This is a genomic window from Enterobacter chuandaensis, assembly GCF_039718975.1.
GTDB lineage: Bacteria > Pseudomonadota > Gammaproteobacteria > Enterobacterales > Enterobacteriaceae > Enterobacter > Enterobacter chuandaensis.
This window is the reverse complement of sequence record NZ_CP097174.1, coordinates 57,672-115,342: the sequence shown is the minus strand read 5'-3', so window position 1 is coordinate 115,342 and position 57,671 is coordinate 57,672. Positions and strand designations below refer to the sequence as shown.

53 protein-coding genes and 3 pseudogenes (2 of these 56 cut by a window edge) are annotated in these 57,671 nt (G+C 49.7%); 27 read left to right on the top strand and 29 right to left on the bottom strand.

What is annotated here, in order from left to right; genetic code table 11:
* From MX657_RS22910 to MX657_RS22885, 6 genes are all read left to right on the top strand, one after another.
* On the top strand, positions 1-256 hold the final stretch of the coding sequence (locus tag MX657_RS22910; protein WP_001253657.1) for a vWA domain-containing protein. The gene continues 383 nt to the left of window position 1, outside the view; only the last 256 of its 639 coding nucleotides appear in the window; its start codon lies beyond the left edge, outside the window; its stop codon occupies positions 254-256.
* 22 nt (positions 257-278) lie between these two features.
* A complete protein-coding gene (locus tag MX657_RS22905) occupies positions 279-920 on the top strand; it encodes a TerD family protein (protein WP_000116681.1) in 642 nt (213 codons plus the stop codon).
* Complete coding sequence (locus MX657_RS22900; RefSeq protein ID WP_001253658.1) at positions 920-1,558, top strand: vWA domain-containing protein; 639 nt, start codon at positions 920-922, stop codon at positions 1,556-1,558. Before MX657_RS22905 ends, MX657_RS22900 begins: the two co-directional genes overlap by 1 nt.
* Before the next feature lie 84 nt (positions 1,559-1,642).
* The gene (locus tag MX657_RS22895) at positions 1,643-2,683 is read left to right on the top strand and encodes a TerY-C metal binding domain-containing protein (RefSeq protein WP_001253656.1); all 1,041 of its coding nucleotides are present in this window, start codon (positions 1,643-1,645) and stop codon (positions 2,681-2,683) included.
* Positions 2,683-4,320, top strand: coding sequence for a PP2C family serine/threonine-protein phosphatase (locus MX657_RS22890; protein ID WP_000081059.1), 1,638 nt, complete (start codon positions 2,683-2,685; stop codon positions 4,318-4,320). Before MX657_RS22895 ends, MX657_RS22890 begins: the two co-directional genes overlap by 1 nt.
* Positions 4,321-4,345: 25 nt before the next feature.
* A complete protein-coding gene (locus MX657_RS22885) occupies positions 4,346-5,845 on the top strand; it encodes a helix-hairpin-helix domain-containing protein (protein ID WP_001284315.1) in 1,500 nt (499 codons plus the stop codon).
* Between the two features lie 165 nt (positions 5,846-6,010).
* Here MX657_RS22885 and MX657_RS22880 read toward each other — a convergent pair whose 3' ends face one another.
* Positions 6,011-7,093 carry a hypothetical protein gene (locus MX657_RS22880; protein WP_020833832.1) on the bottom strand — a complete coding sequence of 361 codons (1,083 nt, stop codon included), beginning with the start codon at positions 7,091-7,093 and terminating at the stop codon, positions 6,011-6,013.
* A 360-nt stretch (positions 7,094-7,453) separates the two neighbouring features.
* Complete coding sequence (locus MX657_RS22875) at positions 7,454-7,666, bottom strand: Hha/YmoA family nucleoid-associated regulatory protein (protein ID WP_102752239.1); 213 nt, start codon at positions 7,664-7,666, stop codon at positions 7,454-7,456.
* Positions 7,667-7,835: 169 nt separating this feature from the next.
* Here MX657_RS22875 and MX657_RS22870 point away from each other — a divergent pair, with 169 nt between their 5' ends.
* Positions 7,836-9,011: a tyrosine-type recombinase/integrase gene (locus tag MX657_RS22870; RefSeq protein ID WP_000795949.1), complete on the top strand. Its 1,176-nt coding sequence runs from the start codon at positions 7,836-7,838 to the stop codon at positions 9,009-9,011.
* Positions 9,012-9,312: 301 nt separating this feature from the next.
* On the opposite strand, the gene MX657_RS22865 is transcribed toward MX657_RS22870, so the two are convergent.
* From MX657_RS22865 to MX657_RS22850, 4 genes are all read right to left on the bottom strand, one after another.
* Positions 9,313-10,218: a hypothetical protein gene (locus MX657_RS22865; protein WP_001198595.1), complete on the bottom strand. Its 906-nt coding sequence runs from the start codon at positions 10,216-10,218 to the stop codon at positions 9,313-9,315.
* Between the two features lie 9 nt (positions 10,219-10,227).
* Positions 10,228-11,190 carry a DNA replication terminus site-binding protein gene (locus MX657_RS22860; protein ID WP_261300408.1) on the bottom strand — a complete coding sequence of 321 codons (963 nt, stop codon included), beginning with the start codon at positions 11,188-11,190 and terminating at the stop codon, positions 10,228-10,230.
* 90 nt (positions 11,191-11,280) lie between these two features.
* Positions 11,281-11,727, bottom strand: a complete 447-nt coding sequence (locus MX657_RS22855; protein ID WP_000549069.1) for a hypothetical protein — start codon at positions 11,725-11,727, stop codon at positions 11,281-11,283.
* Between the two features lie 16 nt (positions 11,728-11,743).
* Positions 11,744-11,971 carry a hypothetical protein gene (locus MX657_RS22850; protein WP_001641454.1) on the bottom strand — a complete coding sequence of 76 codons (228 nt, stop codon included), beginning with the start codon at positions 11,969-11,971 and terminating at the stop codon, positions 11,744-11,746.
* 122 nt (positions 11,972-12,093) lie between these two features.
* On the opposite strand from MX657_RS22850, the gene MX657_RS22845 reads away from it, so the two are divergent.
* A protein-coding gene (locus tag MX657_RS22845; RefSeq protein ID WP_261300409.1) for an IS1 family transposase occupies positions 12,094-12,791 on the top strand; the annotation gives its coding sequence in 2 pieces (ribosomal slippage) (positions 12,094-12,343 and positions 12,343-12,791; 699 coding nt in all).
* Positions 12,792-12,896: 105 nt separating this feature from the next.
* Here MX657_RS22845 and MX657_RS22840 read toward each other — a convergent pair.
* A complete protein-coding gene (locus tag MX657_RS22840; protein WP_346808612.1) occupies positions 12,897-13,646 on the bottom strand; it encodes an SDR family NAD(P)-dependent oxidoreductase in 750 nt (249 codons plus the stop codon).
* Between the two features lie 96 nt (positions 13,647-13,742).
* Here MX657_RS22840 and MX657_RS22835 point away from each other — a divergent pair, with 96 nt between their 5' ends.
* Positions 13,743-14,084, top strand: a complete 342-nt coding sequence (locus MX657_RS22835; protein ID WP_032611701.1) for a winged helix-turn-helix transcriptional regulator — start codon at positions 13,743-13,745, stop codon at positions 14,082-14,084.
* Between the two features lie 664 nt (positions 14,085-14,748).
* Here MX657_RS22835 and MX657_RS22830 read toward each other — a convergent pair.
* The gene (locus MX657_RS22830) at positions 14,749-15,768 is read right to left on the bottom strand and encodes an alpha/beta hydrolase (RefSeq protein WP_181672725.1); all 1,020 of its coding nucleotides are present in this window, start codon (positions 15,766-15,768) and stop codon (positions 14,749-14,751) included.
* Positions 15,769-16,590: 822 nt separating this feature from the next.
* Between MX657_RS22830 and MX657_RS22825 the strand changes: the two genes are divergently transcribed.
* The 4 genes from MX657_RS22825 to MX657_RS22810 all read left to right on the top strand — a co-directional run bounded on the left by MX657_RS22825 (position 16,591) and on the right by MX657_RS22810 (position 20,450).
* On the top strand, positions 16,591-17,013 hold the full coding sequence (locus MX657_RS22825) for a MarR family winged helix-turn-helix transcriptional regulator (protein ID WP_213802919.1): 423 nt from the start codon (positions 16,591-16,593) through the stop codon (positions 17,011-17,013).
* 618 nt (positions 17,014-17,631) lie between these two features.
* Positions 17,632-19,104, top strand: a complete 1,473-nt coding sequence (locus tag MX657_RS22820; RefSeq protein ID WP_213802920.1) for an aldehyde dehydrogenase family protein — start codon at positions 17,632-17,634, stop codon at positions 19,102-19,104.
* A 116-nt stretch (positions 19,105-19,220) separates the two neighbouring features.
* Positions 19,221-19,847 carry a TetR/AcrR family transcriptional regulator gene (locus MX657_RS22815; RefSeq protein WP_346808615.1) on the top strand — a complete coding sequence of 209 codons (627 nt, stop codon included), beginning with the start codon at positions 19,221-19,223 and terminating at the stop codon, positions 19,845-19,847.
* Between the two features lie 432 nt (positions 19,848-20,279).
* Entirely contained in the window at positions 20,280-20,450 is a 171-nt protein-coding gene (locus tag MX657_RS22810) for an alanine racemase C-terminal domain-containing protein (RefSeq protein WP_413617004.1), read from the top strand.
* Here MX657_RS22810 and MX657_RS22805 read toward each other — a convergent pair.
* The 15 genes and pseudogenes from MX657_RS22805 to MX657_RS22735 form a co-directional block, all read right to left on the bottom strand.
* Positions 20,437-21,636: a multidrug effflux MFS transporter gene (locus MX657_RS22805; protein ID WP_346808611.1), complete on the bottom strand. Its 1,200-nt coding sequence runs from the start codon at positions 21,634-21,636 to the stop codon at positions 20,437-20,439. The genes MX657_RS22810 and MX657_RS22805 overlap by 14 nt on opposite strands.
* Positions 21,637-21,679: 43 nt before the next feature.
* Positions 21,680-22,111 (bottom strand): annotated as a pseudogene (locus MX657_RS22800) (IS1 family transposase); the annotation flags it as partial.
* 46 nt (positions 22,112-22,157) lie between these two features.
* Positions 22,158-23,126 carry an IS5-like element IS903B family transposase gene (locus MX657_RS22795; protein WP_346808610.1) on the bottom strand — a complete coding sequence of 323 codons (969 nt, stop codon included), beginning with the start codon at positions 23,124-23,126 and terminating at the stop codon, positions 22,158-22,160.
* Positions 23,127-23,169: 43 nt separating this feature from the next.
* Entirely contained in the window at positions 23,170-23,796 is a 627-nt protein-coding gene (locus tag MX657_RS22790; protein WP_102752359.1) for a histidine phosphatase family protein, read from the bottom strand.
* A 6-nt stretch (positions 23,797-23,802) separates the two neighbouring features.
* Positions 23,803-25,152, bottom strand: a complete 1,350-nt coding sequence (locus MX657_RS22785; RefSeq protein WP_102752360.1) for an iron-containing redox enzyme family protein — start codon at positions 25,150-25,152, stop codon at positions 23,803-23,805.
* Between the two features lie 186 nt (positions 25,153-25,338).
* Complete coding sequence (locus tag MX657_RS22780) at positions 25,339-26,454, bottom strand: nucleotidyltransferase family protein (RefSeq protein WP_346808609.1); 1,116 nt, start codon at positions 26,452-26,454, stop codon at positions 25,339-25,341.
* Complete coding sequence (locus tag MX657_RS22775; protein WP_161646109.1) at positions 26,444-27,625, bottom strand: MFS transporter; 1,182 nt, start codon at positions 27,623-27,625, stop codon at positions 26,444-26,446. Before MX657_RS22775 ends, MX657_RS22780 begins: the two co-directional genes overlap by 11 nt.
* Entirely contained in the window at positions 27,622-28,680 is a 1,059-nt protein-coding gene (locus tag MX657_RS22770; RefSeq protein WP_102752363.1) for a M14 family metallopeptidase, read from the bottom strand. The genes MX657_RS22775 and MX657_RS22770 overlap by 4 nt, the downstream gene beginning before the upstream one ends.
* Before the next feature lie 14 nt (positions 28,681-28,694).
* Positions 28,695-29,405 (bottom strand): iron-containing redox enzyme family protein, encoded by a 711-nt coding sequence (locus MX657_RS22765; RefSeq protein WP_102752364.1) that lies wholly within the window; start codon positions 29,403-29,405, stop codon positions 28,695-28,697.
* Entirely contained in the window at positions 29,398-30,450 is a 1,053-nt protein-coding gene (locus MX657_RS22760) for a hypothetical protein (protein ID WP_161646106.1), read from the bottom strand. The genes MX657_RS22765 and MX657_RS22760 overlap by 8 nt, the downstream gene beginning before the upstream one ends.
* A gap of 12 nt (positions 30,451-30,462) precedes the next feature.
* Positions 30,463-31,614, bottom strand: a complete 1,152-nt coding sequence (locus MX657_RS22755; RefSeq protein ID WP_201749306.1) for a pyridoxal phosphate-dependent aminotransferase — start codon at positions 31,612-31,614, stop codon at positions 30,463-30,465.
* The gene (locus MX657_RS22750; protein WP_161646105.1) at positions 31,611-32,582 is read right to left on the bottom strand and encodes an NAD(P)-dependent oxidoreductase; all 972 of its coding nucleotides are present in this window, start codon (positions 32,580-32,582) and stop codon (positions 31,611-31,613) included. Before MX657_RS22750 ends, MX657_RS22755 begins: the two co-directional genes overlap by 4 nt.
* 17 nt (positions 32,583-32,599) lie before the next feature.
* Complete coding sequence (locus MX657_RS22745) at positions 32,600-33,376, bottom strand: hypothetical protein (protein ID WP_102752367.1); 777 nt, start codon at positions 33,374-33,376, stop codon at positions 32,600-32,602.
* Positions 33,377-33,389: 13 nt separating this feature from the next.
* Positions 33,390-34,328, bottom strand: coding sequence for a U32 family peptidase (locus MX657_RS22740; protein WP_196760027.1), 939 nt, complete (start codon positions 34,326-34,328; stop codon positions 33,390-33,392).
* A 23-nt stretch (positions 34,329-34,351) separates the two neighbouring features.
* Complete coding sequence (locus MX657_RS22735; protein WP_346808608.1) at positions 34,352-35,407, bottom strand: phosphotransferase family protein; 1,056 nt, start codon at positions 35,405-35,407, stop codon at positions 34,352-34,354.
* A gap of 398 nt (positions 35,408-35,805) precedes the next feature.
* On the opposite strand from MX657_RS22735, the gene MX657_RS22730 reads away from it, so the two are divergent.
* Entirely contained in the window at positions 35,806-37,077 is a 1,272-nt protein-coding gene (locus MX657_RS22730) for a hypothetical protein (RefSeq protein WP_346808607.1), read from the top strand.
* Positions 37,078-37,351: 274 nt separating this feature from the next.
* Here MX657_RS22730 and MX657_RS22725 read toward each other — a convergent pair whose 3' ends face one another.
* Together MX657_RS22725 and MX657_RS22720 are read right to left on the bottom strand one after the other, a co-directional pair.
* Complete coding sequence (locus tag MX657_RS22725; protein ID WP_201749285.1) at positions 37,352-37,690, bottom strand: zincin-like metallopeptidase domain-containing protein; 339 nt, start codon at positions 37,688-37,690, stop codon at positions 37,352-37,354.
* A gap of 736 nt (positions 37,691-38,426) precedes the next feature.
* On the bottom strand, positions 38,427-39,221 hold the full coding sequence (locus MX657_RS22720; RefSeq protein ID WP_159413219.1) for a DUF1835 domain-containing protein: 795 nt from the start codon (positions 39,219-39,221) through the stop codon (positions 38,427-38,429).
* A 342-nt stretch (positions 39,222-39,563) separates the two neighbouring features.
* On the opposite strand from MX657_RS22720, the gene MX657_RS22715 reads away from it, so the two are divergent.
* Positions 39,564-40,592, top strand: coding sequence for a GAF domain-containing protein (locus MX657_RS22715; protein WP_159413220.1), 1,029 nt, complete (start codon positions 39,564-39,566; stop codon positions 40,590-40,592).
* The gene (locus MX657_RS22710) at positions 40,593-41,045 is read left to right on the top strand and encodes a GGDEF domain-containing protein (protein ID WP_322090731.1); all 453 of its coding nucleotides are present in this window, start codon (positions 40,593-40,595) and stop codon (positions 41,043-41,045) included.
* A gap of 597 nt (positions 41,046-41,642) precedes the next feature.
* On the opposite strand, the gene MX657_RS22705 is transcribed toward MX657_RS22710, so the two are convergent.
* Positions 41,643-42,659: a RepB family plasmid replication initiator protein gene (locus MX657_RS22705; RefSeq protein WP_086524841.1), complete on the bottom strand. Its 1,017-nt coding sequence runs from the start codon at positions 42,657-42,659 to the stop codon at positions 41,643-41,645.
* Positions 42,660-43,529: 870 nt separating this feature from the next.
* On the opposite strand from MX657_RS22705, the gene sopA reads away from it, so the two are divergent.
* From sopA to MX657_RS22690, 3 genes are all read left to right on the top strand, one after another.
* Entirely contained in the window at positions 43,530-44,696 is a 1,167-nt protein-coding gene (sopA, locus tag MX657_RS22700) for a plasmid-partitioning protein SopA (protein ID WP_046889172.1), read from the top strand.
* Positions 44,696-45,649 (top strand): ParB/RepB/Spo0J family plasmid partition protein, encoded by a 954-nt coding sequence (locus MX657_RS22695; protein ID WP_102752373.1) that lies wholly within the window; start codon positions 44,696-44,698, stop codon positions 45,647-45,649. The genes sopA and MX657_RS22695 overlap by 1 nt, the downstream gene beginning before the upstream one ends.
* Before the next feature lie 2,496 nt (positions 45,650-48,145).
* Positions 48,146-48,843 (top strand): IS1 family transposase gene (locus MX657_RS22690; protein WP_261300409.1). Its coding sequence is split into 2 segments (ribosomal slippage): positions 48,146-48,395 and positions 48,395-48,843, totalling 699 coding nucleotides; the frame shifts between segments, so codons are not numbered across the junction.
* A 153-nt stretch (positions 48,844-48,996) separates the two neighbouring features.
* On the opposite strand, the gene MX657_RS22685 is transcribed toward MX657_RS22690, so the two are convergent.
* Both MX657_RS22685 and MX657_RS22680 read right to left on the bottom strand, forming a co-directional pair.
* On the bottom strand, positions 48,997-49,152 hold the full coding sequence (locus MX657_RS22685; protein WP_180978482.1) for a hypothetical protein: 156 nt from the start codon (positions 49,150-49,152) through the stop codon (positions 48,997-48,999).
* A 262-nt stretch (positions 49,153-49,414) separates the two neighbouring features.
* On the bottom strand, positions 49,415-49,897 hold the full coding sequence (locus tag MX657_RS22680; RefSeq protein ID WP_102752375.1) for a MarR family winged helix-turn-helix transcriptional regulator: 483 nt from the start codon (positions 49,895-49,897) through the stop codon (positions 49,415-49,417).
* Positions 49,898-49,941: 44 nt separating this feature from the next.
* Between MX657_RS22680 and MX657_RS22675 the strand changes: the two genes are divergently transcribed.
* From MX657_RS22675 to MX657_RS22650, 6 genes and pseudogenes are all read left to right on the top strand, one after another.
* The gene (locus MX657_RS22675; protein ID WP_102752376.1) at positions 49,942-51,459 is read left to right on the top strand and encodes an FAD-dependent oxidoreductase; all 1,518 of its coding nucleotides are present in this window, start codon (positions 49,942-49,944) and stop codon (positions 51,457-51,459) included.
* A gap of 263 nt (positions 51,460-51,722) precedes the next feature.
* Positions 51,723-52,439, top strand: a complete 717-nt coding sequence (locus tag MX657_RS22670) for a zinc-binding dehydrogenase (RefSeq protein ID WP_234888890.1) — start codon at positions 51,723-51,725, stop codon at positions 52,437-52,439.
* Positions 52,429-53,697 carry an MFS transporter gene (locus tag MX657_RS22665; RefSeq protein WP_346808606.1) on the top strand — a complete coding sequence of 423 codons (1,269 nt, stop codon included), beginning with the start codon at positions 52,429-52,431 and terminating at the stop codon, positions 53,695-53,697. Before MX657_RS22670 ends, MX657_RS22665 begins: the two co-directional genes overlap by 11 nt.
* Before the next feature lie 153 nt (positions 53,698-53,850).
* A pseudogene (locus MX657_RS22660) lies at positions 53,851-54,093 on the top strand (Rid family hydrolase); the annotation flags it as partial.
* A 747-nt stretch (positions 54,094-54,840) separates the two neighbouring features.
* Positions 54,841-55,152: a type II toxin-antitoxin system HigB family toxin gene (locus tag MX657_RS22655; RefSeq protein WP_045898923.1), complete on the top strand. Its 312-nt coding sequence runs from the start codon at positions 54,841-54,843 to the stop codon at positions 55,150-55,152.
* Positions 55,149-55,568: a helix-turn-helix domain-containing protein gene (locus tag MX657_RS22650; protein WP_102752378.1), complete on the top strand. Its 420-nt coding sequence runs from the start codon at positions 55,149-55,151 to the stop codon at positions 55,566-55,568. Before MX657_RS22655 ends, MX657_RS22650 begins: the two co-directional genes overlap by 4 nt.
* Before the next feature lie 282 nt (positions 55,569-55,850).
* On the opposite strand, the pseudogene MX657_RS22645 reads toward MX657_RS22650, so the two are convergent.
* Positions 55,851-56,063, bottom strand: a pseudogene (locus tag MX657_RS22645) (integrase core domain-containing protein); the annotation flags it as partial.
* A gap of 70 nt (positions 56,064-56,133) precedes the next feature.
* Between MX657_RS22645 and MX657_RS22640 the strand changes: the two are divergent.
* Both MX657_RS22640 and MX657_RS22635 read left to right on the top strand, forming a co-directional pair.
* A protein-coding gene (locus MX657_RS22640; protein ID WP_159413223.1) for an IS3 family transposase occupies positions 56,134-57,281 on the top strand; the annotation gives its coding sequence in 2 pieces (ribosomal slippage) (positions 56,134-56,371 and positions 56,371-57,281; 1,149 coding nt in all).
* 7 nt (positions 57,282-57,288) lie between these two features.
* Positions 57,289-57,671, top strand: partial view of an Ig-like domain-containing protein gene (locus tag MX657_RS22635; protein WP_258004138.1) — the 5' end (the start) only. 988 nt of this gene lie beyond the right edge of the window; only the first 383 of its 1,371 coding nucleotides appear in the window; the start codon lies at positions 57,289-57,291; the stop codon falls past the right edge of the window.

The following is a 57,671-nucleotide window of genomic DNA, read 5'->3' as shown; positions in this document are numbered from 1 at the left end:
TGACTTTAAAGCGGCCAGAACCGGCGTTGTTGTGGCATGTGCAGCCGGGCATGATGCCGATACCAGCGTCCTCAAAGAAATCACTGAAATCGTGGTTCAGCTCGATACAGCTGACAGTTCGACGATTAAAGCTTTCTTTAAATGGGTCAGTGCGAGCATTTCGGTAGGCAGTCAGAAAGTGGAGTCCAGCAAAAAAGAAGTGATCGGTCTTGAAGACCTGCCACCGCCGCCGCCAGAAGTAAATGTGGTCTTATAATTTTATTGATTAAGGGGATATCATGTCTGTCAGTCTGAGCAAAGGCCAGGGCGTAAGCCTGAAAAAAAATGAATACGATCTCTCGTCCGTTACTATCGGCCTCGGTTGGGATATTAATGAGGAAAAGAAAGGTTTTCTCGGCGGGATCTTTGGTAAAAAAGAAGAAGAATACGACCTTGATGTGATCGCTTTCCTGTGTAATTCAGCCGGAAAGGTGACCGATCTCGGCAATGTGGAAAATGGTAAACCAACGCTTGTGAATGGCGATATCATCTTTTTCAACAGCCTTCGCCATAAGTCAGGCAATATCTGGCTGACGGGCGATAACCGAACCGGAGCCGGTGACGGTGACGATGAGCAAATTATTGTGCGCCTGAATTCCCTTGACGCTCAGTACGAGAAAATTGTGTTCATCGTTCAGATCTACAATGGTGAAAAGCTCCAGCAGCACTTTGGTAAAGTTCAGAATGCCTTCATCCGGGCAGTAGATGCCCGTAATATTGAAATGGCACGATTCGATCTTTCTGGCGGACCCGCCTTCGCCAGCCAGCGCTCCATGGTCTTTGCCGAGCTGATACGCGAGGCTACAGGCTGGAAACTCAGGGCAATTGGTGAGCCTTCAGAATCAGATTCGTTTGTCTCGCACCTGAGGAATTACATGTGATGCGCCGCCTGCCTGTTTACCTTGTTATCGACACATCCGGCTCGATGCGCGGTGAGTCAATCCATTCCGTTAACGTTGGAATTCAGGCGATGCTTAGCGCTCTTCGCCAGGATCCCTACGCCCTCGAAAGCGTTCATATCTCCATTATCACCTATGACAATGAGGCGCGTGAGTTCATTCCTCTCACGCCGCTGGAAGACTTCCAGTTTTCTGACATCGTTGTGCCAAGCGCAGGCGGGACGTTCACCGGTGCTGCCCTTGAATGTCTGATGCAGTGTGTTGAACGGGATGTACGTCGCTCAGATGGTGATACCAAAGGAGACTGGCGTCCTCTGGTATTCCTGATGACTGATGGAACCCCTTCTGATGCCCTGGCGTACGGTGAAGCGGTAAAAGCGATTCGCGGCCGGGGATTCGGATCCATCATTGCCTGCGCCGTTGGTCCTAAAGCAGGCCATGAGCACTTAAAACAGCTCACCGATAAGGTTGTGTCTCTGGAGACGCTAGATTCAACCGCGTTTGCAGGTTTCTTTAAATGGGTATCGGCCAGCGTGTCTTCCGGCAGCACAAGCGCGGGGATTAATAACGGAACTGATACCCTTCCCCCTCCTCCACCAGAAATCCAGCTGGTGCTCTGACAGACAGAAAGGTGCTGTTTCCGGGCAGCACCTTTCTGTACAGCAACGTTTTCTGCTGGCCGTACCAGCCGTACGAGGAAAATTATGAGACGCCTTCCCGTGTTTTTTGTCCTGGACTGTTCAGAGTCCATGATTGGTGAAAACCTGAAAAAAATGACTGATGGTCTGCAAATGATCGTCGGAGATTTAAGAAAGGATCCACACGCACTTGAAACAGCCTGGGTCTCGGTAATCGCATTTGCCGGTGTAGCCCGTACGATTGTACCTCTTCACGAAATTGCCTCGTTCTACCCTCCCCGCCTTCCCGTTGGCGGCGGTACGAGCCTTGGAGCTGCATTGCGTGAGCTGACCGTGCAAATTGATACCCAGGTCAGAAAAACCACTCATGAGGCTAAAGGCGACTGGAAACCCGTCGTGTATCTCCTTACCGACGGACGTCCGACTGACGACACAACCGCAGAAGTGAAGCGCTGGAAGGATCACTACGCGAGTAAAGTGAATCTCATTGCCGTTGGCCTGGGGCCGTCAGCGGACCTGAATATCCTGCGGCAACTGACAGAGAATGTCATGCTGTTCACCGAATCTCAGGAAGGGGACTTTACCCGCTTCATCAAATGGATCACGGCCTCGGTTACGGCGCACAGCCGCAGCGTCGGGGACGACAAACAACCTGAGCTCAGCCAGACTGAATACATAGTCCGGCTGGCCAAGGACGAGCCAGTAAAAGCGTACGACGAAAACTGCGTTACGCTTACCGGCCGTTGCAGCAAGACCCGTCGTCCGTACCTGATGAAGTATGAACGGCCACCAGCAAGGGTTTCCGGGCTCGATTTCAGTCTGAACCTGAACAGCTTTAATATTGCCGGATGCTATCCCATCGATGAGGACTATTTTGCGTGGTCAGATGCCACCGCTACCGGTTTGCAGGTAAATACCAGCGAACTGCATGGCGTACCGGGTTGCCCCCACTGCGGTAATGCCAGTGCGTTTGCCCTGTGCTCATGCGGAAAGTTGCTGTGTATTGACGGCCCGGATGACGTGATCTGCCCGTGGTGTGAAACAGGCCTGTCATTCAGCAATGATGGCGGAAACACTAACTTCGACGTAAACAGAGGGAGAGGTTGATGTCGCAAAATGCTTTACTTGAAGAGAAGATTATCCGCTTAGTTCTGTCTGAGCTGGGCCACCCTGTTGAAGGTGAGCGGCTTTTACTTCTATCGCAGGACCCATCCCTTACCGAAGAAATTATGCGGCTTAAAGAGCGGATTGAGAGCCTTGCACAGGGTTTATCTGCGCGGGTTAGCGAAGGTGATAACGACGCAGAGATTGCCGCCTCGTCAGCATCCAGTCTTTCCGATCAGCAACAAACGGTCGTAAGTGTTGCTGATAACCCGGGCATTGACGCTACCGATACATCAGCACTGCAACCCCTGCCAGAAAATGAGCCTCATCCTCCGTTCTGGAAGCTGATGCCTTATTACGAATTTGATAAACCAGCACAGAGGGAAGACGAAAACCTGTCTTCCCTGGTATTAAAACCCGGGCAGATACCGACAGGCCAGCAGCGGGCCAGCTTAGCTGTGCCACCTGCCGTTCCCCCGAGAGCTAAAATAACGATCCCCAACGCCCGCGCAGGCGAACGTTTCTCTTCGCCGGTTGCTATCGTTCTGGGTGAGGGCCAGCAGGCTACTGTCAGGGACGTTGTCTTTCCCCGGAACATTGGCCTGTCTTTTGACAAAGAACAGGAGTTGCTGACAGGTACTCCCACCGAAAGCGGCGATATAGAGCTTTCAGTAATCTGGTCATGCACGTCGCACGACGAATGTGAAACAAAACAGCTATTTATAATCAATCCCGATCCGAGAAGCCTGTGGAAGGTGGTAGAGCCACCAGCAGACGCTCCCTACCCTAAGTCCCATCTGGACGCTGCTGGCCTGGTCAGGGGTGATATACGTATTGCTGCCGCCAGTCGCCGGGGACGCTCTCATGAGCATGCCGGAAGCTTCAGAGATGACGACTTCTACATCAACCACTGCCAGGAAACAGGATGGTCTGTCATGCTGGTCGCAGACGGAGCCGGTAGTGCGGTAAATTCCCGGGAAGGCTCCCGGATTGCAGTCAAAACGGCTGGCGATTACCTTTTAAATCAGCTCAGTGGTGTGAAAGGCGTCCATTTAAAGCAGCACATCACGGCGTGGGAAGGGAGCGATCAGCAGGCAACAATAAACGCCATGCTTCATCATTTTAAACAGGCAGCTACGCTCGCGGTCAACAGTATCCAGAACGAAGCCATTTGTGCAGAACAACCTGTGAAATCCTATTCAACAACCCTTCTGGCAACTGTAGCGCTACGAACTGATAACGAGCTGTTTGCGGCTGCATTCTGGCTTGGTGATGGTGCGATAGGTGCATACAGCCCTTCCGGTAAAGTCAGGATACTGGGAAATCCCGATAGCGGAGAATACGCAGGACAAACCCGTTTCCTTGACCAGAGCATTATCGCAGACCCCTCGTTTAGCGGCCGCATCAGCGTGGGTAAATGGAATGATGTATCTCACTTGATCCTCATGACAGACGGCGTCTCAGACCCTCTGTTTGAGACGGATAACGGGCTTCGCAGTGACGAAAAATGGACCCGTCTCGTTGATGAGCTCAACCCTGTCCTTACAGACGCCAGTATTGCGCCTGAGAGGTTAGGCGACTGGCTTAACTTTTTCTCCACAGGGAACCATGATGACCGCACTATTGCGGTGTTGTGGTAAGGGATACGCTTTTTCGGTGATCAATATGGCAAATATCGTTACGTGCAAAACAAAGGACGGCGAAACAGTCCAGTATGTTGACGAGGTAATTGGTTCGGGCTCGATGAAGGATGTTTACTTTTCGCCTGATAAATCATACGTCGTCGCTTTTTATCATAAACCGCAGAACGAGCAGGCCCGGGATCGGATTGATATGATCACCGGACGCTACAGGCAAAACATTTTTGGCCAGTCCGGAGGTGAATACTGGAAGGACCTGTTTTGCTGGCCGACCCATGTTGTTGAGCATGGGGATAAAATCGGCATCGTGGTTCCAACCTACAAAAGCTACTTTTTCTTTAAATACGGCTCTAAAAACGATGATTTTCTTGGCATAAAAGGTCGTGAAAAGGAAGGCAAATGGTTTGCCAGCGCCAGCAACCAGAACAAATTTCTCGACCCACGTGAACGAGGCAATACGCTTACCTATCTCAAGGTCTGTCTGCTGCTGACAAGAGCCGTCAGAAGGATGCATGCGGCAGGTCTCTGTCACAGCGATCTAAGCTATAAAAACGTGCTTATCGATCCAGAAATGGGACATGCCTGCATCATTGACGTAGACGGCCTGGTTGTCCCTGGAAAGTATCCTCCCGACGTGGTGGGCACCCCGGATTTTATCGCTCCGGAAGTGGTGAAAACCAGTCATCTTTCCAAAGAGGATCCGAACCGCGTATTGCCAAGCATTACTACTGACCGTCACGCGCTGTCGGTGCTTATCTACATGTATCTGTTCTTCCGTCATCCGCTACGTGGCGGAAAAATACATGACATGTCGGATGAAGTACGTGATGAGACCTTATCTATGGGTGAGAAGGCACTCTTCATTGAACATCCGACAGACAAAAGCAATGCAGTCAAAGTCAGTCAGCTATCGTCCTTTTCACTGCCCTGGGCTGACCCGGAGAAAATTCCTTACACCATCATGGGCCCTTATCTGACACCTTTGTTTGAGCGCGCCTTTATAGATGGCTTACACGATGCCACTAAACGCCCGACCGCCGATGAGTGGGAAAGCGCCCTGGTTAAAACAGTCGATCTGATACAGCCCTGCCAGAACAAGGCGTGTGAACAGAAATGGTACGTTTTCTCGGGTAAGACAAAGCCGGTTTGTCCCTACTGCGGTACGCCATACAAGGGTAAATTACCGGTTCTAAATTTATATTCTTCCCGAAAGGAAGGCAGTTATCGTCCTGACGACCACCGGTTGATGGTGTGGAGCGGGCAGTCAATCTATGCGTGGCATGTGAATCGCCTCATTGCGCCAAATGAGCGTACAACCGATTTGCAAAGGAAACGAGTTGGGTATTTTGTTTTCCATAACGATCAGTGGTGGTTAGTAAATGAAGGCATAAATGGGCTTATGTCATTACCGGATAAACGACAGATTGCCATTGGGGAAAAAATTGAACTGACGAATAACGCTCAGTTTGTTCTGTCAAAGGAGGAAGGCGGCAGGCTGGTCGTCGTTCAGTTAGTAGAAAACTAACGGACGCCCATAACGACTAAAACGTTCTGGCAGCATACTGAACCTGTTTAATGAATCACTATATTAAGCTGTGTCAAATTTAAGCTGCCAGAAAAACTGACTGTCTGTGCCGGATATGCGGTACACCTCCTGCGGCAAGGGTTTAATGCGCAAAGCCCAATTTATTTATAAGAGTGAATAGTTTTGTGGCTCTACCCTGCCGCTCTCCTTTCCTGTGTCATGGTTTTTAACATCTGAAATACTGACATTGTTAAGCCGGTGATTGTATAAGGCGATGCGGACAATCTCATGAAGATATTCAAGTTCGTTTTGTGTCAAGGACTGGCCTTCCTGGGTTTTTGAAATCATTTCCTGCCAGCAGATCAGTCTTTCGTAACTGACATGTTCGCTGTTTTCCAGGCAGTGCAACCTGAAATAGCGAAGGAACAAAGGAAATTCATCGGTCTGAGCGATGTCATAAGCCCGAACCGTTAACCGACACAGACATACAATCGTATCCTGCTGTAACCTGACTAACGCGTTATGACTGCCCGGAAGGATATCAGGCAATTTCATCTTACAGTCAGCAAGGCGCTGAAGAAGAGGCCCTTCCTCTGAAGGCTCCCGTCCCCGATACTCCTGAAGAGGTTCAGATTCAAGTTCATGCATTAATGGATGATATAGCCATTCCCGGGAACTGGTCTCATCAATGATCAGGCTTTCAATGCACTCACTGTATGTTGTTTTACGTCGCCCGAGCTGCACCTGACTGATTTCATATTCAATATCTGGAAGATCGATACGCAATGCGGCAACTCTTTCGGAAGGATGAAGGTGGTCAAAGGTTAACTTCGCAGAAATGCTACGATCCCTGTCCAGAAAGACGGCCACACATAAATCATTAACCTTTACGAACAGATCAGCTGTGCCTCCGAACATACTGCCGCTTCCACTAACCTCATTCAGTGAAACCGGCCCACCATCGTCGCCAGCGAGAAGATTTGGGAAACCAAGAACCTGGTGCTCGTTGATGACTTCAATAATTTTTCCCCGGATGGCTTCCATCAGACCATCACAGTCACCGGCTACAGCAGTACTGTGTGAGAAATGCCAAAGCTTGACCTCCCCCTGCTTTGCTAACAGATCAGTTTTGCAAGCGGGGCAGATGCAGTTACAGTCGATACCCCGGCTGACCTCTGTAATATCTAAAAAGAGTCCTGATTCTCTCTGGAGTCCAAATGGAATACCAAATGTGTAACTCTTACGCATGGCTGCACCCCGTTTTTGATAATTATTCAAACTATATCCGAAATAACGGAGGAGGATTTCTGTAAAACGAATTAAAAGAAATGATTTTTTAGTCTTCCAGATTAATGTTTGACAAGAATCAAATGAGAGCCTTACAAATATGGAGAGAGAAGTTTAGGTAAAGTAACTTTTATCACAACTTCTAAAATTAAGGAGAATATCGGATGTATTTAGCAGTGGGCTTGGCTTATGATTAAAGTCTTTCTCCGAACTTAATAAGAAAGTTAAAAAGACAGGCTATTACAGTGCCTTTAGCCCCGAAAGGGGCATAAACTATTTTCAAATCCAGACACAGTCTTTTTGTTGTGCCAATATCAATAATTACTCGCGAACAAAGATCCACACACTCGCAGGAACTTTGTCATATAACTTTTTCATTGTCAGTTCAGCTTTACGATGATCATAAGCACCAGAAATTTCAAGAGAGGCGACACCCGAGTTTTTTTCACATAACCTTTCAAATACTTTTTCGAGCGTTTCGAACGAACTACACTTACGGAATTTCATTAAATAAGACTGCTTTGTGTCAGACATAATCAACCTTCTTTAGACAGGCCTCAACTGGCCAGGGATAATCTTAATATCATTTTTCACTTAAGCCTAACGATTTCACAACCTTTTTCGTTGTTTCCACCCTGTTCATAACCAGGTACATGAGTGCTAAAATGACTGTAAATAAAACCAGTGTATCCCGGTGAGCAGGATGAAGAATCAATCAGTGATCAGACAGTTTTCGGAAAGCGAATTGCATCAGCAGCTGGAAACGTTCGGCAACCATGATAAACAGCTTTCACGCTTGATCCGTTACTTTTCCCATCTGAGATACAACACAGCTAAAACCTATCTGCACTGGCTACGAGTATGGAACGAATGGTATCAGGCGAATGCCCGGTTGCATACAGACTGGCCAGTAAGTTCGCTCCCCGTGTCTGAGGAAGCTCTGCTGGCGTTTATGGGGCATCTTGAAGGCAAATTGTCACGAAGCAGCATAAACAGCTGTCTTCAGGCCTTAAACAGTATCCATAAAAAAGGGCTTAACCTGCCCGGGATTATTACGTCTGAAGCATGGTACATGCTGGAAGCCTTAAAACAATCGGAAGCCCGGAAGCGAAAGACGACTAAACAGGCAACTCCCTTTCTTATTGGCGATCTCAAGGCTCTGATAAAGTTACGCAGTACTACAAACTCAGTTCGTAAGCTTCGTGACCTGTGCCTGATCTGGACAGGCTTTGAAACACTGCTCCGTTCATCCGAAATTCGCCGTATACGTCTGAAAGATCTGTCTCTGGATAGTATGACCGGTGAATTTAACCTGACGGTATACCGTACAAAAACGAACATCAGTACACTTCTTACCTACCGGCTGACACGTCAGTTAACTAACTGCCTCTTGAGATTGATGAACCTTGTGAAAATGGATCAGCACAGTCATCCGGATGAATACCTTTTCCAGGCCGTAAATTTCCATGATACAGGCTATATGCCACCCGGCTGGAAGCTTCGGAGTAAAGGGAATGAGCTATCTGAGCTTCTTAAACGGCATAACCTGCCCTACCGTGCTAAACAAAGTCTTCTGAACGATGAAGATGAGGAAGACACTGTGGACGATGCCGGTATGCTCAGCAAAAATTCCCTTTTACGGGCATTTAAAGAAATGTGGAATGAGCTTTATCCAAATGAGACTAAAACCCGTTACTGGACAGGGCACAGCGTTCGTGTAGGCGGTGCGATACAGCTGGATATTGAAGGTTACTCGCTACCACAGATTATGGAAATGGGGAACTGGTCGAATGAAGAAATGGTTATGCGCTACATTCGCAATATTGAAGCTGGTAAAAAAGCCATGATCAAGCTTATGCGAAATGCCTTTGATGAATAGCGCCCTCACGGGCGCATAACTTTATTTTTTCTTGAACGGGTTAAGTCTGGTGAGATTAGAGAGTGCCCCTCCCGGAGGCAAAATTCCCGTCCTTTTATATTTGTACACGCCATTTAATTTCATTGTCTGGATTCCAAGATTAATAAGCGTGACAAGTTTAAGGGTATACAGGAGTGTAAATTGGGGAGCAACCTGAATAAAAACTAATAACAAGCCTGCACACATTACACGTAGCCATGCCGCGTACTCCATGCTCAGCGGACGCTTGAAATAGAATCTTTCGAGCAAATCAACTGTCTTATTACTGATCCACGCCGCCGCCACTGAGAGTAACAACACGATGCACACCATAATGCCCAGTTCCATTTTCACTCCCTTCTCTTTTAGTCTGTTTAAGTTGAGGCTTAGCCACAGTAGTTTTGTTTTTTGCTTTTTTCTTAGGTTTGGTATGGTGAAACAGAAAACAATCCACCATTACCCAACCATTTTTATATCGAGCCACCAGCATCTTCTGGCTGGGGTAATGAGCATGAAACAGCATTTTCACGTCCATGGTGCCCATCAACGACTGTTTGCGCTTTAGCTCATCCTCAGCCATCTGAAATTCTTGTAAGAATTCTGAAGACAGACGCTGACGCAGAATTCTTATTGCACTGGAGTTTTCATCATTCTTTGCCAGGTGCCCGAAGCGTACAAGTGCCTTGTGGGTTATCTGGATGGGTCCCAGATGAGAGCTGAGCTGTTCGTACTGCCAGAAGTAGGTCAAATCCACCTTAACCCAGCTGATGCTGTCCAGCAGAGCCTCGTTCATGATGGTTCCGGACATAGGTACCATTGTCAGCCTGGCCAGACGCATATGTATGTAGTCCGTAAGCAACCTCAGCGACTCAGGAACGTTTTTATTGAGTAGGAGATGCTGAAGCACCGGGGTTGCGGTCTGCCAACACAGATTGCGCCCGTCAGGCAGGAAAGCAAACTTTTGATCGTCAGGCGCAGAGTTCGAAGCGTTTTCCTTACGAAGCAAAAAATAATGGCCGCACAGCAGCTCTGCTCTTACCTGGTCCTCGTCAGGGTCATGTCGGGCTTTACTTAGATCAACGGTTAGCACAACGCGGTTAATCGCATCAGCGTGATATTTTTTTACCCAGACGCAGACACGATAGAGACGCTCATCGATTTTCTGGCTGGCTGTGGAAATCCATTGCATTGTTGTTCCTTAATTTTCGGGGCTGACAATGAAAATGCCCAGCTCAGCCCCCGGCACGAGTTCTGTATATTTCAGGCTCAGCTTCCGTTGGTTGGACGGACCCTGGCTGTTTTCAGGAGCCCAGTCAGAGAGCGTTTTTAATTGAGGTATGTTGCCTGCTGCGAAAATGGGCAAGGATGCTTTTACTACTGAATAATCAGTCTCAGCATATTTATTCCCGTTTCGTTCCTGCCCTTCAGGCCTAAATGCAAAAATGTGAGCAATCGGAACAGGGAAAGAGTTAGTTCGACAAAGGCGATAAGATTCGCCCTGCTTCAGTGGGTGAAATTCAAGACGGTGTAAAGCCTTATCGATATTAGACACGACATTCAAATTGGTAGTTGATACATTTTTTACTTCTGAGGCTCTCCTGCGCTCCAACAAACTCACAAGTTGCTCTGCTGTTTTAACTTCCTGGTTTCGGTTTAGCCGCCATGAAAAAGTAACTTTTTTAAGCTGGGACTTGATGAAAAGGATATTTCTTGTTGAGTGCATAGCGACAAGGCCCGGGAGCTTCTTGTGCACTTTATCAAAACGGACATTCTTTTTATTATCGATACGCCTCATTGCCGCAGCAAAATCATTTTTTGCTTCGTTTATAGAAGTGATCAAGCTTTCGAGAAGATCTGCTCTTTCGGGGACAATGATTAGACCCGGGTATTTAGTGGTTACTTTGGTGGAATCATGACTTAATGACTCTATGTCATCCACACAGATGTCAGTAAGTGCCTGAATAATTTCCTCAACCGAAGCATCGTCTTTAATACTAACCCTGATGGGTTTAACCTGCTTCAGGCGCTCTTCTGTTCGAGATACGGTGGAGACAGTCATCAGGTTTGCCATCATCGGGGGGGTGTTCGAAAGAAAACACTTGAGCGAGTCGATTCGTTCCAGAATCTGGTCACGAAAATAGGGCAAATCGTCATAACTCATACGTTTCTCCAGGCTCATGTTATTTCCAATCAATTTTGCTGCCCAGGCTGACCTTGCAGAACATAAATGTCATGTAAACCTCTAAAGAAGTCATTTTGAAACAGCTTTCACAGCATGCGATTTATGTTCGATAGGGCTCATGAACAAAGGATGATAATGGAGACGCCATGGATAGTGGATAGTCTTACCCACCTGGGTGATCCGATTGAGGCGAAAACGACCATTTATACAGTCAACTGACCAAAGCCCGGGAGAAACTAACCTCTTCCAGCGGTAAAAAGAGAAACCTGCAACACAGAGGTCATGCTCCAGGAAATGTTGAGTTTCGACGACGCGAACTTTTATCAAAAACCCCAGCATTGGCGAAAACCAGATCAACAACCATGTTGGCGGCAGGATGACTTTGTTCAGGAGATGATCTGTCATAAGCAAGGCAGATAACATCAGAAAACTGATAGTCAACCACAGGGCCATCCAACCGGCCCATACGCGGCTCTGACAGGGTTTCCATTCGAGAAGAAAAAGTTTTTTATGCATTCTGCCCCGCCTAATTTTAATGTATTGCCGAAGTATGCTGCATCATGATGGTGGTGCGGGGAAAGATTTCAAACTTCCACAATTCTGAAGCCGTGTTCCAACCATGAAAGATCCCGTCTCCACAGCGAGTGTTAAAAGCAAGAATTTCATCCCTGACCTGGTAAGCGAGCACTTCTGGCATATCAATAAACTCAGGTAAGGAAAGAAGAATTCCATGGATAACTTCTCCGGTTAACTTACTCATAACCTCTTCCTCAGACAGGGCAGCGTCCGGGAACAAACACAACGGAAGTGAAAAACAACATAGGTCAGGTAATGCTGCCAACTTACTGATTTAGTGTATGATGGTGATTTTAAGGTGCTTGCGTGGCTTCCATTTCCATCAGATGTCCTTCCTGCTCCGCTACTGAAGGCGTGGTGCGTAACGGCAAAAGCACTGCCGGACATCAGCGCTATCTCTGCTCTCATTGCCGTAAAACATGGCAACTACAGTTCACTTACACCGCCTCTCAGCCCGGTACGCATCAGAAAATCATTGATATGGCCATGAATGGCGTCGGATGTCGCGCCAGTGCACGCATTATGGGCGTTGGCCTCAACACGGTTTTACGTCACTTAAAAAACTCAGGCCGCAGTCGGTAACCTCGCGCATACAACCGGGCAGTGATGTGATTGTCTGCGCTGAAATGGACGAACAGTGGGGCTACGTCGGTGCTAAATCACGTCGGCGCTGGCTGTTTTACGCGTATGACAGGATACGGAGGACGGTTGTGGCGCACGTCTTCGGTGAACGCACTCTGGCCACACTGGAGCGTCTTCTGAGCCTGCTGTCGGCCTTTGAGGTCGTGGTATGGATGACGGATGGCTGGCCGCTGTATGAATCACGCCTGAAGGGAAAGCTGCACGTTATCAGCAAGCGTTACACTCAGCGCATTGAGCGACATAACCTGAATCTGAGACAACATCTGGCAAGGCTGGGACGGAAGTCACTGTCGTTCTCAAAATCGGTGGAGCTGCATGACAAGGTCATCGGGCATTATCTGAACATAAAACACTATCAGTAAGTTGGAGTCATTACCTTATTCCTAGTAGATTATTTTCTTAATTTACAAACAATAAAGTCCGGTTTGACCGGACTTTATGAAATTTTGCTCTGATATAAATGATATTCAGATCTGTGCTGAGCCACCGTCAACAAACAGTTCACTTCCGTTAACGAAGCTGCTGTAATCTGAAGCCAGGAACAGTGCCGCGGCAGCCACTTCCGAAGGTTCAGCAAGGCGTCCCAGTGGAGTGGTGGCTTCTACGGCGCGTATCATTTCACGGTTGAAATTATCGTCAGGCGAAAGGCCATGCCAGCCCGGAGTTGACGTGGCGCCCGGTACCAGTACGTTAACCCGAATCTTACGGGGAGCCAGTTCAAGGATCCACGCCCGGGCAAAATTTCGCACGGCCGCCTTACTGGCGCTGTAGACGCTGAACTCAGGCACGCCGGTGGTCGCACTCGTTGATCCCGTCAGGATGATGGATGCCCGCTCTTTCAGTAAAGGCAGCGCTTTTTGTACGGTAAAAAGGGTACCTTTAACATTGGTATCGAAGATGCGAGTGTAATGTTCTTCAGTCACGGCTGAAAGAGAGGCGAAATCCCCCCCGCCGGCGTTGGCAAACAGTACGTCAATGTGACCAGCCTTACGCTGAACTTCTTCAAACAGGGCATCGAGATCATTCATCCTTGAAATATCACAAGCGATGCCGGTTGCGCCATGCCCCACCTCAGTTACAGCCTCTTCCAGCTCACGCGCACGCCGGGCCGTCATAAAAACCTGCGCGCCTTCAGCCGCAAAACGTTTAGCCGATGCCAGACCAATTCCGCTGTTGGCACCGGTGATAACGACAACTTTTCCTTCCAGCTTACCCATAATTTTATATCCAGATTGAGGAGCGAAAACGCATAGTAACGGTATGCATTCAATTATAATAGTACATACCAAAAGGTATGTATAAGGAGAAAGTGAATGGAACCCGTCTGCGGCCTTGATGTAGCCCTTCGTTATATCGGAGGGAAATGGAAACCTGTCCTGTTGTTTCATCTGCAGTTCAGCCCACGCCGGTTTGGCGAGCTTAAACGTCTGTCCGGGGGCATCAGTGAAAAAGTCCTCATACAACAGCTCAAGGATTTAACAGCGGATGGCATTGTATTACGGCATGATTACAGGGAAGTACCGCCTAAAGTTGAATACGAGATTACCGATTTCGGAAGAACGCTTGCGCGGGCATTACAACCGCTTTGCGAATGGGGAAACGCGAACCGCGAATACGCGCGAGCGGCTGAACGACATGATAATGAGAGTCGCTAAAATTTGCTGGGCTGCGTGGCTTCATTTAAAACCAGATCGTGACACACGTGTCCTGAAACATTATCGGCACCGGCTGCAGGGCGAAGCCAACTGATCTTTCAGGCCTGGAAGGCTTCCGGACTCATCAAGCTGCAAGTGACAGGTCTTCATTCAGCGCGTCTTAGTGAATACCACGCGGGATAAGCTCATAGTCAGCCGCCTGCGCCGTACTGGTCTCCCGAAGCTGTGGGAAAAAGGTCTGCGACACACCACTAACGCTGGCGTCGCTCAGCTGCGGCCATATTTTTCGGTTGATGAAGCGTGCAGTTGTGTTGAAAAGGCGTGTGACCCCTTTCGGTTGACCCTGATGAATCTTCGTTGTCAGACTCCCACATGGCGCGAACCGTATACCTCAAGAACTGCTCACGGTTAATAACATGATACGACGCCAATAGCGTCTGCTTCTGGCACCAGGCGGACATATTCACGGTGTTACAGGTCGACTATGAGCGAAAAGCAGAATTCAGACATCAAGATGGATGCGGGGACTTACAGCAAAGATAACATGGCTGCGTAACCGGGTTTGCCCGGTAGCGGTTTTTCAGCCGGAATTAGCGAAGACAGGCGCCAGGTTCATACAAAACAGCACGGCCTCTGGCCGCGCTGTTTATACCTTATGCGGATATTATTTCAGGTGGTTCTGCAGCGCTGCGCCCGCCTGCTCCAGCGCTGTTCTGACAGTGGGCTCCTGACTTAACGGGTTCAGCAGCCCGTAGTCATGGATCATGCCGTTGTAGCGTGTCACGGTCACAGGCACGCCGGCGGCATCGAGCTTGCGACCGAACGCTTCACCTTCGTCACGCAGAACATCCAGTTCCGCTGTCTGGATTAAGGTTTGCGGGAAACCTTTCAGCTGTTCCGTGGTGGCCCGCAGTGGCGAGGCAAGAATATTATTACGGTCTGACGCGTTAGTGGTGTAGTTATCCCAGAACCATTTCATCATGTTTTTCGTCAGGAAATAGCCGTTTTCATACTGGTTATAGGATGTGCTGTCAAAATTCGCATCCGTTACCGGCCACAGCATCACGTTATAACGGATCTTCGGTCCGTTAAACTGTTTAGCCTGCAGCGCCACGGAGGCCACCATATTCCCCCCGACGCTGTTACCGACCAGGCCCAGACGGCTGCCATCGACGCCAATTTCCTGACCGTGTTCAGCTACCCATTTGGTTGCTTCATACGCCTGGTTAATCGCGACAGGGAAGTGAGCCTCCGGTGACGGCGTGTAGTCCACATATACCGCCGCAGCGCCGGATGAACGAACCAGATCCCGGATCAGACGTTCATGGGTCGGAAAATCTCCCAGCACCCAGCCGCCACCATGGAAGAACATGAATACAGGAAGGGTGCCGGCCGCGTTGTCCGGTTTCACGATTTTCAGTTTAATGGATTGCCCGTTTACCGTGATGATTTTTTCTGCAACCTGCGCAGATGGCAGCGTAACGCCCTTCTGTGCCCCGATCAGCACCTGACGGGCCTCCTGCGGGGTCATCTGTTCCATAGGCTTGCCGTCACCGGCGTTCAGCACGTTGAGAAATGCCTGCACACCGGCTGTGGGAGCAGGAAGGTTAACTGGTTTTTCGGAAGCCACGGCGGTGGCGGATGCGAAAAGTGCAGAGGTCAGGACAGCGGATACGGTTTTCATGATTAAGCCTCGTCAGATGTGTGTTGATTGTTTTATTTGGTTGAGTGCCGGTTGTTGCCGGCATCTACCTTGCGTGAATAATACTTGCACGCAATATTCTTTCAGTCAAACATTATTTAGATAACTTTTTCTGAATATCCTTGCCTTCCGTAAATTAAGTGTTTAAGAACAGCAAATTAGAAGAGATCCATTCTGTTCTCCTGATTTAACTGCTGATCCTCTCTGCCAGCTGTCTCTCGTCACAGCCAGTGTTCTGCTAACTGCCCTGCGGCTGGCCGGTCTTAGGGCTGACTCAGTCAATACGGTTCTGCGCAGGTTCGTTGAAATCCGGACGTTCCTTGCTATCTCTCCTCAAAACATGTGGCGTATTAACCGACACAGACCCGGGGCAGGTAATCCTTTGTCTGCCTGGTTAACGTATGAGCGGGCGGTCGCTCGTTCTCGTTGAATATAAAAGCAAACGATCACTTATATAAATACAATGATTTTTTTATGTGCTTTTTTCAGGAGTTATGTGAATGACGTCGCTGGCGTTCATGAGAAGGGGTCAGTAAGCATGAGATAATCACGGTATTCAAAGACATGCCCTGCCCTCGCTGCTGAGCAGAAAAACAAACCGGTTGCCCGGAAAATGCCAAAGGGAGAATGCAAATAAGGCAAAATTCAGGACACCTGACCCGGCTTTCATGACCGGGCCTTAGTAAAATTATGCGCATCGCCTTGTTACCAGCATTTAACTTTTGCGGATTTAGCTTGCATGCAATATTCTTTATTGCAGATATTATTTAAACAATTCTGGTGTGTTTGCATGGAGAAAATTAAATGCAAAAAAACAGCATCTTAGAGGAAAAGCTATGCTTTTCTTTGTATTCGGTAACAAACGCGCTAATCCGCCAGTATCGGCCCTTGCTGAAAGAGTTTGACCTGACCTACCCACAGTTTGTCGTGCTTATGGCCCTTTACGAGCAGGACAATATCCCGTTACGGGCGCTTGGCCAGAAGACATTATTTGACTCGGGAACGCTGACGCCGCTTGTACAAAAACTTGAGGCGAAGGGGTTTCTGAAAAGGATGGCTGTCGCCGGAGATGAAAGGATGAAAAATGTCGTTCTTACTGAAAAGGCGAATGAGATGAAAGAGGTTCTGCTGGATCTGCCTGGTAAGATGAGATGTACCATGCAGATGAATGATGAGGAGTTAAATCTGCTTCGGCAACTGTCGGCTAGTCTGCTGAAAGACTTGTAAGGCTTAGTGCCGGTGTGGCATGGACGGGAAGCACAGTCCGGCAATTCAGCGGTACACCAGAAGATTGCGGCAGCCGTCCATTTTTCCCAGAGAAAATTGCTCAGACGCAGAGCAACAGCGATGGCCGGAGCAGTGTCAAAATGTTATGAGCGCCGGGATGAAGGATGCATCCTGATTCCCCGTCATGAATGGGAAGGAAATCAAGGATCCCCGGCCGGATTTAAGCCTTGTACTCGCAGAATGCATGCTCTTTTTGAGCATGATCTCCTCGTTTGAACCTAGTAAAAATTTCGCTTACTCAAAGATTCACATTTGGGGCAGTTACAGCCCATCTGTACCGGGCGGCAAAAGTTTTGCGCTGCCGCCCCAGGGCGATGCGTATTCGTTCCATGACCATCTATCCTCGCCAGGACGAGTCCCGTCCACGCCAGCAGTGTTAATCCCATAATATCTGAGCGCTGTAAAATAACGTTGCATTTATATAAATGATCACTTACTTTTATATTTATCGCGACGCAAACGGGCAGCTTTTAGCTTCGGCGTCAACCAGGCAGACAAGGGATTACCCGCACCGTGTCTGCATCGTTCAATCCGCGGGATACCCGGAAAGGAAATATCATGGAACACCCGAATATGACTGAAGCTGCAGGAAACTGGATCAACGGTAACTGGAACAACGGAGGCACGATAAGACAGGCGATAAGCCCTTCAACAGGCCAGCCACTGGGAAACTACCTGGACATCGGCACTGACGAAGCACGTCAGGCGATCGAAGCTGCCCGTACTGCCTTTGACACGACAAGCTGGTCCAGAGATCGCTCCCTGCGCTCACGTGCCCTATTTGAACTGGCCGACGAGGTCGCAAAACGGGTGGACGAGATAGCAATCCAGCTGGCACGCGAAGGGGGCAAGCTGCTGGCGCAGACTCAGTGGGAGCTGGCATTAACGGTGGAGTGGCTGCGTTATGGTGCCGCCACGGCACTGCTGCAGACCGGCGGGCGCGCCCTTGAAGCCGCTCCGGGAATGCATTTCCATTCCGATCCCGAACCTCTTGGCGTTGTGGGAGTTATTTCGCCATGGAACTCACCAATCATACTGTCAGTGCGCGCTGTCGCTCCCGCCCTGGCTGCCGGATGTACTGTGGTGCTGAAACTGCCGCACCAGACCGCGCTTACCAATGCCCTGTTTTCCCGGGCAATCGCTGCAGTCAAATCGCTGCCACCGGGTGTACTGAATGTGATCACCGAAACCGGGAGTACTGGCGCTTCCATGCTGGTCGACTCCCCTCTGGTGAACATGATCAGTTATACCGGCAGCACTAAGGTAGGCCGCCTCATTGCCGCCAACGGCGCCAGAACGCTCAAACGTCTGAATCTGGAACTGGGCGGAAAAGCGCCGCTGATCGTATTTGATGATGCAAACCTGGATGTGGTGGTACCGCAGATCGTCATGGCACTGGTCGCGATGAATGGTCAGTTCTGCTGTACCGGTTCACGGGTACTGGCCCAGCGTGGCATCGCCGACCGGTTGCGCGCTGCACTGATCGAGGCTTATCAGAATGTCCAGCTCGGCGAAAGCGAAGACCCGCAGGCGCAGCTTGGTCCGCTGATCGACAAGGCCAGTGTTCAGCGCGTTGATGCCGTGGTCGCGGCAGCAGGATCGTATGCAAACATTCTGGTGCGCGGCGGCCCCGTGAATGAAGGCCCTCTGGCCTCAGGCGCGTTCTACCGCCCCACCCTGATCGAAGTACAGGACCTGAGCACTGATGTCATCCAGTCTGAAGTCTTCGGGCCGGTCCAGACTTTCGAGATTTTTGATGACGAAGCTGATGCAATCATGCGCGCAAACGCTACCGAATTCGGTCTCGCCGCGTCGGTGTTCTCAGACGACACGGCGCGTGGCCGGAGAGTTGGCAAGTCTGTTCAAGCCGGTCATATCTGGCTAAACTGCTGGGGCGTTATGTCCGAGCACTTCGAACAGAGCGGCTTCAAGCAAAGTGGTATCGGCGTCCTCTGCGGGCCACGTGCGATTGAGCAGTTTCAGGAAATCAAGGTCTATGCGAGCGTTGAGGCTACGCCGGCGTCACTCTGACGTTTATCGCCTCGTATCGCCAGTTCGTCCACTGCGCGGCTGACCTGACCTGCAAACTGAGGACGATACCACTCCGGTGTCGTCCTTATGTTACCTGAATGGAATAAAATGTGAAAATGAAAACTGATGCAGACAAGCCCCTGCGCGGGCGTCCCGTGAATGAGCATGCGCGTGAAGAACGCATGATCCAGATCCTCAACGGGGCCCGAACCTGCTTTATACAACGAGGGTTTCACGCCTCATCCATTTCCGAGATTGGTGCGGCTGCAGGGGTCAGCGTTGCGAACATTTACCAGTACTTTCCGAGCAAGGACGTCCTCATCACGGCGCTTATCGAACTCGACCTGCAGCGGCATCACAATTTGATAAGCCGTTTCTGGAGTACTGATTTCAGTCGCAAGGCGATTGAAGAGCTGCTGGCAGAGATGTTCCTCACACCCGAGGGACACGCGGTGGCGGTTTTACGTGCTGAAATCGCCAGTGAAGGTGCGCGTAACACACATGTTGCCGAACTCCTTCGTGATTCAGAAGCTGGCCTGATTGACAGCGTCCACAGCAGGATACGCGCGGCCCAGAGTAGCGGCCAGATATCTGCCGGACTCGATCCGCATGCCGTGACAGAGCGCTTGTCCCTTGTTTTTGAGGGCCTCATGCGCCTGTACCTGTTCTCCCCGGACAATGGACATAAACTCATCGAGCTGTATTACCGCCAGTTTGCCGATACGCTTCAACTGAAGTTTTGACTTCCTGTCCACGGTAGAAAATGAAGGTGGTGCCAGGTTAACCGAGGCTGAACTATCGGCCGGTACCGGAGCCTGGCATAACGATAATACATGCACGTTGCTGGCACAAAATGACAGCCCCGCCTGTCCGTTAATCCCACTTTCACACCCTTTTAAGATGCCCCTGTATGCCAATTAAATGCAGGTTAACCTCCCGTAATGAACGAAAAACCTCCTTTGACAGGGTTAGATGTTCAGGGTGTTCAGGACATACCTGAGTATTTCTGAGTCTGCTTCTGGCACAAAGCGGGTTTGCCTTGAGGATTATGTCCGCGTTGAAGAAAAAGCGGAGAATCGGTTGTTCTGGCAGGAATACCCGCCACGCGCCCACAGGTCCCTTCGGTCTGGACTGATGGGGTCAGAACGCAGGGGGCTGGGGCAGTTTCAGTGGATATGATTACTGTGGATTTGATCCCTTACCAACAGGCAGGTATCGGCAACAAGGCGGAATTGTGGGGTAAAAAGGTCCTGATTGATGAGGAGGCGTACGATGCCGGTACCGTTGGTAATGAGCTGACGTGTGCGCTTGCTCCGCGGGTACCGGTCGGGGTTATTTGGTTTTAAGCGCGGTAAGCGTACCGCACACATTCCTGCTGCATTTCCACGCCAGCGCTGCCAGTACGGCACCCATAATCATCATCGCACTCAGCGCAAGCTTCTCGTTTACCGGCAGAGCCATCGCCAGTAAACCGGCAGAGGAGCCGCCCGCCATCTGAATAAATCCCGCCAGGGCCGAAGCCACGCCAGCCTGCTGTTTATAAGGTTCCAGCGCAAAGCTGGTTGCCGGGCCAACCGTAAAGGCCAGACCGGCTACCGAAATAGCCACCGGGAACATATATAACGCCCAGCTGGTTTGCATCTCTGCCGGGAAGATGGCCATGCCTGCCAGCATCGTCACAGCACCACAGACCATTGCCAGACTACCAAAAGCCAGACAGATGGACCGGCCCAGTTTGCGGATGATTTTATTTACCAGCACGCTGCCCAGCATAATCCAGAAGCCATTAGCGCCAAAGGCTATGGAAAACTGCAGGGCAGAGAGTTTGCCTTCGGTCATCAGCACCTGCGGAGCCAGCGACACGTCGGTCAGCACCATGCCCATTGCACCCGCATTAGCAAACGTAAAAGCAAGGAAGCGGGGTTCACGCAGGATTCTGGCGTACTGGGCAAGCGGAAGTGCTTTGACTGCCAGCGTTCCGGCCGGACGTGTTTCAGGCAGAAAACGCAGGATCATCAGGCCAATCACCAGCACATAACTGGCCAGAAACCAGAAGGGGGCACGCCAGCCAAACGCACCGGCCAGGAAACCACCCAGCATCGGTGCCAGTGCCGGAACAATATTCAGGGCACCGTTAAGAAAACCGTAGGCTCGTCCCGCTTCCTCGCCCTCAAGGCGATCCCTGACGCCGCTGAACGCCACCACGGCGGTACAGCAAACCGCGCAACCCTGAACAATACGCGCGCTAAGGAACTGCGGCCAGCCGGTTGCAGTGGCAGCCAGAATACTGCCCAGCAGATAAAGCAGGATCCCGGCTATGGCTACAGGTTTACGGCCAAAATTATCAACCAACGGACCCGCAACAATCTGACCTAAACCCATTACCAGCAAAAACGGGGGAATGGTTGTCTGGATCGTGGTCACAGGCGTGTTCAGCCCCAGCGCAATGTCTGGCAGGGTAGGCAGGTAGAGATCAATGCCCAGCGGACCCAGAAGCACCAGGCTGAGTAAAAGAAGCGTGAATTTTTGCATCGTGCGTGACAGCATCCATATAAAAGCGGGTAATGACTCCAACTTACTGATAGTGTTTTATGTTCAGATAATGCCCGATGACCTTGTCATGCAGCTCCACCGATTTTGAGAACGACAGTGACTTCCGTCCCAGCCTTGCCAGATGTTGTCTCAGATTCAGGTTATGTCGCTCAATGCGCTGAGTGTAACGCTTGCTGATAACGTGCAGCTTTCCCTTCAGGCGTGATTCATACAGCGGCCAGCCATCCGTCATCCATACCACGACCTCAAAGGCCGACAGCAGGCTCAGAAGACGCTCCAGTGTGGCCAGAGTGCGTTCACCGAAGACGTGCGCCACAACCGTCCTCCGTATCCTGTCATACGCGTAAAACAGCCAGCGCTGACGTGATTTAGCACCGACGTAGCCCCACTGTTCGTCCATTTCAGCGCAGACAATCACATCACTGCCCGGTTGTATGCGCGAGGGGCTTTGTTGAATAAATCAGATTTCGGGTAAGTCTCCCCCGTAGCGGGTTGTGTTTTCAGGCAATACGCACGCTTTCAGGCATACCTGCTTTCGTCATTTTGTTCAGCGCTCGTACCAGGGCCATAGCCTCCGCAACCTGACCATCGTAGTCACGCAGCGTCAGTGAACCCCCGAACAGCTGTTTTACCCGGTACATCGCCGTTTCCGCTATCGAGCGACGGTTGTAATCTGTTGTCCATTTCCACCGCGCATTACTCCCGGTCATTCGCTGATTAGCCACTGCACGGTTACGGTCTGCATATTCACCGGGCCAGTAACCCGCACCTTTTCGGGGAGGGATAAGCGCGCTGATTTTCTTACGCCGCAGTTCATCGTGACAGAGCCGGGTGTCGTAAGCGCCGTCTGCCGATGCTGCCCTGATTTTTCTGTGAGTCTGCCGGATACGACCCGGGAAGGCTTCTGAGTCCGTCACATTGTTCAGCGACAGGTCTGCACAGATGATTTCATGTGTGTTGCTGTCAACTGCCAGATGCAACTTTCGCCATATACGACGGCGTTCCTGGCCATGCTTTTTGACTTTCCACTCGCCTTCACCAAAGACCTTCAGCCCGGTGGAATCAATCACCAGATGCGCGATTTCACCCCGGGAGAACGTTTTGAAACTGACGTTAACCGACTTTGCCCGCCTGCTGACACAGCTGTAATCCGGGCAGCGTAGCGGAACGTTCATCAGTGTAAAAATGGAATCAATAAAACCCTGTGCAGCCCGCAGGGTCAACCTGAACACGCGTTTAATGACCAGAACGGTGGTGATGGCGAGATCAGAATAGCGCTGAGGTCTTCCCCGTGATGAAGGCGTTGCCGACTCATACCAGGCCTGAATAGCTTCATCATCCAGCCAGAAAGTTATGGAGCCACGGTTGATGAGGGCTTTATTGTAGGTGGGCCAGTTGGTGATTTTGAACTTTTGCTTTGCCACGGAACGGTCTGCGTTGTCGGGAAGATACGTGATCTGATCCTTCAACTCAGCAAAAGTTCGATTTATTCAACAAAGCCCCCCCTTTCGCTCACTTAACACTGGACAGCTTGAGCAGGTGGGTGGCGATCCCCCAACGGAGGGTGATATCTAGTCCCCGGCCCGCTTCCAGCACGGCATAACTCGCGTTCGGTTGTGCGTAGCGGTTGAAATGATCGATGTTTCCCTCTTTAAGCAACGCAAGCATGCCCTGCATGACATGTCCGTGAGTGACAACACAAAACGTCTGATGCGTTGCGGTTGCCATTTTCTCGCGCAAAAAATGGATAATACGCTGGGAAGCATGGGCAAGCGACTCGCCGCCTGGAGGACAAAACGCGGCATTCTGTGAAAATAACGCGAGAAACTGACTCGGATATTCCTGCTCTAATTGTGCCTTCGTCATGCCTTCATATTGACCAAATGACTGTTCTTTTAGTGCCTCTTCGATCACCAGCGGGCACTGAAAATGGCCCGCCAGCGCCTGACCCATTTTCCACGCACGTCCAAGAGGTGAAGTAAAGACGCATTCCACCGGATAAGCAGCATCCGTTAACGCCGTCAGTAATGCCGATGTTTCCAGTGTGCCGCGGGCAGTCAACGGGCTATCCTTGTGTCCTTGGATAACACCGTGCTGATTCCATTCTGTTTCTGCATGCCTCACTAAAATCACTTTCATCAGAAATTACAATTGCTCCAGTAGCTGGCCTGCATCCACAAGAGGCAATGATGGCAAGGCATGCCATGCATTCCAGATTGACCCAATGATATCCGCTTCACGGTAGTCCGAAACGGTACCCTGAACGAGCTGTTCAAGCCATTCAAGCGTATTCGTATAACGAGCAAGATCTGTACAAGCTGTTTTCCAGAGAACATTCTCCAGCATTAGCATTAACAACTCTTCGTCTTTATTGATATCAAATTCAACCACTGGAAGCTGCTTAAGCGTGCACAGCGTCTTCACCAGCTTATCACTTTGTGACAGCGTGGCCCTGGGAATAGCAATCGGTAATGTGCTCATTTTCAACTGAGGAAGCATTTCACTCAGTGTTTGCAGGAAAAGCACCTTATCCACGCCGGCAAAGCTAATGCCGCCTAAGAGCCAGGGTGTGATAGCCCGGCGTATAGCATAAAATTCACGGACAGCTTTCTTGGCAATAACTAAATCATTTACGCTAAGAGCATTAATATGCGAGAAAATTTCGCGCCCTTCATTACCATGCTCACCTTCAATATTGATCTTCTCATGGACTATCTGGCTACGTATTGCTTCTGGAGCGAGACCGGAGTTCTCCAGTACGTCAATATAGGCCTGACTTTCCTCACTGGTCCCTTCCATCAGTGCCACCAGCGTGACGAAGGTCGGCAAATGAAAATGAGCCGCTTTGAGTAACATGGCCATAGTAGCCTCAGTGCAGAGATGAGGACTGGTAGATTCAATTTCCTCGTCACTCATCCCAAAACCCAGCAACGACCGGCGCAGTAATTTTTCATGACCGACTTCATCAAAGAAGAAGTCACGGATCGCCATAGTCAGGTCGTCATTACCATAGTCGCGCAAAGATGCGGTTAGTACCCGTTCTGCAGCCCGAGTGACATGGTAATATTCAACGGACCAGCGCTTTAACGCCGCGTCGTCTATAGTTTTGGTGAATACTTTGCGGCTGAATTCATCCTGTTCAAAAGCAGGTAAAACAATATTGTAATAATAATTCTCAATCTCACAGATAAACGCCTTGCCTGAAATAACGTCATTTACAGATTGGGCGTCAGAGAGTAGATGTTGCTCATCGAGCATAGTGAGAAAATCATTAACCGTATATGGCTGCATTGCCGAACCCAGCCTTTCATTCAGCGCTGGAACATTAATATCTGCATCCGTTAAATGTTTAAGAATATCTCCGGCGGCCTGGGCCATTATTTCATTCTCAAAATCAATGGTAAAACTCTCGCTGGGAGTAATAAAAATAACTTGCTGGCGATCGAGTCGATAGGTGATATCTTTTGCGAGGCATGGATTATTTTGATAAATCATAAAGAAACCCTCAAAAAGTAAAGGCACTCTATCGAAACAGAGTGCCTGGTTTGATCTATTACAGACGAGCGTTCATTACTGGAATAACACGACGAGTAACTTTCATGTTAGTCTCCTTGTTGAAGGTTAATAATCCTCGAAGAGGGCCTGTTTTCATACACCGATTTTCGGGTTAAATACCCAAAACTAATAAATAAAGCGGTCACAAATCTTATAACGTTCCAGAACCGTGAAACCTGCATTCGCTGGCTCATATTTAGCAACAACAGGCATTCCTTTTTCCATCCACCACGTCATTTCTTCGGTAGAATATTTTCTTGTCGTCTGCCTCGGTGAATCGTAAAGCAAGCCGTGAAGCTGTACCAGTTCATCGAAATCCTGACGAGCCATCCCAGACTGTTGCTGATAAGGCCATGATTGATGTTCAATAATAGAATAATGTCCATCCCAGCGTACCGCGTGGTATTGCTCATACAGCCATGCCAGAAGAGGAGGCATTGGCTCATGAATTTCCTTCTGCCAAAAATCAGCCAGCAATAATAACGGCGCTTCAAGTTTAGCCTGTTTTAATAAGTTGCTTAAAGAATCCCATTCCTCTTTTTTTATCAGATTAAACGTCAGCTTTACATCCATCATGTCACGCAATGTGAATTTTTTTGTCACACCATCACGGAAAGTAAATTCAGCAATCAATAATACAACCAATCTCATTGCTTCTGTCAAGGCGCATAATTGATTAAAATATAAATTTGAAAAATTTGACACAGGAAATGCATTAAAATGAATCTCAACATACACATCATCAAGAGCACGTTCGCCAGCATTATTCCTCAGTCGAAACTTGGCAGAACTTGCAATGCTGTTATTCGTTTTCCGCACCCAGACAAACATTTCTTTGAAGCCAAGAGACAAAAGATAATCATGTGCCTCAATAAAGTCTTTTTCATTTTTATATAAGATATCAACATCACGAGATTCACGCTGAAAACCTTGAGGATAAAAATGCTTAAAACTTTCCCCTTTAAGGGTTATCAGAGAATCAGACTTACATTTCTGCGTTAGTCTTGCAAGTAATTTCTCATGCAGCAAGGTTTTTTTTCGATAAATATCCAGTCTTTTTTTCGCCCATGAAGAAAGTGTATTTTCTTTGCACCAAAATTCAAGCCAGGCATAAAGTAATTTATTTCGATACAGTTCTTCCCAGTGTTCTTCATCGATAGACGGTAATACAGCATCGCGACCAGAAATAAGATACTGACTGAAATAATCGTAGAAGCTCAACAATTCTTTATTAAATTTCATAGACAGACTTCCTGTGTGATTTCAGTGCCCATATGGTAACGGGAACAGTTAACACTAACTCAACGACTGCTGTGAGTAGATAGACCTGCCGTACCCCCATCCGCCAGGCTATATACCCACCAATCAAGGTCGCAACAGGGATCCCACTTTTCACAAGAGCCCCTGAGATACCTAGCGTGGTCCCATAGCTGGCAGGATCAGAACAGAGCTGGCGTAATGTTCGAAATGAGACCGCTGAAATCACTATCGATAGTGATTCGATAAACATTGAAATCACCAGTACTGGGTAGCTGTTTAGTTCATAAACAAGGAAATAGAGCAGTGCGTTGATGAGCATTGACGCCACCAGAAGCCCCAGCAGCATTGATGGCCTTTTACTGATAAAACCTAACAGCCATGCCCCGACAATGCCCCCCACCCCTGCTGCTGTAATGATACTCCCGGTATCAAGAGCACTCAGCTTTAACTCATGGGTAGCGTAGAAAACCATCAATGTCGCTGGTACAGTTTCGACAGCATTCACTAGCAAAATAATAAATGAGAGATGCATCAAAGCACGGTTCGCTCTGAATGCCTTAATTCCCTCCTTAACACGTAAGAAAAACAGCGAATACCAGGGCTGGTGCACGCCTTCCCTTTTTTCATAACGAGGGGTAATCAGCGACACCCCAAAAGAGAAACCAATTAGCAGAAACAGCGTCCACTGCAAAGACCAGGTTAGCGCCCATCCCATTGCAAGGGGAATAACGACGGTAACAATCTGTTCAAACAGTGATGTTCTCGTATTAAAATCGCCCCATTTTTCTTTTGGCAGCACATCATAAGCAGTTCGGCTAGTCCCTGCAGAGACGCTGTAGGCAACAGCCGACATAATAAATAGCGCGACATAAAGCGCCTGGATAGGTAACCAGTTGTTATAGACCAGGACCATCAACCCCAGCGGGAGCATATGGAGATAAAGACTCCAGCGCATAATGATCCCCGCCCCCCAGGAATCAATTGAAGCCCCAACAATAATACCAACCACAATATAAGGAACGTATTCCATCGCACGGTAAGTGGCGAAGACATCAGCATCGGCAATCTGCTGAGCCAGAAAAATGGGAATCAGCACCGAGAGGCCGACAGCGATAATTTTGGAGTAGGTAAATTGCAAGAGTAGCCGGGTCATGAAGATACCTCCTGCACCGGGCAAGAAGCATTCAGAACTTTGATGGCACCCTCTACCGTCTCGTAAATAGCCTCTCTGGCCTGTGCCACCCATTGAGGATCCGAGGGGAAAAATACCTCGCGAAATTCCTCTCGTACCTTGTCGTATTGTGGTCCGGAACTGATCTGCCGTTGCCATAACCAGTTCTCTCGCTGCATCGCAATCATGACTTCCAGCGCTGGACTGGTACCTAGCTCCAGAACATAACCTTCTGCCCGACCGCCTGGAAAAAGGCTGTCGACATAGCCGGTCAGCGTGCCCTGGAGTAGAGAGGAAACCGCATTATGACTGGCGTGATTAATGGCCTGAGTGAGAACCGGCTCTTTGCCGATACCACGTCCACCTTCACGGATGATACTTAGTTGTCCCTTTTCACCCAGCCCTGTATGAATATCGAGCACCAGAAAATGGCGGAACTGGCGGGATAAGGTCAGGCATACTTCGCGTACAGCTATCTGGCTCGGCGTGATCTTATCCCCGCCATAAAAGAGTCCTTCAGGGTGATGATACTGCCCGCTGGTGATCACCGACTGTACACGTTGAAGCCCGTCGTGCGTAATCCATTCAAGCAACTTTGATCGAAGCTGCGACTGGTCGGGTAGCTCAGAGCCAGCAGGACAAATTATTTCACGCGCGCGATCATAATCCCTGTTGCGCTGGGGGACAGACCCACCAATAAAATTTCTGTTGAGATCGATATTTGTTTCATTCACTCGCCGAAGCTCATGCATACCCCAGGGATTGACGGCATGCACCAGGCAAATCGCAATATGTTTTGGCGTTGGGAAATCCCTGAGAAGGGTTTCCTGTATAAGTGCACCAGGTAGTCCCTCAACGCCATGCACACCAGAAAAAACAACAATGCAGGTGTTCGCCTGAAGATCACCGAGCACCGTATACGTTAAATGAAGAGCACTACCGTCCTGCCCCAGTGTCACGGGGATCTGTGTTACTTCTACTCCACGTTGCTGCGCAAGACGACTAAATTGCGCTCTGCTTTCGGTATACATGCTCATGTTACATCACTCCATCAGGCCACATTATCGATATCAGATTGATCAAAGGTCAGATGATAGAGCTCTTCGTAATACATAACGAAAAGCTTGTAGACATTATCAATATGCGAAAGGATCTTCTCTTCATCTTCAGGAAGATTCGCTGTTTTGACCAACACATCCCAGACAAAGTCGACATGATCATCATCATCGTCATGATCAACATGTGCGCGCTGACCTCTGACATACTCTTTGCCCATAACCTGCTCAATATTGTCAATAATAGCGGGTTGCGTTTTTTCAGATGCTGATTCAATAAAATACGAACTGCAGAGTGATGCTAACGGGCGACCTTCATGTTCAAGACCGTAATAGAAATATCCCTGAAGCAACTTTGTGGATAGAAGTGGCTCGGTTGAATAAATCTCATCTGGTGACACGCCAACTTTCTTCAAATCAGCAGCAAACATGGAATCATGAAGCATTTCATCACCCGTATACTCGCACCAGCGTTTGGCAAGTCGCGGATCGGTTTTTGTAAAATAATGAATAGTTAAACCATCAATCGTGCGCTTCATTCGCAAACGCAGAATTATTTCAATTAAATTACGTTTGTAATATTCAAGATTAATATTTTTAGCGTCTTTCTGGTGTGATGCGCCAGGCACAGTAGTAAGAAATTTATTTACACGATCTGCAATAAATTTATCGACCCGCTGTCTGAATTCACTATGATTATTACTCATAAAACCCCTCAGTCGTGTTATGCATTGAACTGTTGAATGGAACGTGTTTACCTTTACCTGCAAGCCAGTCATCAAGTCCATCACCCCGCATTAATGCAAACTCCAGCGCGTAACTGTGATGAATCAAGTTGGTACAAATAATCATGAATGCAACATTGCTGAGGTGGATATCAAGCTTGTGAAGCTTGTTCTCCAGTTCCCTCACGGATAACGCTTTACCCGCGGGCATGCCATGCAAAAGCCACTGTTCAATGTCAGCAAGCAATAGGTTAGCCTCTGTCGGAAACGGGCAAGTGCTGACTGAAGATCTTAGTTCTTCCAGCGCCGTGGGCCAGTTGAAATCATTTTCAGAAAAGCGTGATGTTTTTCCATCTAAATAATCAGCAAGTTGTGCCGATTTATTTTCATGAAAATTATCAACAATCTCCTGAAAAAAATCATGGCGTTCCTCTGAACTAAACAGTATTCCAGATTCCCTGATAATATCAGCGGGCTCATCTGTGGTATGGACAAATTTAAATAAACGATTATGACTCTTCAAAATCGCTCGTAACTGATCTGGCTTATGTAATTCTGGCAAAGAACTTCCCTTCAGGGATTGAAGGCGTACCGTACCCGGCAACTCACGCTCCTGGCTATTATCACGAAATACAACCATAGTACAATCGTCACTGGTAAGCAGCTTTTCATTAAGAAAAATTCGGTCCAGTGAAAACTGATTCAGTTGATAGCGCCAGTCTTCCCGCATTGTCCAGTGATTATAACGAAACTCTCGCCACGTAATCGGCGTAAAGTTTTGGCGCTGCAAATAATCAAGCGCAGCCTGACATTTCCTGGCCATGAATGCATCGGGTTTGAATACCAGAACAGCAATATTTTGCAAAAAGGAGACGGTATTTTCACCAAAAATCTTCCGCGCGTCACTCCAGGCTTCCCTGAAGTATACATCCCGAGAATAAAATATTTTTTTCTCCGGCATGACAGTTAGACCTTCCCAACTATCATGACCAACCTCATCAATAATATCTTCACCGGTATTATACATTAAGGACATCACTTACCTCCGACTGAACCAGGAAATAAGAATCTCAGATGCTGAGGTTATCGTCGCCAAATCTGCAGCAAAGGAAAAACGAATGAATTTGTGTCCATTATAAGGGTCAAAATCAACACCCGGGGTAATGGCAACTCCCGTTTCCTCAAGTAACTGTTTACAGAAAGCCACACTGTCATGGGTTAAATGTGATACATCAGCATAGATATAAAAAGCCCCCTGAGGGTAGGTAATGTTTTGTAATCCACACTCTTTCAATGCTGCATACAGGATATCTCTTTTTTGTTGATATCCGGATACATATTCGTCCATTTGCTGATACGCTTTAAAAGCGTGAATGGCGCCCACCTGGCTCAGCGTTGAGGTAGCGATAAACAGATTCTGGATCAGTCGTTCAACGGTTCGCAGCCAGTTATCCGGTACAATCATCCAGCCAATGCGCCAGCCTGTCATCGAGAAGTATTTTGAAAAACTATTGACCACAATCGCTTTCTCGGAATATTGACGTGCGCTGGTTGCTTTAGTACCGAAAGTAATACCATGATAAATTTCGTCTGAAATCAGGGTAATAGCTTGACTGTCGCAATACACTGCCAGTTCATCCAGAACAGCAGCGTCATACATGGTACCGGTAGGATTATTCGGCGATGAAACAATGATTCCGTCTACCGGCTCCGTCAGGTCGCTGAGATGACGCGCAGTAATCAAATAATCAGTCTCTGCGGTGACGTGAACATCAACCGGAATTAAATCTAGTGCTAATAAAATATTGCGATAACAGGGGTAGCCCGGAACCGGTACAGCAACCCGATCCCCTTTGTCAAAACCGGACAAAAATGCCAGGATAAACGCAGCCGATGAGCCCGGGGTGACAATAATGTTTTCAGCTGGGACTGATACCCCGTAAAAATCAGCATAATGCTGAGAAATATTTTCACGCAGTGCACTCAGCCCTGCAGCGACCGTATAACCCAGCGTCTGTTGCGGTAATGCGGTTTTTAATGCCTCAATGACGGGATCCGGAGCGGATGTACCAGGTTGCCCCACCTCGAGGTGCCATACGATCTTGCCGTGGGCCTCGCGTTCGGCAGCGGCCTGCATAACGTCCATAACAACAAAAGGTGAGATATCTGAACGTTGGGATAAAGATTTCACGCCTGGTTCTCCTGTAATACGTATTCAGCACTATTGCACGACTCCTCGTTGATATAACGCGCAAGGATCGCGGCCCGATCGGCGATGACTTTTCTGGTCCAGGCCGAAATATGCGGGGTCATGTCGACATTATCGAGTTGCCTAAAATCTGCCGCTGATGGTCTTGTTGCCTGATCTCCTTTTTGGGGATAAAACTGCCATACATCGATGACAGCTCGGCCGATTTTTCTGTCGCGGCAGGCCGCGGCCAGGGCCTCATAACTGACACATTCAGCCCGGGCGATATTAATGAGTAATGTATCCGGCTCCATCATAGTGATGGCGTGCTGGTCAATAATATTTTGGGTATCTTTATCAACACCACAAGCGACAATTACGACATCACACCCCCGGAGAAAGTCATCCCGTTCAGTTCGAGGGAAAAACAAAACTGAACCTGAGGTTTCGTATGGATAGCGCGTCAGGCAGCGACAGGATGAGCCAAAGAACGAAAAAACCTCAATCACCTTGCGACCAATTCTCCCACCACCGATAACACCAACAGTGAGTTCATTGAGTTGTTTTCGCGCAACGCCTCCCAGCCGTGAACAATCCCGCCAGTCATAGCTGGATTTAAACCTTGCCCCAATACTATCCAGTTCCCGGAAATATGAGATGACGTAACTGAGAATATATTCCGATACGGCCATCTCGTGAGCTGCACAGGTTAAAACCTCGACATTCTCAGGTAATTGTGAAAAATTAATTTTATCAACACCAATTCCCGGAACAAGAACCTTTTTAAGACTACTGGTTACAAAACGCTGATCAAATACCATGGATACTAAAATATCTGTATTCTGGCAATGAGAGGCAATCTCCGCGTCTGTGGCAGACTCATCCAAAAAGGTCATAACGTGCTGTTCTGCACACAAATGCATCTGGCGGCTCAAGTAGCAGGCCATATTTCCAAAGAAAAATATTTTCACTCGCTCTCCAAAAATCATTATATGACTTTGAATCGGCTGTATAGCTGTGCTCTAGCATTAGCATCAGAAAGATGCAATATACAGATCATCCGGTCTGACAGTGTCAGGTTAGCGGAGAAAAACTCATTAACAACAGCATCACGGCATTGTGGCATTTTTTGATAGAAATCATCAGGCACTTCGCCACTTGCGTTATATATCACACCATTTTCTTTATTATATCTAAATCCAGGATGAAGATAGTTAGCCAATTGTATAGAGAAGTCAGCCAGTTCGTTATCATTGCTCAGTAATATCTGCGGGAAAAAAGCAGAATTCTGAATGTCTGAAAAAGAAGCAAGTATTTTGAAAGAGCGGGGGTTAACGGTTTTCAAAATAATATACTCATAATCCAGACCTATTTTTTGAGACAATGTCGAAAAGAGACTTTGCAATATGGAATAAGTGACGCGAGTTCCATGTTGTTTTTCCGATATCAGCAATGTGTAAAGCATGATACATGTTTTACCGGCGATCTCAGCGACGTTGCAGCTTAAAAAACCACAACATTCATTTGTCTCTTTTGTATAGCAAAATAAGCACAGATCAGTCCCGGCAATGGTTTCAGGTTTGGCCATAAAGTAACTGTTAACCTTATGCTGTGGCATCGCCAACGCCAGCTCGCTTATCGCCTTCTCAATGTAGTCTGCTCCTGGCTTTTCAGACCCAAATATGTCGACGTACACCGATCCTCTTTGCATCATTTCGTAGAGCCCAGCACTGCTGGAGCTCTCGTGGGCATGAGATACTTTCATTACGATGCAACCATTACATCTGCTGTGGTAAGCAAACCGTAGGATCTGCGTGGTCAATTTTTTGTAGTTCAGGTGCAACCTGCTGAAGATGATCAAGTACCAGGCCCAGGCGACGCACACGTTCTTTGGCAACCGGCGCACCAACGCTGTCATAAGGATGGGATTGAGCGCTCGCGCCGACTTTCAGATACATCGGGGCAGCAATCTGAGCCAGCTCACCCACTTCATAGAAACGCAGATACCCACCTTTTGATGCATAAACATCAATCGGAATATCAATCACCAGGTCCGGGTTGAAACGTCGGATTTCGTACATCGTAGCGAGAGAAAGATCATGGGCTGTTGTAATACTGTCAGCCCCCGCATCAGCCATCAGACGAGCAATAATAGCGTTGGTTACCATGCAATGTGAGGACGTTTTAAACTTCATATTTGCAGGCAGGATCTCTTTTTTACGAAGCTCATTAAGAATAAACAGCACACCCGGATCGTAAACGATGAGGCCACGGCAGCCCAGCTCACTCAAACGCAGCGCTTCTTCAATGGAGTGCGAAATGGCATCATTGTTATTGAGCTGGCGCCCCTGTTCCATACCGAACTCGGTACGGTAAAAAGAGGATTTAACATCATATTCCGGACGCGGTCCCAGACCGAAGAGCATGCCATAGTTATTTTCATGACACAGTTGTAGCATTTCTTTAATTTCACGGTCGGAACGCAAAAAAGAGCCATGCGTTTCATTAAACCGGGTACAATAGATTTCGCTTTCGCGCAGTGCCGAGACTATTGTTTCCAGCATCATCAGATTATTGACTGCAGGTATTTCTACACCATATTGCCCCCCCTTCGGAAATGAACGTCCCGAAGGCTCTAAGGTCACATCATCAGAAAAAGGAAAACCATTATCACGGAGAATAGTCCGCGCTTTATCAGCACTACGTTTTAAGCTCATATTTAATCCTTCCTGTATGAAAACTAATGTGTGAATGCAACTTCGTTAAAAACAAAATCAAGAGAAAACAGATTTTTAGTCAAAAGGTTAAGGGCTTTCTTTCTAATTGTATTTTTATGGCACTCATTCAGATAGTGCAGCGTTGATTTCCCGTCAACTCTTGCCAGCATCAGTACTGGAATGAGTGCCGCTATCCGTTTCTCAAGTTCCGAACGGTCTTCCCAGTTCACTTTTTGCAGATATGACGTAGTAAGCAGTCTGGACATCAAGATAAAACGGGCATCCCCTAACCGATAAAATTTTAATAGCAAATGATTAATACAAAATGCGATATCAAAAGCCGGATCAGCATAACAGGCACATTCTGCATCTAAAAAAACGGGTTTCGAATCACGATTAAGAATATTTTTTGGACTCAAATCCCCATGTATCACCGAGATACGATTCGCCAGAACCGACTCGCCAATCTCAACGAGGCGTTCACTCATGCCCGGAAATGTGTCGATCAGTGCAAAGATATATGGCTCAATGCGCGTCGCACGTAAAATGTCAGCACTATTAAACTCTCTGGCATAATTCTGGCTACCTGCCGTCATCTCGTGAAAAATGGCAATTTGCTCACCTAATTGTTGAACAAATAGCAAGTCGAATCGCCCAGAGAACAACTGCCTTTGCCAGACTTCAGCTTCCGTAACGTCTATGTACTGCGTCACTAACAGCGGTTTTTTTTCATCAAAATAATAAACGTGAGGAACACTTTCCGCTGACACGCGGCTGGCCATTTCCAGCCATAAATTCTCATAAAATGCTCGTTTTAGCGGGGCTGACCAGTTCTTCTGAACCCGTAATGTTGCTAAAGGCTGTTTAATCACATAACGCTTAAGATTATTCCCTTGCAGGCAATCCATAAGCCATACATCGGAGGAAACGCCTCCCTGAAGTCGTCTTATATTTTGGCTGGAAAACAATTCAATGCCAGTGCCATTCATTAACTCAAGCACGTAATCAACTTCATCAGAATCAATTTCTACAATTCCCCCAGCCTGGGGAAATGGCATATCGGTATCCATTAGAGCCATAACGTTGTCCGGTTGGATTTTGGCGTTTGTTATTTACAAGCTGAATCAGTGAGCGAATTTGAATCTACAAGGTGATATTTAACATGTAAAGCATTTTATTTACATTTCTTTAAAGTGCAAAACAATCCTAAGAATTGTCTTATGCTAAAAATAGTAGGGGTCAAATGCAGCCTGCTGTTTTTTATGATTTTTTCAAAGAATATATTTTAGTCATAATTTTTAATTATGAAATTAAATGTGAGCATAATCACTTTAACTCTGGTGTTAATGGGATCCTCCTAATTTTCATAGGTATTAATCTTTTGACTAATAGCCTTTTTCTTTTAGCATTCTTTTGGCGAATATTTCCCATATTGAACTTACTCATCTAACCGCAAGTTACAACGAGACCAATAGCCATGGTGAAAACAGCTATCACTGCATTAATAGCACGTAAGGTCTGGAGCTCTTCAGGCTTGCCCGCGCTTGAGATTGAGGTTTTTATTGATAAACGGATCTCAGCCAGAGCTATAACGCAGTCGGGTCTGTCAGGTGGTTATGTTGACCCGATATTAAATAGCGAAAACTTATGCGCCAACTTACATAAAATGCTGGACTGTAAGATCCAATACATTAACAAAATGCTTACCCCGCAGTTGCTGGGACAGCGTATCGACGACCAACTTATCATTGACTCTATTTTGAGCTTGAGTACACAAAATAATAAACTTTCGCATGCTGACACCGCAGCAATATCTATTGCGGTTGCGGACCTTGCGGCCAGGTACTATGCCATTCTGTTATGGAAATACATTCAACAAGACTATATTGAACCCGTTATGCCGTTACCAGAAATTGAAATATTCGGGGGTGGAGCTCATGCATCTTATGCTTCAACAGTACAGGATGTAATGGTGATTGCCCCCGGCGCAGAAAACTATCAGCATGCACTCTGCATTGGTGCAGAAATATTTCAGCGTATTAAAAATCACCTGGTGAAGGCAGGAAAACCGACAGGGCTCTGTGAAAAAGGGGGACTTTGGCCAAGCTACGACCATTTTCGCCATGCTTTAGAGATGGTAAGCGAAGCCATTGCGCATTCGGGTCTTACGGCAGGTAAAGATATTGGCATAGCAATCGATTTCGCAGCAGATGGTTTTTACGAGACAGGCCATTACTGGCTGAATGGAAAAGAAGGACGTGGTCAGACTTCAGATGACTATCTTGCAACATTGACTTCGTTGATCAAAGAATTTCCGATCATGTCACTTGAAGACCCGCTGGCGGTAGAAGACAGGGCAGGATATCGTAAGCTGATGCAGCTGTCAGGCAGGCAGGTACAAATTATCAGCGATGATCTTTTGGATTCCGACCCGCAACTGGTGCAGTCCGAGGATGCTGCTTTATTGTGCAATTCCATCATGATCAAGCCGGCAAAGTCTGGCACCTTAACAAAGACGATTTCGGCATTAAGTCATGCGCGAAACAAAGGCTGGGGAGCCATCATGGCAGGGCGCTCTATTGACAGTGAGGATACCGCTGTGATGCACCTCGCAGTAGGTCTGGGCATTGGGCAGTTTAAGATCGGTTCACTGTCACGCGCCGAGCGGAGTGCAAAATTCAACGAGGGGATCCGCATCGCGGAAGCATCACGTGAAATTCAGTTTGCTGGCGGAAAAGAATTGCCTTAAGACATGGCATTATTGCTCTTCAGCAAATTAGCTCTTTCAACTACCCGGGCACCATAAGTACATAGTTGTACACAGGAGGAGTACCTATTTCCCCCCGGTGATATTGCGTGAAATTATGTCTGTCTCAGGTGGGTGACCAGGAACGGCTAACCGGCAGCACGCAGAATGTTATCACTACACCGCGCAGCCAGTGTGTCGTTCAGGTGGAACCCTGAATTAACTGCAATAAGGGGACAGGAACAGACCAGTCTGTAGATGTTATCTGTATCCTTGTTCATTCATGCTGTCCCTCCCGTCGGGGTGGTGTGACCCTCAGCTGTTCTTCATGCGCGCCGGATGCTGCGCATTCGGCCCGGAAAAGGTAGCGATTGTCAGCCTTCAGGCGTTTCAGCCATGATGAGAGGTAGCGCTCATGCTGCCACTCCCCCTTCGTGTCCGCCCCGGCCCTTGAAAATGCACAGCCCAGTCCGGCACTCATTTCCTCAAATACATAATTCTCCGATCCGAAACGGCCAGGATGAAAACGATTTAAGCGGGGTATCGCTCCTGTCCAGTGAACCAGCTCTTGCAGTGCGGTGGCGCAGTAATTGTCCGCCTTTTGAAGCGAAACCAGGACAGTAATACGGTCCTGTCCATAGCAGGCCGGAAAAAACGCAGAACCTCCCTTCCATTATTTTTGCACCAGTACGGGCTATAGGGACAGTGATCTGCATCCGCAGATGAGATGGGATATGCGTCTGCCTGTAAGTCAGCCAGGATGGGGCGCAAAATTCCTGAGTGGCCGCAGCATGCTTTAACAGCAGGACGTGTTCCCGCATCATGCCGCGTCGGCTGCGAAATTGACCGGTATGTCTGACAGGCTGACGTCGCTTATTCAGGGCCCGATCCAAGACCTGCCCTCCTCGCCAGCGCGGTGATGAGGCAAGCTGGCCCTGCTGGTTAACATCATGTTCCGGTTGTTTTCCCTGCCTCCCCTTCATGTAAGTGGGCCTGACTGTTAGGTCTTCCTGCCATCGTTCCGATCAGCAAAGGCGCTACGCATTCAACTAACTTTGCTGAGCAGGTACGCTATCTGTAAGCAAACAGCAGGAGAAAAGAACATCGGGGAAGAAAGATAGGCAAGCTTTACGCTGCGGGGTAAGTAACGGGTTGATGCACTTCGCATTGCAGGCTGAGAACCGGGACTGAATACACCTTTAGCCTGTAAGTAATTCATTAAACGCAGGATGACGCGACGACAGGTCACCGGAATGATAACGAAAGGAGTCAGTGAGATAATCGTGCAAAAAATCTCATAACGCTTTTTTTGCCAGACCCGTTCAGCGTAAGCCTGCGCCCCCGTGCCGTTGTCAGGCGTGGGGCGTGGGGCATGGCCCATTTCTTATCAGGCTGACGAAGACAGGCTGATCACGCCCTCTTCCATTTTGAGCAAGCCTGCAGACAGCAGTATTTTTATACGCCAGCGGCACAGCGCATCCGTCAGTCCGGTTACCGCCATCGCATGACCGATGCCACGGTGCCAGGGCTCTCTGGCTGAACAGTGATAAAATCGCCGGATCGATGCTCTCGATGACGGATTCGGTGAGGACGCCATTTTTCAGCGTACGGATGCCTTTCCCGTTTTCCAGCCAGCCTTCCCACTCACTTGCCAGCTGGCGTTGTAACCCCGCCGACACAAGACGTCGCTCCTGATAGCGCTGACAAAGAATATCAGGCGGGATCATGGCAATCGGCATAACGCCGGTCGCCCCACCCGCTTCAGGCTGTGTGTCATCCAGGCTGCACTGCACTTCGTAAACGGGGGTACTGATGTCCTGAAGCCATCCGTGGATCCGTCGACGAAGGAGTTGTTCTGTCGGATGGTGTCCGGCCCAGATCACAATCTCATCGCCCTCCCTGAGCAGGATCGACAGCTGATAACGGATCTGACCCAGCTCACGGTGCCAGTCCATACCCGCCATATCAGGATCACCGTTAAATACAGCTTCCCAGAAAGCGGCCCGCAACCGGGGAACAGGTAAGTCAATATCATGAAGCGGTCCCACAGAAGCATCGTCCGCAATCGCTAGCACATCCCCTCCCGTCAGGGCGTGTACCCGCTCAGCTGCCGTTCCGGCCTGACAGACATGACGAATTTTCTTCATCGCTTTACTCCCCAGTTAAGCCCATCCGGGCATGCCCACAACAGCGGTATTCGGCCGGATAAAAGCACCCTGCGATTATCCGTTTTCAACGTTAAATCAGGGGTCAACACAATGGCATCAGGTCTGACTGCCCCGTCAGCGATGAGGTAAGCCAGCCGTCATAAACCACTACTCCGTTGCCTCCTGCAGCGCACGCGCTTATCTTTCCTGACGACGTTCTGACGGGTTAAGTCTATGATGTGAATAACTGGACGCATTTCGGTTGACCCGTTGCGGAACGGATGCCTGTCAAAAGCAGTCTGAGCGCAATGTACGGAGTCATTCAAAACAAGGAGACTCGCGATGTCCGAGCATCTGTTTCGTACCAACCGACTTCATTCCCTGTATGAAGCACTTGTACATCATGCTTCCTCGCCTCAGGCCGCCTTCGTCACTCTCCTGGAAGAAGGCTTAACGGCGTTCAATATGACGTTGGGTATCATCAGTCAGATCGTGGATAACCGGTATACCCTGCATACCGTTTCACCCAGCCTTGAGGGCATGTCGCCAGGAATGACGTTCGATATTCAGGACACCTACTGTCAGCTGGTGGTGAAAAAGGGACACATCATCAGCATCCTCAATGCGGGCAGGCACCCTGAACTTAAAACCCACCCAGTCTACCGCCAGATGCGGCTCATAAGTTACATATCCGCACCTTTGTGGGGACGGGGAAAGATATGGGGGACGATTAATTTCTCGTCCAAAGAGATCAGAACAGAAGATTTTACGGACGAGGTTCGTGACTTTATCGGCCTGATGGCGAAAGAGATCGGCTCGTTAGTGGAGGTCCGTATACTGACCGAGGAAAAAGAGAATATCATCTCTGATCTGCGCAGGAATAACGACATACTCGAAAAGATCTTTGATAACTCGGGTATTGGCATGGCTCTCGTTGCCCCCACTGGCCAGTGGAAGCGGGTGAACAGTTCTCTCGTCCGCATGCTTGGCTATTCAGAGCCCTATTTGCTGTCGATCGATTTTCAGAAAATCACACACCCGGATGATTTAACCACGGATTTGCAGTTCCTGCAGGCTCTCTCTGCGGGTGACATTCCGGGCTATCAGCTCGAGAAGCGTTATCTGACGGCCAGCGGAAAATACATCTGGATCATGCTCTCTGTCTCGCTGGTTCGGGAAGATAATGGGGACGTGAAATACTATATTGCGCAGATCCAGGATATGGATGAACGCAAAGCCATGGAACACGCCCTGCGCACGCAGAGAGAGGAACTCCGCCAGGCCAACAGGGCACTGCAAAAAATGGCTTCCGAGGACAGCCTGACCCAAATCGCGAATCGACGCATGTTTTTGGCGTGGTTTGAAAGTTAAATTTCAGCTCACAGAAGACACCCTCGCCCTCTCTCCCTGGCCATTGCCGACATTGATTTCTTCAAATCCTACAATGATCGCTACGGCCATCCCGAAGGCGATATCGCCCTCAGAACGATCGCCCAGGCACTGACTGGTCGCCTGCGTCAGGCGGACAATATTGCCCGATTTGGCGGAGAAGAATTCATTTTTCTTTTCCCTGATACGGACGAAGCACAGTGCTATCAGGTCTGCGAAAGCTTGCGTCAGCACATTGAACAGATCACCTCACTCAGACGGCCTGTGACCATCAGCATCGGGGGCGTCACCGTGCTTCCGCAGGTCGAACGTATGCTGGACTTTGACATGTTATTCAAAATTGCCGACGCAGAGTTATATGAGGCCAAGCATACCGGACGTAATCAGGTACGGGTGAAAATAACTCAAAATGATGATCGTCCTGACAACGAGTAAGAGGACCGGGTTTACGATCCCTTCAGAATCCAGAATAAAAGCCCCCTGCCTGGAGCACGTCAGAGAAAACAGGTTTGAAAATGCCCCGCTGGCTTAACGCGATATGGCGCGCCCGTATACCGATGCACAGACGTAACGCCTTTACCACAGTCAAAACGCTGAGAATAACGGCGCTGGCAGGCGTACATCCCCCAGAATACCTGCTTCTGAAATTATCCCCCGCTCAGGCCATCCCGATGCCGTCCGTTCAGCCAGTTCCCCTCACGAAAAACGATAAAGGATCTCTTCACGCCATCGAAAAAACTTGACTGCGGCATGTAAATTTACATACCACAGTCAAGTAAATCTGTTTATCAGTCACTTAGCGCATACTGCAGTCAATATTTGAGGGGTTTAAGACTCTACCTCATACCGCAGTCAATAATTTCAGGGGATCCAGACGGGAGAAATGAACGATCCTTTAAGGATCATGTTGACTGCGGTATGCACTGAGAGTGCCTTAAAGATGAGATCAAAAACACATTCTTGGGCAAGTTCTGCATACCACAGTCAATATGCTATTTCACGCATACCGCAGTAATGATTCACATACCGCAGTCAACCTTCCGGTTTCATGTTGGCAAGCACATCCGCGAGCTTCTTCGGATCGATACCGGCCGCCTGCAGAGCCTTAATGACGTCTTCGTAATTCTGCTCGGATTCTTGCCCTGTCGGAACATCTTCTTTTTTCACAACTTTAGCGGGGCTGCTGATGAGCTTTGGATTACGATAGTGGACACTGAAGTAGGAGGAGCGGCCGCGCTTGAATTCCGTATAGTCGAGATAGCCGATGTCCTTGAGCTGCTCCATCGCTTTGCGTACGGTATGGTTCTGCGTGTAGACGTTAGAGGTAAGGTTAAGACGATCCCGCATGCGCTTCATTGAAATCGGCGCAGGGTTCTGTGGAAGGCTCTCAATGAACGTGTAAAGCGCCTGGGCGGATTCTTTACGCTGAAGGGCATCTATGGCCTTCAGACGCAGCAGAACGCGTCTGTCCATGTGGTAGAGCTCAAAGAGCTTAGGTTCTGCTTTAATCTCGATGACGTCTTCATTAATATCATAGAACGCCGACTGAACCAGGTGCGTGGTCCACCCTTTCGTCTCACTCTGAAATTTGAGGGTGACGGAGGCGAGTTTGAAAAGTGAATTGCTGATACGATCGCGCATCTTCTTATTCGACCGTCGCGAATCGAAGCCACACATTTTAACGAACTCAACAAAGGAAAGCTCAAGGGTATCTTTTTTAACGCCATACTCCGACATGGAACGGATGATCCCGAGCCAGACCTTGAAGTCGGTATCCATGTCCAGACGGGACCCCGTGATCTTCACGTCCGTGTACCCTTCGCTGCGTGCGACGGAAAGCTGTATCAGTTCATCGGTCGCGTCAGTAACGTTTTTGCGGTTAGCTTTACTTTTTCCTGTGGACTTGAGGGTTGGAACAAAGAGGCCGAGCCGCATAAGCGCCACGGGCTGAACCGTGCTGGTGCTGTTGACATCCAGGTTAACAACTTCGCCGGACGACTTATCGACTTCCTCAAGATTAAGGGGTAAGTCCTTCTTTTCACTCTTCATTTGTTATTCCAGGGTTATCCACATGAGAAGGGTCCATTACATAGCGCAGTCAATGGAAATCCATACCCCAGTAAATGTGTTTGCATATCACAGTATTAGTAATTGCACTCTACAGTCAATATAATACATCCTTCAGTAAAGATCGATCCTATCCTAGACCAGTCATGGTGCGGCCTGCAGCGAAGCGGGGATCTCTTTTGGATCTCTATAGGATCTCTATAGGGATCTCTTATTGGATCGTCCCTGTGAATAACGAGCATAACTCAGTTCTCACCTGAAGATCCTCTGGCGATCGACGCAAAACGCGCTGAAGTGCAGGAGACGTCCTGCTGGACCGGCTGCACACCGCAGTCATCTCTCCTCCATACCGCAGTCAATAAAAGAAACAGTATTTTGCTAACTTCCTGTATTATCTCATATCGCGGAATTAAATCATGACTGCGGTATGTAAAAGATCCCCGGTATTTCTGCACGCCTTCACCGATAACGCATACCTCAGTCAACAAATCCATAACCATTCTTATTCCGTATACGACAGATTTTGCATATCGCAGTCATGGCATGATGCAAGAACCACCAGAATGCGCCGTTTATCCCCTCGATTCTCACGTACCGCAGTCATTGAAGTGACCGCACCCACATTTCACAGTAAAGAAGACATCATTTTTTCTTCACTACGGTATGCAAAAAGATGACTCAGGCATGACGTACCGCTCCGGCAGATACGGTAAAGTGTATAAAACGCGATCAACTTTGCAGCTTTGACTGAACTTTGCAGTTTTATTGGTGGTTTGCATATAAACTGATGCTTTGCATTAATATCCAAGATTTAATAAAATGGCGCAAAGCGATGATTAAAGGATGTTCACTATGGGACTGATGGATACTCTGAACCAGTGCATTTCGGCTGGGCATGAAATGACAAAAGCGATTGCTGTTGCACAATTCAATGATGACAGCCCGGAAGCCAGAAAAATCACGCGACGCTGGCGTATCGGTGAAGCGGCCGATCTGGTTGGCGTTTCTTCTCAGGCCATCCGTGATGCGGAAAAAGCCGGGCGTCTCCCCCACCCTGATATGGAAACCCGAGGCCGCGTCGAACAGCGTGTCGGGTATACGATCGAGCAGATCAACCACATGCGGGATGTGTTTGGCACCCGACTGCGACGATCTGAAGATACCTTTCCCCCGGTGATCGGTGTCGCCGCCCATAAAGGCGGGGTCTACAAGACATCGGTTTCCGTTCACCTTGCCCAGGATCTGGCGCTGAAAGGGTTGCGGGTTCTGCTGGTGGAGGGGAACGACCCGCAGGGGACCGCCTCGATGTATCACGGATGGGTACCCGATCTTCATATTCACGCCGAAGATACCCTGTTACCTTTTTATCTGGGTGAACGGGATGATGCCAGCTACGCCGTCAAACCGACCTGCTGGCCGGGTCTGGACATTATTCCTTCCTGTCTGGCGCTCCACCGTATCGAGACCGAGCTGATGGGCCGCTATGATGAAGGCAAACTGCCCACCGATCCTCATCTGATGCTGCGTCTGGCCATTGAAACGGTAGCCCATGATTATGATGTCATCGTGATTGACAGCGCCCCGAACCTGGGGATCGGGACCATCAACGTGGTCTGCGCCGCGGATGTTCTCATTGTCCCGACGCCAGCCGAGCTGTTCGACTACACCTCTGCCCTGCAGTTCTTCGACATGCTGCGCGATCTGCTGAAGAACGTCGATCTGAAAGGGTTCGAGCCGGATGTACGTATTCTGCTGACCAAATACAGTAACAACAATGGCTCCCAGTCTCCGTGGATGGAAGAGCAGATCCGCGATGCCTGGGGCGGCATGGTGCTGAAAAACGTTGTCCGGGAAACTGATGAAGTGGGTAAAGGCCAGATCCGTATGCGCACGGTCTTTGAACAGGCCATCGATCAGCGTTCTTCTACCGGGGCCTGGCGAAACGCGCTGGCCATCTGGGAGCCTGTCTGCAATGAAATTTTTGACCGTCTGATTAAGCCTCGCTGGGAGATGAGATAATGAAGCGTGCACCGGTGATCCGTAAAACAACCGTCCCTGCAACCCCTGTTGAAACGGAACAGGCGCCAGCAGCGCCCATGGTGGATTCTCTGATTGCCCGCGTGGGGGCGATGGCGCGTGGAAACTCCATTCTGATCCCTGTTTGTGGCCGTGACGTCAAATTTACGCTTGAAACGGTTCCGGGCAATGTCGTGGAAAGTACCACCCGCGTCTGGGCAGGCAATGAGCGCGACCAGGACTTGCTCACTGAAGAATCTCTGGATGACCTGATCCCCTCTTTTCTGCTGACCGGCCAGCAGAATCCGGCCTTTGGTCGACGTGTTGAAGAAGGTATTGAGGTGGCGGACGGCAGTCGTCGTCGCAAAACGGCGATCCTGACCGCCAGCGATTACCGGATTCTTGTCGGCGATCTGGACGACGAGCAGATGGATGCGCTGTGCAAACTGGGAAATGATTATCGGCCGACCAGTGCCTACGAACGGGGTAAACGCTATGCCACCCGTCTGTGCAGCGAGTTCGGTGGCAATATTTCTTCTCTGGCAGCGGCAGAGAACATCTCGCGTAAAATCATTACGCGATGCATCAATACCGCGAAGCTGCCGAAGGAGCTGATCGCCCTCTTCTCTCATCCTGGGGAACTCTCTGCCCGCGCCGGTGATGCCCTGCAAAAAAGTTTCAGCGAGAAAGAAGATCTGCTCCGGGAGCAGATTCATCAGCTGGCCGAACGGAAAACGGCCGGGGTCATTTTTGAAGCCGATGAGGTCATTCAGGCCCTGAATAACAGCCTGAAGGCGGAGCCAGTCAGGCGCACGGCCCCCTCGACCCGACAGGAAATTGTTAAAGGCGCAACGGCTATTTATAAAGGGAACAAGGTCGTGTTCCAGCTGGACCGCTCACTTCTGCCGGAGCATGTCGTTGAACAGATTGAGACGCTGCTCAGCACGCTCAAATGATCCAGCCGTACCTTTATAGAGGGGCCCTTCGGGGCCCCTTTTTTCTGACATGAAGCGATCCAGTGCCCTATGCATCCCGATTTCCCACAGGTTGGGACCGCGGTCCCACATGTTCACTCCCCTGCCCTCCAGGTTCCGTTCAAAGTGTAAATTATCGCCGGGCAACAACACCTGGGCAATTCGCTATAAGCTGCGAGCAGTAATAATCTCATTCTCTTCATAAGCTTACAGGCCGTAAACCTGACCTGCTTAGGATGCACGTAGCTGGGACCATGGTCCCAGCTGCAAGCGGTTTGGTCTGCAGAGTGACATTTACAGGCGTCAGCGCGACGCGAAAATTCGTCTGACGACACAGTTTTATCTGTAGGGTCTATAGTCCTTCCTCTCGCTGTCTGAGGCTATACATACCCTTTGCCTGCAGAGACTCAATGAGGGACAGATTCGTACGCCCTTCTTTTCACGGTATTTTTAATTAATCAGATTGCCGAAGAAACAACCGGGACCACGGTCCCAGTGGCATGGTTCGTGCCCTTTTGTTATCCCAACCTTGAGTACAGCGAACGGGTGTCTAAGGCGTTTGGCCTCATCCGCTGTGGTACTGCAGAACGCTTGTTATTCAGCCCGGCAGCACCATCCTGTTTGAGTCACACCAGCGTGTCGATCGCATGGAACTTTAAACGGCCTTCATGCCGGGACCCTGGTCCCACCGGTATTTAAAGCCAGTGATGAACGGCATGTTCCTCATGACCTGAAACGCATGACACTCCTTCAGTCGTCTGCTTTAGATGGATCTGCGCCAGGGCTGAATCTGGTCAAGAACACGTATTGCTGTGCCAGTTCAGAGAGTAACGTCTCGTTTCTGTAAGACTGGCGCTTATGTTATATCAGATACCTGGGACCATGGTCCCAGGTACTCCTGCTGACATCTGAGGATTTGAACGCGACTTGTTTGGACATCTGGCAACAGGGATTTCAGACAAACAGAAAGCGTGCGGGAGTGGCTGTACGATCACTCCAGGGTCAGAACATCTTTTTTGGGGACTGATTGACGGCATACCGTTTAACAACACGTACTGCCTCGACATGATTTCGTCATCACAATGTGATGCATAAAAACCCATGGCGTTTCTTATCCCATTGGGACCACGGTCCCACGTTGTACTCTGGTATCCTGGTGACAACTATGCTTTTTGAACATTTGCAATGAGGCGCATCATCGTCTAATCACTCCTTTTAACGTGTCCGTGCTCACAGGGAACCTGAAATCAGAAGACAGGGTATGGTGGGATGAAAGAACCCTGTTCTGTTGTAGAAAATGATGGGTTAAGGTATGCCTGGTGCCGGGACCATGGTCCCGGTGGCTAGGCGTGTTCAACGTGGATAGCCACTTTTCTACACCTGCAAAAACGTATCAACCTGTGATTATGCGCAATACCGTCCAGCCTCTTCCGGAACTGAAATAGACACAGTACGACCGTGCAGTCGGTCTTTATCGTAAAAAATCGGCACGCATCCGGGATAGGCCGGGTGACTCCCATAAGGCTTAATTCACGCGCCATGCATCAGCGCGACATATCGTAACCTCATGACCGTCCAGGGGAGGTTGGGACCGCGGTCCCTCCTGAAGGCTAAACATTCATTCCCTTTGAAAATCCGTCTGCTTTTTATGTGCACAGACCACGTTTTTACAATGATACATTTTATGCAAGCCAGCCGGAATTTTTCCTCCTGAAACGAGAGCATAAAAAACCACTTTTTGCTTTGTGTAAGAGTCGGTACCTGCCGCCAGCGAACATGGCAGGATAGCCCGGAATGAGGGAGCATAAAGGTTCCCGGGAGGGAGGTGAGGGGAGACCGGGAACCAGTCCTGAGTAAAGGATATATCCGATATGACAGTTCAGGTTACCGTGTAGACGTCTTTAAAAGACAACGCGTCGCTGGGACCACGGTCCCACTTTTGGGTTCTCTTCAGCACAGTCGACGGATACAAACGCACAGGAGCGTTGCCCGAAACAGGACCGTCGTCTATGAAGAGCATTCTTACCAGGGTATGCCAGACACCGGGCAGGGGCGGCGGCGGGGGCATCCGATATGGGGTTTCGGCTTTCACTCGCGATGTCGTACAGAGGAGTCAGGTCAGTGAAATCTTATCCTGTTCCCGGTTAAATTCTGAAGGGGTAACGTAAGTATCTTATTGAATTTCATAGTATTGATGTGCGATTTTTCATCAGGTGCGGGGCGTGAGTTTTCTGTTGATGACCCACCGGATGACGGCCACGACACTGCCTCTTCGACGGGGACACGTCATTGACCGTGCCTGGCCCCTGCGTGCTGTCGGGACACGCAGGGCAGGGGAGAGGGCGGACTACCCGATAGTACGGCGCACATCATGACTGGTTACAACTTCAGGACATATGCACCTGAACCGTTTAGACAGGGTTGGTAATGCTGCCAACTTACTGATTTAGTGTATGATGGTGATTTTAAGGTGCTTGCGTGGCTTCCATTTCCATCAGATGTCCTTCCTGCTCCGCTACTGAAGGCGTGGTGCGTAACGGCAAAAGCACTGCCGGACATCAGCGCTATCTCTGCTCTCATTGCCGTAAAACATGGCAACTACAGTTCACTTACACCGCCTCTCAGCCCGGTACGCATCAGAAAATCATTGATATGGCCATGAATGGCGTCGGATGTCGCGCCAGTGCACGCATTATGGGCGTTGGCCTCAACACGGTTTTACGTCACTTAAAAAACTCAGGCCGCAGTCGGTAACCTCGCGCATACAACCGGGCAGTGATGTGATTGTCTGCGCTGAAATGGACGAACAGTGGGGCTACGTCGGTGCTAAATCACGTCGGCGCTGGCTGTTTTACGCGTATGACAGGATACGGAGGACGGTTGTGGCGCACGTCTTCGGTGAACGCACTCTGGCCACACTGGAGCGTCTTCTGAGCCTGCTGTCGGCCTTTGAGGTCGTGGTATGGATGACGGATGGCTGGCCGCTGTATGAATCACGCCTGAAGGGAAAGCTGCACGTTATCAGCAAGCGTTACACTCAGCGCATTGAGCGACATAACCTGAATCTGAGACAACATCTGGCAAGGCTGGGACGGAAGTCACTGTCGTTCTCAAAATCGGTGGAACTGCATGACAAGGTCATCGGGCATTATCTGAACATAAAACACTATCAGTAAGTTGGAGTCATTACCACCTGTCCGTTAAGGTTCCTTTGCCGGCTTTTGACGTGACATTAGCCAGCAGCTCTGGTTACGTCAGAACCATGAAGTCGGCGCGCAATAAGAGGGCGAGGCGGCGATAAAAGTTTGCGTCCTCAAACTTTTCCTCTCTCATTTCTTCGCTTGTCCGTCGCCGCGATCCAGGGTCAGCAGCTCGGCCTGCAGGGCGTGACCATCCTCCCGGGATTCCTTCAGCTCCGCTTTCGTATTCTCCGGCTGTTCCGCCAGGTGTTCGGCGGTGGCGGTCAGGCAGGCCGCCCTGCTCATGCAGCGGCTGCGCCTCAGCAGGCAACTCAGAAGATGATTGTGTTCCGTATCCATCTCGCGCAGCACTGTCAGGGTTCTGTGGTCATTTCTGCAATTACACCCGCTAAGGAAAAGTCAAACTCTTGGAATTAAAGCGTTTAATGCGAACAGGCCTGATACGGATGTACCTACCTGTTTTCATACCTTCACAGCATCCGGAAGAGGTTGATTCTGCATATAACCCGTCATGTATTGTGTGCTGCTGAGGATTGACTATCTGCTGTCAGTCTTCAGTTTCAGATTCCAGCGCATCGGCAAATCTCCTGATTAGCCGTACAAACGTTTCCATTTCATCCGGGCTCCAGTCCCGGAAGACTGCATTGCCCAGCCGTTCACGCGCCGTATCAATACGTGCTGTCATCGCCCTGCCTTCGGGAGAGATAACCGCTTCACGCACACGGCGATCGGCCTCGCTCTCACGGCGCACCACTAACGCCATTTTTTCCAGTTTTGCGACCTGTCGGCTGATGGTGGTGTAGTCCCTTCCTGTTCGCTCAGCCAGTTCAACCACACCTATTGGTCCAAGCCTTTCGATCCCGACGAGCACAGAAAAGAGCGCGCGTTCGAGTTTGATCCCCGCTTCTCCGATGAGTTTTTCATCATTACGCGGCTGGTTCATAACACTCACGATTGTCAGCAGCGCACCGTGAATTATCTTCATCTGCTCTGAAATATGTGTATCTTGCACTTTTTTATTTGATGACATAGCATGACTCCGGTTAAGTGCATAATACACATATTGGAGTTCTTATGACAAGCCATTCCAGGATCGACGTACTGATTTGCGGAGCCGGTGCATGTGGCCTGACCCTCGCCGTTGAGCTGGCACGCCGCGGTATCACATTCCGGCTCATCGAAAAAATGCCTGTCCCCTTTCCGGGTTCGCGCGGGAAAGGTATTCAGCCACGGACTCAGGAGGTATTCGAAGACATGGGTATCCTGGACAAGGTGGTGGCAGCCGGAGGCCGGTACCCGCGACAGCGCAGTTATTTCGACGACGGCAGCTACACCGAGTCTGATATCGCTGTGCAGGTCAGTCCGACATCTGAAGAGCCCTACCATCTTCCCTTGATGGTTCCGCAGTTCATCACCGAGCGTATTCTGCGTGAACGACTTAATGAGCTGGGGCACCGGGTGGAGTTCGGCCTTATGCTGACTGATTTCGTGCAAAAAGAATCGCATGTTACCGCCCGTCTGGCAGGACCGGATGGCAGGGAAAGTATGGTCCATGCCAGCTATCTGGTCGGCACGGACGGGGGAGGAAGCCTGGTGAGGAAGACGCTGGGCGTGGATTTTCCCGGAAAAACACTAGATGTGCATGCCCTTGTGGCTGATGTCGCATTAACCGGACTCAGCCGTGATGTCTGGCATCAGTTCGGCGGGGGCAATATGCAGCGCATGCTTACATTTTGTCCGCTTGCGGGAACCGACCTCTTTCAGATACAGGCCCCGGTCGCGGCAGATGCACCGGCTGACCTGTCTGCCGCAGGGCTGACCGCGCTGACTGGCGCACGTACGGGGCGACAGGACATCATCGTGCAGGCGGTGGCGTGGGCCTCGGATTACCGGATGAGAGCACGGCTCGCCAGACGCTATCGCGTGGGCAGAGTATTCATTGCCGGCGATGCCGCCCATGTGCACCCCCCGACCGGTGGGCAGGGCCTTAATACCAGCGTGCAGGACGCGTACAATCTGGGCTGGAAGCTGGCCGCCGTGCTGCACGGCGCACAGGAGGATCTTCTCAACAGCTATGAGACTGAACGCCGCCCAGTTGCCGCAGACATGCTGGGCCTGTCCACCCGCCTGCTCGATGAGCACCGGCGGAAGGGAACGTTCCGCCGTGGGCGAGAGGTCAGCCAGCTTGATACGGGCTATCCGGGGTCGCCGCTGTCAAAAGAGCGACCGGAGCGTAAGGCGGGTTTGCGGGCGGGTGACCGTGCTCCGGATGCGGGGTTCTGTGGTGCTGCGGGTCAGCCTTCACGCCTGTTCCTGTTATTCCGGGGGACGCACTGGACACTGCTGGTCTGTGAAGCCCGTGAGGTGAACATCCGGTCACGCCCAGGGCTGCACATTCATTATATCGGGCCGGGGGGCGACATCATCGACAGCCGGGGAGAGATTCGCGATGCCTACGGACTCAGCCCCGGCGAATGTGTGCTTATTCGCCCTGACGGGTATATCGGCGCATTCCTTCACACCGATCTTATTGCTGAACTCGATTTATATATGGCTGGCATGGGATCTTCCCTGGCGGGGGTGCGCTTATGATGAGAGCAGCGTTTGTGTCCGCAGAGGGAAAGGTACCCGTTCTGAGGGAATCTGATATTCCTGTTGCCGTGGGTAATGAACATATTATCCGGGTAAAGGCTGCCGCGATCAGCCATGTTGTCAGGGCCAAGGCGGCAGGTAAACACTACAGTTCAGATACGAGTTATCCTTTTACAGCCGGAATCGATGGTGTGGGACTGCTCAGTGATGGTCGCCGGGTTTATTTTGCACTACCACGCGCACCCCACGGGAGTCTGGCTGACATGACCGTGGCAGATCCTGCGTTATGCGTGCCCGTGCCTGACGAGGTTGATGATCTGACTGCTGCCGCTATCGTCAATCCCGGCCTGTCATCCTGGATGGCCCTGACTGAACGCGCCGGGCTGAAGCCCGGCGAAACCGTGCTTGTTAACGGGTCCACCGGTACGTCAGGGCGACTTGCAGTACAGATAGCCCGTCACCTCGGCGCAGGCCGCATTATCGCCACCGGTCGAAACGTCTGCGCTCTCAGGGACGTTGAGGCGCTCGGGGCGGATGTAACCATTCAGCTTGATGCGGATACCCGGAAGCATGAAATGAAATTCCTGCAGGCGTTCCGTGAGGGCGTCGATATTGTCATTGACTATCTGTGGGGCCCGAGCGCTGAGGACCTGTTGATGGCCGCCGCCAGAGCCGGCCGGGAAGCGTTCCCCCTGCGCTACGTCCAGGTCGGTTCAGTTTCTGCTCAGGAAATCACGCTACCCGGCTCGGTTCTGCGGGCCTCAGCGACGCAAATCATGGGCAGCGGCCATGGCAGTGTCCCCATGCAACGCCTGATGGACATAGCCGGTGAAGTGCTGCTCGCCACCGTTCCTGCCGGGCTTCACATCGCCTGCAGCCCGGTTCCTTTCTCAGACTTTGACCAGGCATGGCTCCGGGATGACAGCATGTGCCGTACCGTCTTTACTATGGATACCGGGGGTGAGGGTGATGGCAACTGATCGCTCGCCGAAAACGGCCAGAGACAGAATGAGCAGCCAGGAATGGCAGCGGTGTCTGCCGGTTTACGTGATAGTCAGCCTGTATGCAGCTGGGATGGCCGCCGTTCTGCCGGTGTTACCCTTCTACGTGCGCGACATGGGCGGTTCTCCGTTCACTCTGGGGATGGTCGTGGCCACCGAAGCCCTGAGCCAGTTCACCTCCGCGCCCGTGCTGGGCCAGCTGTCTGATCGTTTCGGACGTAAAAGAATATTGCTGGTCAGTCAGCTTACCGGCTCCGTCAGCCTGCTTATGCTTGCGGTTGAGCCGGGGATCGTCATGGTCATGTTTGCCCGGGCCCTGTTCGGAATGACTGCCGGGAATATCCCGGTTGCGGCGGCCTGTATCGCCGAATATACCCTGCCGGCGTACCGGCGCCAGACTATGGGTATCCTGACCGGGAGCGTGGGGCTGGGCGGCATTGTCGGGGCAGCTCTTTCCGGTCTGTTATCAGAATACTCACTTGCCACGCCTTTATTTGCTGCCGTCATCCTGACCCTTGTCGCCGCCATCGTGACGTTCTTCCTGCCCGACAACGGCCCGGTGGTTTCCCTACCGGTGAAAGATGCCGGTTCAGCAGGCGTTTCGTTCAGGGCCGTGCTGATGTCGCCCGTGATCCGTACCCTGATTATTGTGATGCTGTGTCACTGTTTTGCTTACGGCCTGTACAGTTCACAGATGCCTGTTTTTCTCGGGGAAACGTTTATCTGGGAGGGTCATGCGTTCGGAACAAAACAGCTCAGTTATATCATTATGGCGGATGGCATCATCAATGTCCTCGTCCAGATATTCCTGCTGGGCTGGCTGAGCAGATATGTTACGGAGCGGAATCTGATTCTTCTCATCTTTACGTTAATCGGTTGCGGGTTCGTGGTTGCCGGCCTTGCCGGCACTATCCCGGTACTGGCCCTTGCGGTGCTGTGCATCAGTACGGGAGATGCGCTGGCGAAGCCCACCTATCTTGCTGCGCTGTCCGTTCACGCTCCACCGGAACGACAGGGTGTCGTGCTGGGAAGTGCGCAGGCTATGAACGCAGTCACGGACATATTCTCACCCCTGCTGGGTGGATTTATTCTCGGCTACGCACTTTACGGTATCTGGCTCGGCACAGCCGTATCCGCCGCCATTGCCGGGGCCGTCATGGCGTTGATATATCTCCCCAAGGGTATTCCGGAGGCGGTTGCGGCTAAGACCGGGGTCAGAACACAGGCAGGTGAATAACCATCCGGCAGGCTGTCAGGAAGGCGGAGTCAGAAAGGGGCTGGCACATAATTTTATATTAAAGAGGGGTATCAACCGGAAACCAGTTAACAGGCCAAGAGGAGCAGGAAGGAGGCTGTGACATCCGCCTCCCTGGCGGGTGCCTGTATCTGGGTACAGCTTGTCTTTGATAACCTTAAGGCGACGCTTGCCGCAACCGGATATACGTTTGACGATCTGATTGATTTTACAACCTTTCATTCAGACCCGGAAAATCCACTTTCAATAATTATGCAGATGAAACAAACGATTTTCCCTAAGCCTCCTTTTCCGAGTTGAACGGCACAAAATGTGACATGGCTGGCGGGGTTTAATTTTGAAATTAAGGTAATTGTACGGGTTTCGGCACATCAGTAATGGACATCTCCTGCGCAGATATCATGGGGAAAAGCTAAACGGGGGTCTGGCTCTGACAGACGATTAGATCGCTGTAAGCGGTGGATGCACAGTGAGAAGCCAGCCCTGTTAAGTTTTCTGACAAGATATTCCTGTCTGTCACAAAGGGGGCAGGTCAAAGTTATAGTTGGGCCACGTTTAAATATAAAATTCGCTTTGCGCCATAGCAGATAAAAATCTCGTCTATAACACATCATGTTTACCATTAAAACGGGATGCTGACGCCCAGCTTATGTATTTGCGAACTGTATGCCTTTAGGCTCATCCATCGATGGCAATACCAGGAATGTGAGCCTCGTTAATAAAATCCGGATCTATTTCCTCCCACAATTGGCCAACCTGGACCTCTATTGGATTTTCCATGGCGCTTACCTTTATTCTTAATTAGCTTAATTTTCTCAAGTGACCTACCCGTTCGGATTAAAAGGATTTCATCCTCAAGACCCTAATCTTTGAGCGCACATATGATAGGACGGTATTTGAGTGGTACAGGTTTTGCTTTTACCACAGTGATTCCTTATCAATCATCCATTGCTAACGGTCGAGGTCCGCATTAAGACGAGACTTCCGGCGCTGTAAACCAGCTCTCTGCGCTCAGGAAAAGACATAGCCGCTATGTAGGGGAAAACACCATTGTTCACATATTGTAAACGGTTAAGGGCGGTGCTATTATGTTCACATAATGTAAACGGATGGAACGACCGCAAGATGCACGTAATTTCAAAAGAGCCTTTTGAAGAAGCGGCAAAGCAATATCCCAACGATTCGTTAGCCGTTCGGGCGCTGTACCGCTTAGTCCGCGAGACGGACTTCTCTTCTCCAGCTGAGATGCGAACGCTGATACCGAGCCTGGACAATTTTAAGTATCGTAATAAGTGGTGGGTGTTGGATGTAGGGGGCAACAACTTGAGGGTTATCGCCTATATCAATTTCGTGAATAAACGCTTCTATGTGAAGCACATCGCCACCCACGCTGATTACGACAAGTTGACCCGCTATTACAGGGAGAACAAAGAATGATTACCGACACTGCAAAAGCCATTGAAGCAACCAAACAACTCATAGCTGCTGTCCCCTTCCTGGGGGGCAGTTCGTCCGAGAGCGATTACCGCGAAGCGATGGAGTTGGTGGACTATCTGATCGAAAACGACGACGAGAACCCGCTTATTGACTTCCTTGCGAGTAAAATTGCTGACTATGAGGATAACAGCCCTCGTTTCGCTGAATTCAACAAGGCTATCGCTGAAATGCCGGTCGGCGTTGCCCTTCTGCGCACCCTGATTGACCAGTACAGGCTGTCTTATTCTGACCTTAAGGAGGAGATCGGCTCTAAATCGCTGGTTAGCCAGATTCTCTCTGGTCAGCGGTCACTGACAATCATGCACATTAAGGCGCTGTCTGCTCGTTTTGGTGTCAAACCAGAGTGGTTCCTTTGACTGTCACGTAGCCCATAAACATCTTCTCTGCTGCTCTGGTGATTTTCCTGCAATCGCCAGAGCGTCAATGAACGGCTGCTTTTCCAACGCGAACTGATCAGCCAACTGCTCCAGTCCCTTGTTTTTCTCTTCCTCTTCCTCTTTCTGTAACGCTGTCTCTTTCTTGGCGGCAAGCTTCTTCTGGTTATCAGAGAATTTTCTGGCTTTAGTCAACTGGGTGTAAGCACCCCAGCTTTTGTTCCACGCACTTTTTGAGAGTTCCGTTTTTTCAGCCATCAGCCGGTACTCTTCCGGCGTCAGGTTGTTCAGGGATTCATGAGGCTGCTCGTTGTTATATTCCATCAGCCAGCGCTCTGTAATTTCCCGTACTTCATTCAGTGTTTTGAACAGGTAAAAATCAAGGATTTCAGTCCGGTATGTCCGGTTGAACCGTTCGATAAAAGCATTTTGTGTAGGCTTCCCCGGCTTGATAAATTCGAGCATCACGCCGTGTTCTTTGGCCTGAATCGCCACGGGTTTAACAGACACCTCAGAGTCATTTAAGATGGCTTAAAGAGAGGTGCCCATGAGCGGTAAGCGTTATCCCGAAGAGTTTAAAACTGAAGCAGTCAAACAGGTTGTTGATCGCGGTTATTCTGTTGCCAGCGTTGCAACACGTCTCGATATCACCACCCACAGCCTTTACGCCTGGATAAAGAAGTACGGTCCGGATTCTTCCGCTAATAAAGAACAGTCAGATGCTCAGGCCGAGATCCGCCGTCTCCAGAAAGAGCTGAAGCGGGTTACCGACGAACGGGACATATTAAAAAAAGCCGCGGCGTACTTCGCAAAGCTGTCCGACTGAGGTACGCCTTTATCCGTGACAACACCTGTTGCTGGCCTGTTCGCCTGCTCTGTCGGGTGCTGGATGTTCATCCCAGTGGTTTTTACGCCTGGCTTCAGCAGCCGCATTCACAACGCCATCAGGCAGACCTGAGACTGACAGGACAGATTAAACAGTTCTGGCTGGAATCGGGATGCGTCTATGGTTATCGCAAAATCCATCTGGATCTGCGGGACAGCGGGCAACAGTGCGGAGTGAACAGAGTCTGGCGACTGATGAAACGTGTCGGGATAAAGGCTCAGGTCGGATACCGGAGCCCGCGGGCACGTAAAGGCGAGGCCAGTATCGTGTCGCCCAACAGGCTCCAGCGACAGTTCAATCCGGATGCTCCGGATAAGCGTTGGGTAACGGACATAACCTACATCAGGACCCACGAAGGCTGGCTGTATCTTGCCGTGGTTGTTGATCTGTTCTCACGCAAAATTATCGGCTGGTCCATGCAATCCCGGATGACAAAGGACATTGTCCTGAACGCACTGCTGATGGCTGTATGGCGCCGTAATCCCCAAAAACAGGTGCTGGTTCATTCGGATCAGGGCAGTCAGTACACAAGCCATGAGTGGCAGTCGTTCCTGAAATCACACGGCCTGGAGGGCAGCATGAGCCGTCGCGGTAACTGCCATGATAATGCGGTTGCAGAAAGCTTTTTCCAGTTGTTGAAACGCGAACGGATAAAGAAAAAGAGCTACGGAACGCGGGAAGAAGCCCGCAGCGATATTTTTGATTACATCAAAATGTTTTATAACAGTAAGCGTCGGCATGGTTCCAGCGATCAGATGTCACCGACAGAATATGAAAACCAGTATTATCAACGGCTAGGAAGTGTCTAGATTATCCGTGGCGATTCATCAATGGTCTGGAGGAGATCTTGGTCAGTATGCCAGCTGGCTCAACTGGGATCCTGCCTCTGTAAAGAGTCCGGCTTGGGGAAGTTCACCCATAGAACGACAAAAGGCTGATGGAACATGGTTCAACAGCGTAAACTGGAACCTGTTCAAGGCATCTGATATGCCTATAAAACTTACTAATATCCGGTTCAATGTACAGGCTAGGCCATATGATCAAAAAATCACTGGCGGAGCAACATGCAGTATTCCAGCTGGCTCAACAACCTGTACCGTCTCTTTGCCCCAGGATATTATAAATGGCACTACCGGCTATCTTCATAGTGGCTATGAAGTAAGGTCAACCACCGAAGCAACCTTCTTTGCCCCTATATG

Coding starts and splice junctions, on each gene's coding strand:
- MX657_RS22905 (WP_000116681.1), top strand. CDS start 279: ATGTCTGTCAGTCTGAGCAAAGGCCAGGGCGTAAGCCTGAAAAAAAAT.
- MX657_RS22900 (WP_001253658.1), top strand. CDS start 920: ATGCGCCGCCTGCCTGTTTACCTTGTTATCGACACATCCGGCTCGATG.
- MX657_RS22895 (WP_001253656.1), top strand. CDS start 1,643: ATGAGACGCCTTCCCGTGTTTTTTGTCCTGGACTGTTCAGAGTCCATG.
- MX657_RS22890 (WP_000081059.1), top strand. CDS start 2,683: ATGTCGCAAAATGCTTTACTTGAAGAGAAGATTATCCGCTTAGTTCTG.
- MX657_RS22885 (WP_001284315.1), top strand. CDS start 4,346: ATGGCAAATATCGTTACGTGCAAAACAAAGGACGGCGAAACAGTCCAG.
- MX657_RS22880 (WP_020833832.1), bottom strand. CDS start 7,093: ATGCGTAAGAGTTACACATTTGGTATTCCATTTGGACTCCAGAGAGAA.
- MX657_RS22875 (WP_102752239.1), bottom strand. CDS start 7,666: ATGTCTGACACAAAGCAGTCTTATTTAATGAAATTCCGTAAGTGTAGT.
- MX657_RS22870 (WP_000795949.1), top strand. CDS start 7,836: ATGAAGAATCAATCAGTGATCAGACAGTTTTCGGAAAGCGAATTGCAT.
- MX657_RS22865 (WP_001198595.1), bottom strand. CDS start 10,218: ATGCAATGGATTTCCACAGCCAGCCAGAAAATCGATGAGCGTCTCTAT.
- MX657_RS22860 (WP_261300408.1), bottom strand. CDS start 11,190: ATGAGTTATGACGATTTGCCCTATTTTCGTGACCAGATTCTGGAACGA.
- MX657_RS22855 (WP_000549069.1), bottom strand. CDS start 11,727: ATGCATAAAAAACTTTTTCTTCTCGAATGGAAACCCTGTCAGAGCCGC.
- MX657_RS22850 (WP_001641454.1), bottom strand. CDS start 11,971: ATGAGTAAGTTAACCGGAGAAGTTATCCATGGAATTCTTCTTTCCTTA.
- MX657_RS22840 (WP_346808612.1), bottom strand. CDS start 13,646: ATGGGTAAGCTGGAAGGAAAAGTTGTCGTTATCACCGGTGCCAACAGC.
- MX657_RS22835 (WP_032611701.1), top strand. CDS start 13,743: ATGGAACCCGTCTGCGGCCTTGATGTAGCCCTTCGTTATATCGGAGGG.
- MX657_RS22830 (WP_181672725.1), bottom strand. CDS start 15,768: ATGAAAACCGTATCCGCTGTCCTGACCTCTGCACTTTTCGCATCCGCC.
- MX657_RS22825 (WP_213802919.1), top strand. CDS start 16,591: ATGCAAAAAAACAGCATCTTAGAGGAAAAGCTATGCTTTTCTTTGTAT.
- MX657_RS22820 (WP_213802920.1), top strand. CDS start 17,632: ATGGAACACCCGAATATGACTGAAGCTGCAGGAAACTGGATCAACGGT.
- MX657_RS22815 (WP_346808615.1), top strand. CDS start 19,221: ATGAAAACTGATGCAGACAAGCCCCTGCGCGGGCGTCCCGTGAATGAG.
- MX657_RS22810 (WP_413617004.1), top strand. CDS start 20,280: ATGATTACTGTGGATTTGATCCCTTACCAACAGGCAGGTATCGGCAAC.
- MX657_RS22805 (WP_346808611.1), bottom strand. CDS start 21,636: ATGCAAAAATTCACGCTTCTTTTACTCAGCCTGGTGCTTCTGGGTCCG.
- MX657_RS22790 (WP_102752359.1), bottom strand. CDS start 23,796: ATGAAAGTGATTTTAGTGAGGCATGCAGAAACAGAATGGAATCAGCAC.
- MX657_RS22785 (WP_102752360.1), bottom strand. CDS start 25,152: ATGATTTATCAAAATAATCCATGCCTCGCAAAAGATATCACCTATCGA.
- MX657_RS22780 (WP_346808609.1), bottom strand. CDS start 26,454: ATGAAATTTAATAAAGAATTGTTGAGCTTCTACGATTATTTCAGTCAG.
- MX657_RS22775 (WP_161646109.1), bottom strand. CDS start 27,625: ATGACCCGGCTACTCTTGCAATTTACCTACTCCAAAATTATCGCTGTC.
- MX657_RS22770 (WP_102752363.1), bottom strand. CDS start 28,680: ATGAGCATGTATACCGAAAGCAGAGCGCAATTTAGTCGTCTTGCGCAG.
- MX657_RS22765 (WP_102752364.1), bottom strand. CDS start 29,405: ATGAGTAATAATCATAGTGAATTCAGACAGCGGGTCGATAAATTTATT.
- MX657_RS22760 (WP_161646106.1), bottom strand. CDS start 30,450: ATGTATAATACCGGTGAAGATATTATTGATGAGGTTGGTCATGATAGT.
- MX657_RS22745 (WP_102752367.1), bottom strand. CDS start 33,376: ATGAAAGTATCTCATGCCCACGAGAGCTCCAGCAGTGCTGGGCTCTAC.
- MX657_RS22740 (WP_196760027.1), bottom strand. CDS start 34,328: ATGAGCTTAAAACGTAGTGCTGATAAAGCGCGGACTATTCTCCGTGAT.
- MX657_RS22735 (WP_346808608.1), bottom strand. CDS start 35,407: ATGGCTCTAATGGATACCGATATGCCATTTCCCCAGGCTGGGGGAATT.
- MX657_RS22730 (WP_346808607.1), top strand. CDS start 35,806: ATGGTGAAAACAGCTATCACTGCATTAATAGCACGTAAGGTCTGGAGC.
- MX657_RS22720 (WP_159413219.1), bottom strand. CDS start 39,221: ATGAAGAAAATTCGTCATGTCTGTCAGGCCGGAACGGCAGCTGAGCGG.
- MX657_RS22715 (WP_159413220.1), top strand. CDS start 39,564: ATGTCCGAGCATCTGTTTCGTACCAACCGACTTCATTCCCTGTATGAA.
- MX657_RS22705 (WP_086524841.1), bottom strand. CDS start 42,659: ATGAAGAGTGAAAAGAAGGACTTACCCCTTAATCTTGAGGAAGTCGAT.
- sopA (WP_046889172.1), top strand. CDS start 43,530: ATGGGACTGATGGATACTCTGAACCAGTGCATTTCGGCTGGGCATGAA.
- MX657_RS22695 (WP_102752373.1), top strand. CDS start 44,696: ATGAAGCGTGCACCGGTGATCCGTAAAACAACCGTCCCTGCAACCCCT.
- MX657_RS22685 (WP_180978482.1), bottom strand. CDS start 49,152: ATGAGCAGGGCGGCCTGCCTGACCGCCACCGCCGAACACCTGGCGGAA.
- MX657_RS22680 (WP_102752375.1), bottom strand. CDS start 49,897: ATGTCATCAAATAAAAAAGTGCAAGATACACATATTTCAGAGCAGATG.
- MX657_RS22675 (WP_102752376.1), top strand. CDS start 49,942: ATGACAAGCCATTCCAGGATCGACGTACTGATTTGCGGAGCCGGTGCA.
- MX657_RS22670 (WP_234888890.1), top strand. CDS start 51,723: ATGACCGTGGCAGATCCTGCGTTATGCGTGCCCGTGCCTGACGAGGTT.
- MX657_RS22665 (WP_346808606.1), top strand. CDS start 52,429: ATGGCAACTGATCGCTCGCCGAAAACGGCCAGAGACAGAATGAGCAGC.
- MX657_RS22655 (WP_045898923.1), top strand. CDS start 54,841: ATGCACGTAATTTCAAAAGAGCCTTTTGAAGAAGCGGCAAAGCAATAT.
- MX657_RS22650 (WP_102752378.1), top strand. CDS start 55,149: ATGATTACCGACACTGCAAAAGCCATTGAAGCAACCAAACAACTCATA.